The sequence below is a fragment of the Janthinobacterium breve genome (genome assembly GCF_051380895.1).
GTDB lineage: Bacteria > Pseudomonadota > Gammaproteobacteria > Burkholderiales > Burkholderiaceae_D > Janthinobacterium.
Genome location: NZ_JBNYXY010000009.1, coordinates 227,411 through 283,089, shown reverse-complemented (window position 1 = coordinate 283,089; position 55,679 = coordinate 227,411). Strand labels below are relative to the sequence as shown.

At 64.3% G+C, this 55,679-nt stretch carries 53 protein-coding genes and 1 riboswitch (2 of these 54 running past the window's edge); of the genes, 15 read left to right on the top strand and 38 right to left on the bottom strand.

All coding sequences use genetic code 11. From position 1 onward, the window contains the following. Positions 1-578, top strand: the 3' portion of a protein-coding gene (locus ACQ4W0_RS19645; RefSeq protein ID WP_436578279.1) for an AraC family transcriptional regulator. Its footprint begins 184 nt before the window's first position; 578 of the gene's 762 nt are visible here — the last part of the coding sequence; its start codon lies beyond the left edge, outside the window; the stop codon is at positions 576-578. Here ACQ4W0_RS19645 and ACQ4W0_RS19640 read toward each other — a convergent pair. From ACQ4W0_RS19640 to ACQ4W0_RS19625, 4 genes are all read right to left on the bottom strand, one after another. Further along, positions 575-1,294, bottom strand: a complete 720-nt coding sequence (locus ACQ4W0_RS19640) for a CatA-like O-acetyltransferase (RefSeq protein ID WP_436578278.1) — start codon at positions 1,292-1,294, stop codon at positions 575-577. The genes ACQ4W0_RS19645 and ACQ4W0_RS19640 overlap by 4 nt on opposite strands. Positions 1,295-1,397: 103 nt before the next feature. Continuing rightward, complete coding sequence (locus tag ACQ4W0_RS19635) at positions 1,398-2,270, bottom strand: hypothetical protein (RefSeq protein ID WP_436578277.1); 873 nt, start codon at positions 2,268-2,270, stop codon at positions 1,398-1,400. 276 nt (positions 2,271-2,546) lie between these two features. After that, complete coding sequence (locus tag ACQ4W0_RS19630; protein ID WP_436578276.1) at positions 2,547-3,767, bottom strand: MFS transporter; 1,221 nt, start codon at positions 3,765-3,767, stop codon at positions 2,547-2,549. A 76-nt stretch (positions 3,768-3,843) separates the two neighbouring features. Next, positions 3,844-4,887, bottom strand: a complete 1,044-nt coding sequence (locus tag ACQ4W0_RS19625; protein ID WP_436578275.1) for an ice-binding family protein — start codon at positions 4,885-4,887, stop codon at positions 3,844-3,846. A 519-nt stretch (positions 4,888-5,406) separates the two neighbouring features. Here ACQ4W0_RS19625 and ACQ4W0_RS19620 point away from each other — a divergent pair. After that, positions 5,407-6,186 (top strand): EAL domain-containing protein, encoded by a 780-nt coding sequence (locus ACQ4W0_RS19620; protein ID WP_436578274.1) that lies wholly within the window; start codon positions 5,407-5,409, stop codon positions 6,184-6,186. Positions 6,187-6,219: 33 nt separating this feature from the next. Here the strand turns inward: ACQ4W0_RS19620 and ACQ4W0_RS19615 are convergent, their stop codons facing one another. The 4 genes from ACQ4W0_RS19615 to ACQ4W0_RS19600 form a co-directional block, all read right to left on the bottom strand. After that, positions 6,220-6,507 carry a pentapeptide MXKDX repeat protein gene (locus ACQ4W0_RS19615; protein ID WP_436578273.1) on the bottom strand — a complete coding sequence of 96 codons (288 nt, stop codon included), beginning with the start codon at positions 6,505-6,507 and terminating at the stop codon, positions 6,220-6,222. Between the two features lie 191 nt (positions 6,508-6,698). Further along, positions 6,699-7,430: a molybdopterin-dependent oxidoreductase gene (locus ACQ4W0_RS19610; RefSeq protein ID WP_436578396.1), complete on the bottom strand. Its 732-nt coding sequence runs from the start codon at positions 7,428-7,430 to the stop codon at positions 6,699-6,701. Positions 7,431-7,480: 50 nt separating this feature from the next. Then, positions 7,481-8,086 (bottom strand): cytochrome b/b6 domain-containing protein, encoded by a 606-nt coding sequence (locus ACQ4W0_RS19605; protein ID WP_436578272.1) that lies wholly within the window; start codon positions 8,084-8,086, stop codon positions 7,481-7,483. Then, on the bottom strand, positions 8,086-8,868 hold the full coding sequence (locus ACQ4W0_RS19600) for a DUF1223 domain-containing protein (protein WP_436578271.1): 783 nt from the start codon (positions 8,866-8,868) through the stop codon (positions 8,086-8,088). Before ACQ4W0_RS19600 ends, ACQ4W0_RS19605 begins: the two co-directional genes overlap by 1 nt. Positions 8,869-8,996: 128 nt before the next feature. Between ACQ4W0_RS19600 and ACQ4W0_RS19595 the strand changes: the two genes are divergently transcribed. The 7 genes from ACQ4W0_RS19595 to ACQ4W0_RS19565 all read left to right on the top strand — a co-directional run bounded on the left by ACQ4W0_RS19595 (position 8,997) and on the right by ACQ4W0_RS19565 (position 14,860). Beyond that, positions 8,997-9,587 carry a sigma-70 family RNA polymerase sigma factor gene (locus ACQ4W0_RS19595; protein ID WP_436578270.1) on the top strand — a complete coding sequence of 197 codons (591 nt, stop codon included), beginning with the start codon at positions 8,997-8,999 and terminating at the stop codon, positions 9,585-9,587. After that, positions 9,584-10,231 carry an NrsF family protein gene (locus ACQ4W0_RS19590; RefSeq protein ID WP_436578269.1) on the top strand — a complete coding sequence of 216 codons (648 nt, stop codon included), beginning with the start codon at positions 9,584-9,586 and terminating at the stop codon, positions 10,229-10,231. Before ACQ4W0_RS19595 ends, ACQ4W0_RS19590 begins: the two co-directional genes overlap by 4 nt. Before the next feature lie 119 nt (positions 10,232-10,350). Continuing rightward, positions 10,351-11,850 carry a DUF4331 domain-containing protein gene (locus ACQ4W0_RS19585; protein ID WP_436578268.1) on the top strand — a complete coding sequence of 500 codons (1,500 nt, stop codon included), beginning with the start codon at positions 10,351-10,353 and terminating at the stop codon, positions 11,848-11,850. Between the two features lie 13 nt (positions 11,851-11,863). Continuing rightward, entirely contained in the window at positions 11,864-12,109 is a 246-nt protein-coding gene (locus ACQ4W0_RS19580) for a hypothetical protein (protein ID WP_436578267.1), read from the top strand. Between the two features lie 82 nt (positions 12,110-12,191). Next, on the top strand, positions 12,192-13,403 hold the full coding sequence (locus tag ACQ4W0_RS19575) for a tetratricopeptide repeat protein (protein ID WP_436578266.1): 1,212 nt from the start codon (positions 12,192-12,194) through the stop codon (positions 13,401-13,403). Positions 13,404-13,411: 8 nt separating this feature from the next. Further along, positions 13,412-14,533 carry a HupE/UreJ family protein gene (locus tag ACQ4W0_RS19570; protein ID WP_436578265.1) on the top strand — a complete coding sequence of 374 codons (1,122 nt, stop codon included), beginning with the start codon at positions 13,412-13,414 and terminating at the stop codon, positions 14,531-14,533. Between the two features lie 129 nt (positions 14,534-14,662). Continuing rightward, a complete protein-coding gene (locus ACQ4W0_RS19565; protein ID WP_436578264.1) occupies positions 14,663-14,860 on the top strand; it encodes a sigma factor in 198 nt (65 codons plus the stop codon). Between the two features lie 70 nt (positions 14,861-14,930). Here the strand turns inward: ACQ4W0_RS19565 and ACQ4W0_RS19560 are convergent, their stop codons facing one another. Both ACQ4W0_RS19560 and ACQ4W0_RS19555 read right to left on the bottom strand, forming a co-directional pair. Next, positions 14,931-15,476: an RNA 2'-phosphotransferase gene (locus ACQ4W0_RS19560; RefSeq protein WP_436578263.1), complete on the bottom strand. Its 546-nt coding sequence runs from the start codon at positions 15,474-15,476 to the stop codon at positions 14,931-14,933. Between the two features lie 17 nt (positions 15,477-15,493). Then, positions 15,494-17,572 carry a TonB-dependent receptor gene (locus ACQ4W0_RS19555; protein ID WP_436578262.1) on the bottom strand — a complete coding sequence of 693 codons (2,079 nt, stop codon included), beginning with the start codon at positions 17,570-17,572 and terminating at the stop codon, positions 15,494-15,496. A gap of 95 nt (positions 17,573-17,667) precedes the next feature. On the opposite strand from ACQ4W0_RS19555, the gene ACQ4W0_RS19550 reads away from it, so the two are divergent. Beyond that, positions 17,668-18,891 (top strand): response regulator, encoded by a 1,224-nt coding sequence (locus ACQ4W0_RS19550; protein WP_436578261.1) that lies wholly within the window; start codon positions 17,668-17,670, stop codon positions 18,889-18,891. Here the strand turns inward: ACQ4W0_RS19550 and ACQ4W0_RS19545 are convergent. Continuing rightward, complete coding sequence (locus ACQ4W0_RS19545; RefSeq protein ID WP_436578260.1) at positions 18,876-19,262, bottom strand: immunity 22 family protein; 387 nt, start codon at positions 19,260-19,262, stop codon at positions 18,876-18,878. The two genes, ACQ4W0_RS19550 and ACQ4W0_RS19545, sit on opposite strands and share 16 nt — an antisense overlap. Before the next feature lie 2 nt (positions 19,263-19,264). Next, complete coding sequence (locus ACQ4W0_RS19540; protein WP_436578259.1) at positions 19,265-21,970, bottom strand: polysaccharide deacetylase family protein; 2,706 nt, start codon at positions 21,968-21,970, stop codon at positions 19,265-19,267. A 163-nt stretch (positions 21,971-22,133) separates the two neighbouring features. Between ACQ4W0_RS19540 and ACQ4W0_RS19535 the strand changes: the two genes are divergently transcribed. After that, the gene (locus tag ACQ4W0_RS19535; protein WP_353656961.1) at positions 22,134-22,256 is read left to right on the top strand and encodes a hypothetical protein; all 123 of its coding nucleotides are present in this window, start codon (positions 22,134-22,136) and stop codon (positions 22,254-22,256) included. A gap of 19 nt (positions 22,257-22,275) precedes the next feature. Here ACQ4W0_RS19535 and ACQ4W0_RS19530 read toward each other — a convergent pair whose 3' ends face one another. Genes ACQ4W0_RS19530 through ACQ4W0_RS19495 form a run of 8 tightly spaced genes read right to left on the bottom strand, consistent with a single transcriptional unit; the run spans position 22,276 to position 30,104 of the window. Next, positions 22,276-23,328, bottom strand: a complete 1,053-nt coding sequence (locus ACQ4W0_RS19530) for an ABC transporter substrate-binding protein (RefSeq protein WP_436578258.1) — start codon at positions 23,326-23,328, stop codon at positions 22,276-22,278. Between the two features lie 48 nt (positions 23,329-23,376). Further along, complete coding sequence (locus ACQ4W0_RS19525) at positions 23,377-24,438, bottom strand: ABC transporter substrate-binding protein (protein WP_436578257.1); 1,062 nt, start codon at positions 24,436-24,438, stop codon at positions 23,377-23,379. 42 nt (positions 24,439-24,480) lie between these two features. Beyond that, positions 24,481-25,362: an ABC transporter ATP-binding protein gene (locus ACQ4W0_RS19520; protein ID WP_436578256.1), complete on the bottom strand. Its 882-nt coding sequence runs from the start codon at positions 25,360-25,362 to the stop codon at positions 24,481-24,483. After that, the gene (locus tag ACQ4W0_RS19515; protein WP_436578255.1) at positions 25,359-26,639 is read right to left on the bottom strand and encodes an MFS transporter; all 1,281 of its coding nucleotides are present in this window, start codon (positions 26,637-26,639) and stop codon (positions 25,359-25,361) included. The genes ACQ4W0_RS19520 and ACQ4W0_RS19515 overlap by 4 nt, the downstream gene beginning before the upstream one ends. Beyond that, positions 26,632-27,396: an ABC transporter permease gene (locus tag ACQ4W0_RS19510; protein WP_436578254.1), complete on the bottom strand. Its 765-nt coding sequence runs from the start codon at positions 27,394-27,396 to the stop codon at positions 26,632-26,634. The genes ACQ4W0_RS19515 and ACQ4W0_RS19510 overlap by 8 nt, the downstream gene beginning before the upstream one ends. Next, a complete protein-coding gene (locus ACQ4W0_RS19505; protein ID WP_436578253.1) occupies positions 27,393-28,262 on the bottom strand; it encodes an ABC transporter permease in 870 nt (289 codons plus the stop codon). Before ACQ4W0_RS19505 ends, ACQ4W0_RS19510 begins: the two co-directional genes overlap by 4 nt. Continuing rightward, entirely contained in the window at positions 28,259-29,332 is a 1,074-nt protein-coding gene (locus ACQ4W0_RS19500) for a PhnD/SsuA/transferrin family substrate-binding protein (protein WP_436578252.1), read from the bottom strand. Before ACQ4W0_RS19500 ends, ACQ4W0_RS19505 begins: the two co-directional genes overlap by 4 nt. 22 nt (positions 29,333-29,354) lie before the next feature. Next, the gene (locus ACQ4W0_RS19495) at positions 29,355-30,104 is read right to left on the bottom strand and encodes a class II aldolase/adducin family protein (RefSeq protein ID WP_436578251.1); all 750 of its coding nucleotides are present in this window, start codon (positions 30,102-30,104) and stop codon (positions 29,355-29,357) included. Between the two features lie 226 nt (positions 30,105-30,330). Here ACQ4W0_RS19495 and ACQ4W0_RS19490 point away from each other — a divergent pair, with 226 nt between their 5' ends. Further along, positions 30,331-31,383, top strand: a complete 1,053-nt coding sequence (locus ACQ4W0_RS19490) for an ABC transporter substrate-binding protein (protein WP_436578250.1) — start codon at positions 30,331-30,333, stop codon at positions 31,381-31,383. A 58-nt stretch (positions 31,384-31,441) separates the two neighbouring features. On the opposite strand, the gene ACQ4W0_RS19485 is transcribed toward ACQ4W0_RS19490, so the two are convergent. From ACQ4W0_RS19485 to ACQ4W0_RS19465, 5 genes are all read right to left on the bottom strand, one after another. Beyond that, positions 31,442-31,945 (bottom strand): 6,7-dimethyl-8-ribityllumazine synthase, encoded by a 504-nt coding sequence (locus tag ACQ4W0_RS19485; protein WP_436578249.1) that lies wholly within the window; start codon positions 31,943-31,945, stop codon positions 31,442-31,444. Between the two features lie 171 nt (positions 31,946-32,116). Beyond that, a riboswitch (FMN riboswitch) is annotated at positions 32,117-32,277 on the bottom strand. A 74-nt stretch (positions 32,278-32,351) separates the two neighbouring features. Then, positions 32,352-34,724 carry a TonB-dependent receptor gene (locus tag ACQ4W0_RS19480; protein ID WP_436578248.1) on the bottom strand — a complete coding sequence of 791 codons (2,373 nt, stop codon included), beginning with the start codon at positions 34,722-34,724 and terminating at the stop codon, positions 32,352-32,354. 220 nt (positions 34,725-34,944) lie between these two features. Further along, entirely contained in the window at positions 34,945-36,099 is a 1,155-nt protein-coding gene (locus ACQ4W0_RS19475; RefSeq protein WP_436578247.1) for an LLM class flavin-dependent oxidoreductase, read from the bottom strand. A gap of 34 nt (positions 36,100-36,133) precedes the next feature. Then, positions 36,134-37,213, bottom strand: a complete 1,080-nt coding sequence (locus ACQ4W0_RS19470) for an LLM class flavin-dependent oxidoreductase (protein ID WP_436578246.1) — start codon at positions 37,211-37,213, stop codon at positions 36,134-36,136. A 243-nt stretch (positions 37,214-37,456) separates the two neighbouring features. After that, positions 37,457-38,650 (bottom strand): sigma-54 interaction domain-containing protein, encoded by a 1,194-nt coding sequence (locus tag ACQ4W0_RS19465; protein ID WP_436578245.1) that lies wholly within the window; start codon positions 38,648-38,650, stop codon positions 37,457-37,459. A gap of 148 nt (positions 38,651-38,798) precedes the next feature. On the opposite strand from ACQ4W0_RS19465, the gene ACQ4W0_RS19460 reads away from it, so the two are divergent. After that, positions 38,799-40,130 carry an LLM class flavin-dependent oxidoreductase gene (locus tag ACQ4W0_RS19460; protein WP_436578244.1) on the top strand — a complete coding sequence of 444 codons (1,332 nt, stop codon included), beginning with the start codon at positions 38,799-38,801 and terminating at the stop codon, positions 40,128-40,130. 4 nt (positions 40,131-40,134) lie between these two features. Here the strand turns inward: ACQ4W0_RS19460 and hmgA are convergent, their stop codons facing one another. From hmgA to ACQ4W0_RS19395, 13 genes are all read right to left on the bottom strand, one after another. Continuing rightward, positions 40,135-41,439, bottom strand: coding sequence for a homogentisate 1,2-dioxygenase (gene hmgA, locus ACQ4W0_RS19455; protein ID WP_436578243.1), 1,305 nt, complete (start codon positions 41,437-41,439; stop codon positions 40,135-40,137). Then, positions 41,436-41,621 carry a hypothetical protein gene (locus tag ACQ4W0_RS19450; RefSeq protein WP_436578242.1) on the bottom strand — a complete coding sequence of 62 codons (186 nt, stop codon included), beginning with the start codon at positions 41,619-41,621 and terminating at the stop codon, positions 41,436-41,438. Before ACQ4W0_RS19450 ends, hmgA begins: the two co-directional genes overlap by 4 nt. 18 nt (positions 41,622-41,639) lie before the next feature. Beyond that, complete coding sequence (locus ACQ4W0_RS19445) at positions 41,640-43,313, bottom strand: FAD-dependent oxidoreductase (protein WP_436578241.1); 1,674 nt, start codon at positions 43,311-43,313, stop codon at positions 41,640-41,642. Positions 43,314-43,326: 13 nt separating this feature from the next. After that, positions 43,327-44,679 (bottom strand): MFS transporter, encoded by a 1,353-nt coding sequence (locus ACQ4W0_RS19440; RefSeq protein WP_436578240.1) that lies wholly within the window; start codon positions 44,677-44,679, stop codon positions 43,327-43,329. Between the two features lie 153 nt (positions 44,680-44,832). Further along, on the bottom strand, positions 44,833-45,231 hold the full coding sequence (locus ACQ4W0_RS19435; RefSeq protein ID WP_436578239.1) for a DUF1842 domain-containing protein: 399 nt from the start codon (positions 45,229-45,231) through the stop codon (positions 44,833-44,835). Between the two features lie 210 nt (positions 45,232-45,441). Continuing rightward, on the bottom strand, positions 45,442-46,260 hold the full coding sequence (locus tag ACQ4W0_RS19430; protein WP_436578238.1) for a helix-turn-helix domain-containing protein: 819 nt from the start codon (positions 46,258-46,260) through the stop codon (positions 45,442-45,444). Positions 46,261-46,284: 24 nt separating this feature from the next. Further along, positions 46,285-46,788, bottom strand: a complete 504-nt coding sequence (gene msrA / locus ACQ4W0_RS19425) for a peptide-methionine (S)-S-oxide reductase MsrA (RefSeq protein WP_436578237.1) — start codon at positions 46,786-46,788, stop codon at positions 46,285-46,287. A gap of 53 nt (positions 46,789-46,841) precedes the next feature. Further along, positions 46,842-48,185, bottom strand: coding sequence for an MBL fold metallo-hydrolase (locus tag ACQ4W0_RS19420; RefSeq protein ID WP_436578236.1), 1,344 nt, complete (start codon positions 48,183-48,185; stop codon positions 46,842-46,844). A gap of 77 nt (positions 48,186-48,262) precedes the next feature. Continuing rightward, positions 48,263-49,237 carry a porphobilinogen synthase gene (gene hemB / locus ACQ4W0_RS19415; protein ID WP_436578235.1) on the bottom strand — a complete coding sequence of 325 codons (975 nt, stop codon included), beginning with the start codon at positions 49,235-49,237 and terminating at the stop codon, positions 48,263-48,265. Between the two features lie 112 nt (positions 49,238-49,349). Beyond that, on the bottom strand, positions 49,350-50,252 hold the full coding sequence (locus tag ACQ4W0_RS19410) for a VirK/YbjX family protein (protein WP_436578234.1): 903 nt from the start codon (positions 50,250-50,252) through the stop codon (positions 49,350-49,352). A gap of 167 nt (positions 50,253-50,419) precedes the next feature. Beyond that, complete coding sequence (locus tag ACQ4W0_RS19405) at positions 50,420-51,775, bottom strand: sensor histidine kinase (protein WP_436578233.1); 1,356 nt, start codon at positions 51,773-51,775, stop codon at positions 50,420-50,422. Next, complete coding sequence (locus ACQ4W0_RS19400) at positions 51,765-52,451, bottom strand: winged helix-turn-helix domain-containing protein (protein ID WP_436578232.1); 687 nt, start codon at positions 52,449-52,451, stop codon at positions 51,765-51,767. The genes ACQ4W0_RS19405 and ACQ4W0_RS19400 overlap by 11 nt, the downstream gene beginning before the upstream one ends. 106 nt (positions 52,452-52,557) lie before the next feature. Beyond that, positions 52,558-52,941: a hypothetical protein gene (locus ACQ4W0_RS19395; RefSeq protein ID WP_436578231.1), complete on the bottom strand. Its 384-nt coding sequence runs from the start codon at positions 52,939-52,941 to the stop codon at positions 52,558-52,560. Between the two features lie 241 nt (positions 52,942-53,182). On the opposite strand from ACQ4W0_RS19395, the gene ACQ4W0_RS19390 reads away from it, so the two are divergent. Together ACQ4W0_RS19390 and ACQ4W0_RS19385 are read left to right on the top strand one after the other, a co-directional pair. After that, entirely contained in the window at positions 53,183-53,959 is a 777-nt protein-coding gene (locus ACQ4W0_RS19390) for a DUF481 domain-containing protein (protein WP_436578230.1), read from the top strand. A gap of 16 nt (positions 53,960-53,975) precedes the next feature. Then, positions 53,976-55,679 carry the 5' portion of an esterase/lipase family protein gene (locus tag ACQ4W0_RS19385; protein WP_436578229.1) on the top strand. It continues 165 nt past the right edge of the window, so 1,704 of the gene's 1,869 nt are visible here — the first part of the coding sequence; the start codon lies at positions 53,976-53,978; the stop codon falls past the right edge of the window.

Here is a 55,679-nt window from a genome sequence, read left to right as displayed (position 1 = left end):
TACCGGCCCAGCTCATCCACGGCATGCGCATGCATGGCGCCGTGAGCATGCACAATGTCTTCATTGACGAGGCCGCCATCGCCAGGATGGGCTTGCCACCCGATTGCCAGGTGCTGGACACCTCGCCGCTGCTGCGCCAGCTGCTGGCCGAGGCAGTGGCCGTGGAAGCCTTGTATGCGGAAGCGTCGCGCGCCGGACGATTGATGGCCTTGCTGCTCGATGAGATTGCCGCTGCCAGGCCCCTGCCCCTGAGCGCGCCCCTGCCGCAGGACGCCAGGCTGGCGCGGCTGTGCATGGAATTGCTGCAACAACCGAGCCTGGACAGCAGCCTGGACGCGATGGCAGCGCAGGCGGGCATGAGCCGGCGCACCTTCACGCGCCAGTTCCGCGCCCATACGGGGCTGGGCTTTGCCCAATGGCGCCAACAAGCGTGTTTGCTGGCGGCCATCACGCGGCTGGCCTCGGGGCAAGCCGTCACCCGTGTCGCGCTGGACCTCGGCTATGCCAGCCCCAGCGCCTTCACGGCCGCCTTCCGCCGCGTGCTGGGCCAGGCGCCCAGCAACTATCTGTCGAACTAGGCAATGAAGGCGGCGATGCGCCGGGCCAGCGCCTGCGCCAGTTTCTGCACATGGTGGCCATCGACAAAGCCATGGTGGGCCTGCGCGGAAAACGGTATCAGCATGCGGCCATCCTCTTGCACGGGGCCGAACTTGCCCCAGGTAAATGTCGGGATATCGGCGTCGCGGTGGCGGTGGATCGGGTGCTCGATAGCCGCCAGGTCCAGCCACGGCAGGCAGGTGATGAAAATATTGTTGCGCTGCTCGCGCTCGCTTTCGCCCTCGCCTGTATTGATCAGCGCGGAACTGGCTTCGGCGAGGCGTTTCGCTTCCAGGCTGCGTTCGATGAAGAGATCAAGCTGGTCCGTCATCGTGAAACGTGTGTAGTTCAGGTTCTCGTCGCCGTTGATGACGGTGTAGGAAGCGGGGAAATCATCGATCCTGATCACTTCGCCCTGGCAGATGCGGTACATGAAGTTGTCGACTTCTCTGACCGTATTGAGCAGGCAAAACAGGAAAAAGTGAAATACGGGAATTTTCCGTTCCTTGCACCAGGGCCGGAAGTCCGGCACGTCAAGCTGGAAGTTGATGTTGACGAGGGGATTGTCAAACGCGCGGAACAAGTCGTAGCGGTCGCGCCGCTTTTCAAAATTTTTCATGCGGCGAGTGTAGACGATGGGAGTGCTGGCGGGCAAGTCATACCAAAGGCGCATGAAACGTTTTTTGATATTCGTCATTCGACGGTCAATGTACTGTCATTTTTATCTGAAGTTGACCGCCGGCCGGGATAGCCCGGTCGCAAGCCTCCCAGTACAGAGAGGCATATTTTTCGCTGGATTTTTACCCGGCCTGATTAATCTCGTCGTCTATCATATTGACGAACAGATCGAAACTCAGGATACCCGTGCCGATGCACGAAAACACCGTGGCGCCCGCCGCATCCTTGATCGTCACTTTCTCGGTCCAGTCACTCAGATTCATGCATTTCAGGCTGCTGCCAGGAAAGGTGACACCATCCACATGCAAGCCCTGGGCAGACAATGCCACTACATGTGTCTTGAAATTCAGGAAATTACCGAGCAAACGTTTCTTGTACAAGTTACCGCTACTGATGTAATGGAAGTTCACGCGCTCGCCGTCTGCAAGCTTCTGCTTTAATACGGGCATGCGGTGCAAGACATAGCGGGAACGAAACTCGTCCATGAAATCGTCAAAACGCTTGAGTTCTGCGGTAGCCAGTATCCAGGGCTGGTCGGCGCCCGTGCGATAGGCAAAGTTATTGATCAAGCCTGACATGGCGGTGGAGCCGGCGGCGAATAGATACAGGTCCTCAATATCGGCAAATGCAGCGTAGCTGCGGATGCCGCCCGATTCATGCACCACGCCATCTTCATGCAATTCAAAACGGCTCTTTTGCCGCTTGAGCATTACCGCACGCATCACCAGTACCAGCAGTGCGATCAGCAATAGAAAAACCGCCGTGCCATAAAGAATAGTCAGATTGCTGTGCGTGCCCAGCTTGGCGCCATTACGCAGTGCCATGGCCGAAGATTCCGTCAGCGTTTTCTGCGGCAGGATCGTGCTCAGATACAGCACGAATCCCGCCACTGCCGCCAATATGGCCGCAAATACCGCAAAGAGCATAGGCACTGTCTTGCCATGAAAATACACAGCGAGTGCTTTATTGGTTTGCGGGATACTAAAATGGCCCATGTAATCTTCCTGTTAAATGATAGAGAGTTTTCAAAACCCGGATGCCGACATATATTCGGACGGGATTGTCTCCTATCTATTACGGGAATGGCCACACGCACGCAGATTCAATACTGATGCACTCCAATCATGACCCTGATTATTGGTCAATCACAGTGATTTGTTCGTCATCACTGTCCAGCACCGTTTTTATCCCGGCTCAAGGCGATGAGCGCTTGCGCGTGCTGCGTATCGTGTTTGTCGCGTGACAATGGCAGACTCATGCGAGGCTTCCTGTCATGTGGCGCCACCGTGTGCCAGGCCCCGCTGCACCTTCCACGCCAGCGGCAAGGTCAGCAGCAATACGGCCGCCAGCGCCAGCAAGGCTGTGTTCACGCTGGTATGGTCGCCCAGCGCGCCGAACAGCACGGGCGACAGGGCCCCGCCGCCGATGCTGCCCGTGTAGAACAGGGCAAACGCGTGTTCGCGCTTGCCGGGGGCGGCCAGTTCCGGCACCGCGCCGTACAGCACGGACGAAGTGCCGTTCAGCGCCAGCCCCAGCAAGGGCAGCATGGCCATGACGCCAGCCAGGGGCAGCCACAGGGCTGCGACGATCAACACGGACGTCATCGATTCCGTCAGCCACACGGTTTTCATCATGCCGATGCGCGCGCCCAGATAGCCGCACAGCAGCTTGCCGAAGGCGCCGCCCACGAACAGCAGCGATAGCGCCACGCCGATGCCGGCCGTGCCCGCGCCCTTGCTTTTCAGCAAGAATGGCAAGAAGGTGAGAAAACCCATGCGCACGGCGCTGTCCAGCGTGCCCGTGGCCAGCAAGGCACGAAAGCTTGCGGCCGAACCGCTGCCCGCGATGGGTTTGAGCGCTTTCTTCTGGCTGGCCTGAGTGTTGCCGGGCTTGGGCAGCAACCACCACAGCAAGCCGGCCGCCGCCAGGCCAAGCAGGCCCAGCAGCGAGACGCTGGCTTGCCAGCTGCACACCAGCAACAGCAAGCCCACCAGAGCGGGAATCAGGGTCTTGCCAATATCGCCGGCAAAATTGTAGTGCGACAACGCTTCCTTCACGCCGCCGCCCGCTTCGTGCGTGTCGGTGACGATCGACGAGGCCAGCGGATGCTGCGTGCTGGCGCCCAGGCCGCCCAGCAGCAAGGCGAACAGCAGCACGGCCAGGCCGCCCGCCTGCCCCGCGATCAGGTAAGCGATGCCGGCCAGCGCCGTGCCGCCCACCAGCATGCGTTCGCGTCCCCAGCGCCTGGCCAGGCGGCTGGCCAGCAACTGGAATCCGGCCATCATGCCCGAGTACGAACCGCGCAACAGGCCCACCATGGCATAGCTGATGGCAAACTGTGCCTGCCAGATGGGCAGAAGCACGTAGATAACATCCGTCAAGCCGTCATGCACGGCATGCGCGCTGCAGGCGGCGAACAGCGAGCGGCGGCGGATCGATTTGTCGGAGGGATGTGCTTCGGGGGACAGCGCGGCAGCGGACGGTTCGGTCATGACTGTACATGCAGGAAATCAGGAGGCGACCAGCTTACTACAAATTGCGTTGGCATCTCGGTCGCCTTGTTTTCCCTTACAGGCGCGCCTGCTTGCGCTGCCGCATCAGGCCAAGCAGGGCAAGACCGGCCACCAGCATGGCGTAGGTGGACGGCTCCGGTACTGCCGGGATGTCGATGCTGCGAACAGCGGTACCGTCCACGATATCGAAGCCGCTGCCTGTGCCGCTACAGCCATTGCCGCCGATGCGCGCGCCGTCGCCCGTCGACACATACGATGTGGCGGAAAAGATGCCGCCGCAGGCGCTTCCCACGCCCGTCACGCTGGTGCCCGCGCCGACGCTGACGTAATCCTTTGCCAGGACGGTGCCGATGAACTCGCCACTGGCACCCAGGCTCGTGTAGCCGCCACTATTCCAGATGACACTGTTGCTGGCATCGGCGTTGATCAAGACAATTTTCGTGGCCGCTCCCGTGACCAGGTAATCGTCGATATTGAACACCCAGGATTGATTTCGCCTGTTTTGTCCGTCCAGGGTCAGCGTGATGCCGGCCGTGGTCGACAAATTGGCCGCCGTAAACACGCCCGGGTACAGCGTGGTATCGAGCGTCATGGTCGTGCCCAGGGCGGTCCCCTGCCCCATGTTCTTCAATGCGGCCTGCGCGGCGCCGACCTGCTGCGCATTGCTCTGCACATTCGTCGGGATCGCGGCGAGCAACGGCAGCGCTGAAAGCGTGCCTGCACCTTGGGTGGTACTACTGGCGGACAAGGTGACCGCTCCCAGCGCCTCGACCTTGCCGGTAACGCTGGCATTGGCGCCGACGGTGGCCGCACCGCCGCTCAGCATATTGCCGCGCACGACGGCATTGGCACCGATGGTGGCCGCGCCCAGGGACAGCAGATTGCCACTGAGCAGGGATGCGGCGCCCATGGTGGCGACATCACCCGAGACGATATCGCCTGTGACGCTCGAGTTGGCGCCGGTCGTCGCATAGGTTTGGGCAAACACGGAGGCGCTGTCCAGCGATTGACCAAACAGGGGCACGCCTTCGGCGCGGGCTTGCGCGGCAGTGCATGCCAGCGTGACGAGCAGCGCCAGTGTTGCTGGAGGCAATTTCATGGGAATCTCTTTGCGCATCTTGCGCATGAATGAAGTCACGTGCGAATGCCAGGACGGTTTCAGGAGGCGCCGCAAAAAAAGCGCGCAGCGTATCCCGGGCCATCATGGCCAACTTGGGAATCATTGATCATTTCGCGACAAGCGGCAGGCAGCAGAGGTGAAACACCTGAAACGATATCGTCGAATGCAGCTAGCCAGTACGACTGCACGTAAGGGCCGGTAGGCGGGGAAGTACCGCGGGGGGATGGGCGGCGGGCGGTCAGCTGTTCTGATGGGCGGGTCAAGGTACTACATGACGCATCGGGACTGGTAAATTGCTTAATGGAAATAGTACAGCGATTGTCGGTGATTAGCCAGTTAATTATTGCCGTTAGGCAATTTGCATTACTTTCTGTCGCATTTTGTCAGAGTAGACATCATCCTCCCCTGTGGGCAACAAATAACGCTCCTTTGGCACAGGGGCGTGGTATAACAGCCATGTACAACTTGTGTATTTTTTCATCAGAGGCCAACGCGACCATGACTTCCTCCAGCGATACCTCAGGCCAGGCCGGGAAAAAGACAGGCTGCAGCCAGTGCCAGCAAGCCGGGCCACTGGGCTTCGATTTCACCTTTGCCTATCAACCGATCGTCGAACTGTCCACGCGTTCGATCTTTGGCCACGAAGCACTGGTGCGCGGCCCCAACGGCGAATCGGCCTACTCGATCCTGTCCCAGGTCAATGACGAAAACCGCTATGTCTTCGACCAGGCCTGCCGCGTGCGCGCCATCCAGGGCGCGGCCAGGCTGGGCATCGAGGAATATCTGTCCATCAATTTTCTGCCGAATGCCGTGTATCGCCCCGAGGCTTGCATCCAGGCCACCTTAGCCGCAGCGCGCGAATACAATTTCCCCATTCGCCGCATTATCTTCGAAGTGACCGAGGGCGAGGAAGTGCCCGACCGGCCCCACCTCGTCAACATCTTCCATGAGTATCGCCGCTTCGGCTTCCAGACGGCCATCGACGATTTCGGCGCCGGCTACGCGGGATTGACTCTGCTGGCGGAGTATCAGCCGCACATCATCAAGATCGACATGGAACTGGTGCGCGGCATCGAGGCAAGCGCACCCAAGCAGGCGATCGTCAAAGGCATCATGGCCATTTGCAAGGAACTCAACATTACAGTCCTGGCCGAGGGTATAGAAACGACCGCCGAACGCGATTGTTTGAGGGAGATGGGCGTCGACTTGATGCAGGGATATTTATTTTGCAAGCCGGCATTGATGGCGATAGGCGTGATCGATCCGGCCGCGTGGTGACAGGCAGTCACCACGCCCCGATCTGCGCCTGCCTTACTTGCCCATCGCATCTTTCTTCATGTCATCCTTTTTCATCTCATCCTTCTTCATGCCGTCTTTCGCCATGGCATCTTTTGCCATGCCATCCTTGGCCATGTGATCCTTTTTCATGTGTTTCTTGGCCATGGGCTTCTTCATGCCGTCCTTGTCCATCGCATCCTTGTGCATGGCGTCGGCAGTGGCATCCTTGGCCATCGGGTCTTTCTTCATTGCATCTTGGGCAAACGCGGCGCCCGACATGAGGATGGCGGAAGCGATGATGGCGGTGATGGTGGTTTTCATGATAAGTCCTTGTCTCAGTGTTGGATGGGCAAGATTGCCCGGTGGTAAAGCTGTTGCTGCGCTACAGGGTGCTGCTTATTGCTAAATAATAGGAAGGCCGGGAGGTGGTCAGGGCCAGGCGCATTGCCGCAGGCAGTACGATTAGTACGACAAGGCAATGCAACGCCGCACTGGCCGCCTCCCCGGCCTTCCTAGGAACCGCCAAACCAGTTGTAGCCCTGGTTCTCCCAATACCCTCCCGGGTAGGTATTCGTGACAAAAATGGCCTGGATGTGCTTCGGGTTCTTGTAGCCCAGCTTGGTCGGCATGCGCAGTTTCATCGGGTAGCCATACTTGGGCGGCAATTCCTGGCCGTCATACGTCAAGGCCATGATGGTTTGCGGATGCAGGGCCGTGGCCATGTCGATGCTGGTGAAGTAATCGTCGGCGCACTGGAAGCCGATGTATTTCGCCGTCGTGTCGGCGCCGACCCGCTTCAGGAAGTGCGAAAACGGCACGCCGCCCCACTTGCCGATGGCGCTCCAGCCTTCCACGCAGATGTGGCGCGTGACTTGCGTTTCCTGTGGCAGGGCGCGCAGTTGCGGCAGGCTCCACGGCTTCTTGTCGGCAATCAAGCCGCTCAATTCCAGGCGCCATGCGTCGCCGTCGACCTCTTCCACGTCATCCTCGCCGTAATACGCGTTGAAGGGAAACGGCCGGGTAATCATGGAATCCGGATACGTGGGCGCCAGTTTGGTCGGATCGAACAGCCAGCCCTGCACCCGGTCGTTGAAGCGCGACACCGCCGTCAGCGCCGTCTCGATGCTGGACGCGTCGCTGACGTTGCAGCCCGTCAGCAAGGACAGGCCGCCCAGGGTCAGGCTGCGCTGCAAGAACTGGCGGCGCGACGGCTGTTTAATCTGGCGCAAGGCGTCGGCCAGCATGGCCTGGCCCTGCGCTTGCGCAATGATGGATTTTTTCATGATCATTTCCTTTAGCGGCCGCGCAGCATGGCCAGCAAGGTGCGCGGCACCAGCGCCACCATCAGCAGGTGCACGCCGACAAAGCCCACCAGCAGCGTCATGGCGATGAAATGCACGCGGCGCGCACTCTCGTAGCCGCCCAGCAGCTCGCGCAGCAGGGGAAACTGCACGGATTTCCACAGCACCAGGCCGGACAGCACCAGCACGATGCAATCGAGCATGACGAACAGATAGGCGGCGCGCTGCACCATGTTGTAGCGGCGCGGGTCCGCATGGGCCAGCTTGCCTTTCAGGGCAGCCATGAAATCGGCCAGCAGCAGGCGCGGCGAGAGGGGAAAGAACTGGCGCCGCAGCCGTCCCGAGACGATATTAATGATCAGATACAGCAGACCATTCGCTACCAGCAGCCACATGGCGGCAAAATGCCATTGCAGGGCGCCGCCCAGCCAGCCGCCCAGGGTCAGGGCGCGCGGCAGCTCGAAGGGGAAGAATGGCGCCGCGTTGTAGATGCGCCAGCCGCTGGTGGCCAGCACGACCACGGCCACGGCATTGAGCCAGTGCGTCAGGCGCAGCCAGGCGGGGTGGATGGTGGCGCTGGAAACGGTAGGCGTATGCATCACAACACTCCCTTCGCGCATGGCGCCGTGCTGACGGCTTGCAAGATGGCGCTGCTGTCGGCCCGCTGCACGAAAGCCACCACTTGCAGGTATTCGGGGCGCCAGTTGGCGGGCAGATTGACTTCGCGGTGCAGCCGGGCGCGGCCTTGCGCCAGCGCAACCGGCCCCAGCCACAGACGCACGGCCGCATCGTGATGCAGGGTGGCGCCCCTGTTTTCGCCCCGCAGCACGGTCGAGACGATGCCGCTTTCGCTGATGGCCACATATAACTGGCCGCCCGTCTGCGCGTCCGGCGCGCTGACATTAGCTTCCAGCAATAGTTTTCCACCCGGCCCCGGCGTGGCGGACAGGCTGATGTTGACGGGCGCGGCGGTCGCGTTGATGCGGCGGATGGCGGCCGGCAGTTGCGTATCCCAGCTGCGCAATTCCGTGCCGCCCACGAAAAACTGGGGCGTGTAGGCCACCTGGCGCGGCTGGTGGCGCAGCAGCTCGGCCTGGCGCGCATCGAATTGCGCCTGCGCCAGCGGGTCCGTCCAGCCGATCTGGTCCCAGTACGTGACGTGCAGGGCCAGCGGCACGATCAAGCTGGCCGGCCCCGCGTCCTTGCGCAAGGCGTTCAGGCGCTGGTCGGCGGGCGGGCAGCTGGAGCAGCCTTCGCTGCTGTACAGCTCCACCAGCGCCGCCGTCTGCGGCCCGCTCTGCACGGTGCAGCGCTGGCCCGCTGCCACACTCATGCCCAGGACGGGAAGTAGAAGTATTGCCAGGCGGTGCTTGATGTCCATGGTCTTTCACCGGTATATTGAATGAAGCAACGTGCTTGCCTGTCAATTCGCCACACGATGCGGATTGGTTACAGCCGCCAGCAAATAATTCCAGTTATTTTTCTCAACGCCTGTCACCAAAGGCCTGCATGCAACGAATACCAGTGAACGAGCAGTTGCATGGCACGGAATTGCGGCTGCATGGCTTGCTGCTGCGCGGACTCGATGGCGATGCGCAGGCGTATCGCAGTTTCTTGCAGGCAAGCAGCGCCCATTTGCGCGCGTTTTTCCGGCGCCGCCTGCAGCGCTGGCCGGACGAGGTGGAAGACCTGGTGCAGGAATGTCTGCTGGCCATCCACAACCAGCGATCGACATATGACACGGGAGTGCCGCTGACATCGTGGATCCATGCGATCGCGCGCTACAAATTGATCGACTGGCTGCGCCGGCATGGGCGGCGCGAGGCGCAGCACTTGCCGTATGACGAAGAAGATAGCGCGCAGGAACTATTTTCCAGCGCCGATGCCGAGGCGGCCGAGGCCAGCCGCGACCTGGCCAAGCTGCTGGCCACCTTGCCGGCGCAGCAGCGCGACGCCATCGTGCATACCAAGCTCGACGGCTGGTCCGTGCGCGACACGGCGGCCGCCATGCAGATTTCGGAAGCCAGCGTCAAAGTGGCCGTGCATCGCGGCTTAAAGGCACTGGCGGCCAATTTAAGGAGTGAAGGAAGCGCACCATGAAAACCGATGACTTGATCGCCATGCTGGCCAGCGGCCCCGACGTGGCCGCCGCAGCGTCCCCGGGCGCGCACTGGCGCGCCGCTTCCACTTTGGGCGCCGGCCTGCTGGCCAGCGTGGCCTTGATGGCCATGCTGCTGGGCGTGCGCCCCAACCTGGAACAGCTGGCCCTGCTGCCCGACTTCTGGATCAAGGTGGGCTTTGTCGTGTGCCTCTGCCTGGCGGCCTGGCATGTCAGCCGCCGCCTGTGCGTGCCAGGCGCCAACACGCGCGCCCTGCCCCTGCTGCTCGCCATGCCCCTGCTGCTGATGTGGGCGCTGGGCGCCATCATCGTGCAGGAAGCCCCGCCCGAACAACACGCCGAACTGTTCTGGGGCGCCACCTGGCGCAGCTGCCCCTTGCTGATCGCCATGCTCTCGCTCCCCATCCTGGCCGCCGTGCTGCGGCTGATGCGCCAGCTGGCGCCCACGCGGCTGCGCCTGGCGGGGGCTGCTGCAGGGTTTGCCGCAGGCGCCATGGCGGCGCTCGTGTACTGCCTGCACTGCCCGGAGCTGGCGGCCAGCTTCGTCGGCTTCTGGTACGTGCTGGGCATGCTGGTGCCGACGGCCATCGGCGCCGCCATCGGTCCCAAAGTGCTGGCCTGGTAAGGCACTGGAGGCCCTTGCCAAAGATTTGAATCCGTTTTCTCCCCCCGTTCGTACAAGTCAGGCAGCCTGCAGTTTCTTGGACTTGTCTGTCAACGCTAACAAAAATCGGGAGAATTGAAATGTCTTTGTCAATATCGAAAACCGCGCTTGGCGCAGCCATCCTGGGCAATTTTCTGGCGGCGGCCATTGCCCCGCCCGCTTTTGCCTCCAGCCACCGCGAAGCGCCGTTCATCACGCAAAACCCCAAAGTCGACGCCACCGACTTCTATATGTTCCGCAGCTATGAAGCGGGCCGCGGCGCCTACACCACGCTGGTGGCCGACTATATTCCCCTGCAAGACGCCTACGGCGGGCCGAATTACTTCGCCATGGACCCCAACGCCCTGTACGAAATCCATATCGACAACAATGGCGATGGCAAGGAAGACCTCACCTTCCAGTTCCGCTTTACCAACACCATCAAGGATGGCCAGTTCACCGTGGGCGGCAAGAAAGTCTCGATTCCGCTGGTCATCAACGGTGGCGCCATCGACACCGTCAACCCGGCCGGCCTGAACGTACGCGAAACCTACAGCGTGACGGTGGTGCGGGGCGACCGCCGCACAGGCACGAGGAGCGCCGTCACCAACGCCACGGGCGGCGGCACGACCTTCGACAAGCCGGTCGATAATATCGGCAACAAGGCCATTCCCAACTACGCCGCCTATGCCGCGCAGCACGTCTACACGGTCAACATCCCCGGCTGCGCCACGCCGGCGCGCCTGTTCGTCGGCCAGCGCAAGGACCCCTTCGTCGTGAATCTGGGCGAAACGTTCGACTTGATCAACATCAAGGCGCCCGCCACGGAGTTTGCCGCGAATGCGGAATCGGCTGCCAAGGATGACCTGGCCCGGAAAAACGTCACGGCCATCGAGATGGAAGTGCCGACCGCCTGCCTGACGGCGGGCAGCGACCCTGTCATCGGCGGCTGGACCACGGCCAGCCTGCGCCAGGGACGCCTGCTGAACCCGGCACCGGGCACGGCCACCACGGCCTCCAAGGAAGGCGGCGCGTGGGTGCAAGTGTCGCGCCTGGGCATGCCGCTGGTGAATGAACTGGTCATCGGCCTGAAGGACAAGGACCGCTTCAACGCCAGCAAGCCGTCGGGCGACGCGCAATTTGCCGACTATGTCACCAACCCGACCGCGCCAGCCCTGGTGGAAGTGCTGTTCGGCTCGGCCGGCGCCAAGGCGCCCACCAACTTTCCCCGCAACGACCTGGTGGCCACCTTCTTGACGGGCATCAAGGGTGTGAACCAGCCAGTCACCGTGACGGCCTCGGAAATGCTGCGCCTGAATACCTCGATCGCCCCCACCGCCGTGGGATCGCAAAAGCGTCTGGGCGTGATCGATGGCGATAATGCGGGCTTCCCGAACGGCCGCCGCCCCGGCGACGACGTGGTCGACGTGGTGCTGCGCGTGGCCATGGGCAAGCTGTGCACGCTGAACATCGGCTGCGCCCCGGCCGACGCACCCGCCGGCGCCCTGCATTTCACGGACGGCGCTTTCCTCGACGAAACCTTCTTCACGGCGGGTTTTCCTTACCTGAAAACCCCCGTGGCCGGTTCGCCACAGCTGTAACCAGGAGAACGCGATGAAAAAGCTCTATGCATGCAGCGCCCTGGCGCTCACCGCCTTGCTGGCCGGCTGCGGCGGCGGCACCGATAGCGGCAGCGGCGGCGACAATGGCGGCAGCACGCCGCCGCCCGTGGTCTTGCTCGACGCCTTCTTTGTGGCCGTCAGCAACGTCATTCTGACCACCAGCGATGACAAGGATGGCGTGGCCATCGACGCCATCATGGCCACGTCTCCGGAAAACACGGAACCGGTGCCGCTGTAACGCGCAGTAACAAAGTGCGGGCGCCGCAGACAGCGTTCTCCGGCGCCCTTGCTTCCCCACTCTACCGTCGACGGCGTCCACGATGAAAACACCGATTTCCCTGCTGTGCGCCTGCCTGCCCGTGCTGGCACTGGCCACGCCCTACACGCCGAAAGATGGCAGCACCGTCATCGAACAGCTGCCGCGCCGCGCCGATGCCACGCAGCTCGCACTGCGGGGCCTGCGCCAGCAACTCAACGCCACGCCGGACGACCTGGTCCTGGCCAGCGGACTGGCGCAGCGCTACATTGCCCTGGCGCGCAGCGAAACGGACCCGCGCTACCTGGGCTATGCGCAGGCGGCGCTGGCGCCCTGGTGGCGGCAGGCCGCGCCCCCCGTCCCCGTGCGTTTGCTGCGTGCCACCATTTTGCAAAGCACCCACCATTTCGGTGCCGCCCTGCAAGACCTTGACGCCGTCATCGCACAGCAGCCGCAAAATGGCCAGGCCTGGCTGACGCGCGCCACGGTGCTGACCGTGCAGGGCGATTACGCGCAGGCGACAAGCAGCTGCGCCCGCCTGTCGGCCTTGACAACGCAACTCGTCACCGTCACCTGCCTTGCCAATATCGCCAGCGTCACGGGCCGCGCTGCCAGCAGCGAGCGCTTGCTGGACCTGACCCTGCAGCGTAGCAGCGGCGCGGCGCCCGAGCTGGAAAGCTGGGCCCTGACCCTGCTGGCGGAAATGGCCACGCGGCGCGGAGAGTTGGCGCTGGCCGAGGCGCGCTACCAGACAGCGCTGGCGCAGCAGCCGCGCGACAGCTATCTGCTGGGCGCCTACGGGGATTTCCTGCTCGACCGGCAGCGCCCACAGGAAGTCGTCAAATTGCTGAAAGACCAGCAGCGCATCGACGCCCTGCTGCTGCGCCATGCGCTGGCCCTGCAAGCGCTGCCCGGCCAGCAGACGGCATTCCTGGCGGCAAAAGCGGAACTGGCGGCCCGCTTCCACGCCGCCATGCAGCGTGGCGACACCGTACACCAGCGCGAGCAAGCGCGTTTCGCCCTGTTTTTGCAACATGATATCCCCGCAGCCCTGCAACTGGCGCAGCAAAACTGGGCCATCCAGAAGGAAGTGCCCGACATGCGCATCCTGCTCGAAGCGGCCCTGGCCGCGCGCAACTACGGCGCAGCCCAGCCAGTGCTGGCCTGGATCGCGGCCAACGGCGTGGAAGACGTGGCCCTGCAGCGGCTCGTCAGGCAACTGGGGCCGCAGGATGGGCAGAAACTTAGTGCCACAAAGAAAGCAGGTGCGCTGTGAGGTGTACTGTGAAGCGATGCCTGTTCATCCTGCTACTGTGTGCGTGGCTGGCCCCCGCGCAGGCACACAAGCCCAGCGACAGCTATTTGAGCCTGGCCGTGCACGGCCAGCAGGTCGAAGGCCAATGGGATATCGCCCTGCGCGACCTCGATTTTGCCATCGGCCTCGACGGCAATGGCGACGGCGAGCTGACCTGGGATGAAATCCGCGCGCGCCACGATGCCATCGCCGCCTATGCGCTGCAGCGCCTGCAGGTGGCCAGCGACCAGGGCGCCTGCCCCTTGAAAGCCGTCGAACAGCTGATCGACAGCCACACGGACGGCGCTTACAACGTGCTGCGCTTTCGCGCCGACTGTCCCGGCGGCGCCGCGCCTGCCAGTTTGACCATCGGCTACACCCTGTTTGCCGACCTCGACCCGCAGCATAAGGGCTTGCTCAAGATCAACAGCGACGGCGCCACGCAAACGGCCATCTTCGACCCGGACAGCCCGCGCCAGACGATTTCGCTGGCCGCGCCCGAGCGCCTGGCGCAGTTCGGCGCCTACGTGAAACACGGCATCTGGCACATCTGGATCGGCTACGACCATATTTTATTTCTGCTGTCGCTGCTGCTGCCGGCCGTGCTGCTGCCCGGCTTGCGCGAGCAACAGCACGGCTTGAAGGCGGCGTTTATCGACGTGCTGAAAGTCGTCACGGCATTTACCCTGGCGCATTCCCTCACCTTGAGCCTGGCCAGCCTGTCCGTGGTGTCCCTGCCCTCGCGCTGGGTGGAATCGGCGATTGCCGCGTCCGTGATCCTGGCCGCGCTGAACAATCTGCTGCCTCTGTTCCGCGGCAAACGCCCCGTGGCTGCCTTTGCCTTCGGCCTGATCCACGGCTTCGGCTTTGCCAGCGTGCTGCGCGACCTGGGCTTGCCCCAGGGCTCGCTGCTGGCCAGCCTGCTGGGTTTCAACGTGGGCGTGGAGCTGGGCCAGCTGGCCATCGTCGCCGCCTTCTTGCCCGTCGCCTGGCTGCTGCGCAAGACCTGGCTGTACCGGCAGGTGCTGACCATCGGCTCGCTGGCGATTGCCGTGGTGGCTTGCGTGTGGCTGGTGGAGAGAGTTGCCGATATCAAGCTGATTTCAGCGTGATGGCTGCCGGCTGGCGTTGCTGGCCCGCCACTGCCGGGCCACAAGTCCAAGCAATCGGGCTACAATACGAACAATTCTCAATCGCATCAAGGCCACACTGTCCCGCGGACCATGGCATGGAAAGGTTGCATGCTAGGCCCAGAACTGGAACTGCCTCGGCAAATCGAAGTGCTCTACAGCGACCACCACGGCTGGCTGCAGGGCTGGCTGCGCCGCAAGCTGGGCAACGCCTTCGACGCGGCCGACCTGGTGCACGACACGTATTTGCGCATCATCTCGCGGGGCCGCGCACCCGCCCCCATGGAATCTCGCCAGCACCGGGCCTGAGCGTGACGGGTGTATTGATCTTGCGCCGCAAGCGCCAGGGCAAGCCAAGGCCAGGACCCTCCTTCATTAATCAGGGAAAACCGATGAAGGCCTGCGGCACGGCTTGCGTCAGCCACACGCCATTGTCCGACACATAAAACACATGACCCTGCGCCTGCATGGCCGCCGCGTTCACCGTCAGCACGACGGGCTTGCCGTGGCGCGCCCCGACGGCCACGGCCGTTGCGCGGTTGGCAGACAGATGCACATGGTTGCGCGATCCGGGCAGCAGGCCGGACATTTGAATTGCCGCCACAAAGCGGCTGGCCGTGCCGTGGTACAGCATGGCGGGCGGCGTGGCGGGCAGCAAACCGATGTCGACGGCGGCCAGAGAATGCCCCTGGTTGGCGCGGATGCGCAAGCCGTCGGCACTGATGGCGTAGCGCGTCTTGCTGTCGCGCGCCACCACGTCCTCCAATTGTTCGCGGGAAAAGCGGCGCCCATGTTGGGCCGCTTGCGCCAGCAGCTGGCCGATATCGGCCCAGCCCTGAGCATCGAGTACGAGGCCGATTTTTTCAGGCGCGTGGCGCAGTATGAGGGAAAGAAATTTACTGGTATTTACTAAATGATCTGTCATGCCGCAGTCTAGCGTTGTCAGAACGCATATGACAAGGTCAGGCGTGCGGAACGGGGCTCCACCGGATGAAAATGCCGGTCGCTCACCCCGTCCGCCGCCTCGCCGGGCAGGCGCGAGGCATAGTAATAATCGATGTCGCTGGCGCGTTTATCGAACAGGTTGAACACATCGAGGGCGATGCGCGTCTTGCCGTTGAGCTGATACGCGAGGCGCGCATACGCCAGGGTGGTCGAGGCGGAGCGCACGCTATTGTCCTCGATCAAGGGACGGGGACCGAAATAGCGCAGCTGGAAGGCGCCCGACCACGGCCCCTGGTCCGTCACCGTCACGCCAAACGAAGCCACCTTGCCGATGGCACCGGGGATATGGTTGCCGGCCGGGTCATGTTCCGTGTAGTGCGAGCGCGAGGCGGCCAGGTCCAGGTCGAACAGCAGCCATGGCGCGACTATGTAATGGTTGTTCCATTCGATGCCGTGGCGGTGGCTGGCGCGGCTCGCTTGCGTCTCGCCCGCGTCGCCCACGAACAGCAGTTCCGACGCGAGATCGAGGCGCCACAGGGCCAGCGAGCTTTGCAAGCCCGGCAGCCACTCCGTGCGCGCGCCCAGTTCCATGCCTTTGGTCGGCACCAGGGGCGTGACGGGGGTGGAAGGCGTGCCATCGGGCAAGCGCGTCTGCGTCGTGCCCCGCGCATCGTTGCTATGGAATCCCTTGCCATAATTGACGAAAAACTCCGTCTTGCGCCACGGCCCGAGTATCAATGACAGTTTGGGCGACACCACATGGTCGCTCGCCGCGCCGCTGTTGCCCTCCACGCTGCTGTCGACCTTGAAACGGTAGGCGTCATAGCGCACACCCGCCACCGAACGCAGCCACGGCAGCCATTGCACGGTGTTTTCGCCGTACAGGCCGATGCTGCCCTCGCGCACGCGGTCTTCGCGCAACGTTCCCTGCCGCACCCGTTCCACCGTGCTGTACAAGCCCACGGGCGACAACCGGTCATAGCGCGCCTGCACGCCGAGCTTGTTGCGAATGGAAAATCCTGCCATCTCCGTGGTCCAGCTTTCGCTGGCGTTCACGCCCGCCACCGTGCGCCGCTCGCTTTGCTGGAACTGGTCGCCGGTGGCCGGATTGGCCAGGAAGTAGGTGAAATCGCTATTGAGTTCCAGCTGAGAGCGGATCACATACGCATCGAATTCGAACAAGCGGTTCTGCGTGCGCTGGCGTAAGGCGTAAGACAGGCTGGTGCGCGAGGTATCGCCCCCATCGCTGGGCGCCAGCGAGCCGAAACGGCCGATCTGGCCCGATTCCACGGCGCGCAGCGGCACCTGGTCGGTGGCGTTCCAGCTGTTTTTGTAGGCCATGGCCGTCACGCTGTAGCCGTCGTCCGGCGTGCCCTGGCTGTAGCGCAGCACGCCGCTGACTTTGCGCACGCGCTCCGGCACGTCCCAGGGGCCGTTGTTGCGGTTCACTTCCAGGCCGTACAGCAAGATACCTGGCCCCGCAGCGACGGAATCGGCCACGACGCCGCGCACATAGCCGTGCCGGCCGACGGACACGCTGGCCTGGCCTTGCGGCAATTTATCGGCCAGGCGGATGCGCGCCGCGCCGGCCGAGGCGAAATCGCCCTCGCTGGCAAAATACGGCCCCTTTTTGTAGTCGATGCGCTGCACCAGCTCGGGAATGAGGAAATTGAGGTCGGAATAACCCTGTCCATGCGCGTGCGTGCGCATATTGACGGGCATGCCGTCGACATACGTGGCGAAATCCGTGCCGTGGTCGAGGTTAAAGCCGCGCAAAAAATACTGGTTGGCCTTGCCGTCGCCGCTGTGCTGGGTGACGATCAGCCCCGGCACGAATTCCAGCAATTCGCCCGTGCGCAAGGCGGGCCGGTTGACGATCAAGTCCGTCGTGATGACGCCCTGGCTGGCCGCGTCCGAGGTGCCGACGGCGTTGTCGTAGTGACCCGTCACGCGCACGGTGCGCGTTGCCTCGGCGACGGTGGCGGCGTCCGCTGGCGTTTGCGCCACCACGTGGCGCCCCATGCTCAACAATACCAGTGCACAAGCTGACAGCAGTTTGCGTTTTCTCAATCGCATCGCGTCTCCCCTTTTTATGATGTCAGTACGGGCTCCTACCGGATATATACGCGGCAGGCCGGGTACCTGGATTCAGCAATCTTCAAGGAGCGACCGTGGACCTGAGCGACAGCACCGGCAAGGCGAGCAAAACCGCCACGGCGGCCGCGCGCAAGCGCGACGTGCTGCCGTATATCCTGCTGTACATCCTGCTGGCGGGGCTGCTGGCCGTGCTGGCGGGCGCCCTGCTACCGCCGTACTACCACGCCGTGCCGGCACTGCTGTGGAGCCTGGGCTTTTGCGTCAGCGGCATGCTGCTGGGCTTTTTGTTCGGCATACCGCGCAGCCTGCCTTCGGGCACCGTCAACGTGGCGCCGCCAGACGAGCGGGCCAATGGCAAGGGCCACCCCACGGACGAACCGCCTGCAGCAAACGCCGATGCGGCGACCGGCAACGCCAGCAATACCCTGTTTTTGGGCACGCCCACGCCCATGGAAATCAATTCGAATCTGGTGGAAGTGTCGGACTGGCTGACGAAAATCATCGTCGGCGTGGGTTTGATCGAGCTCAAAAGCCTGCCCGGCAGCGCGCGCAGCATGACCGCCTTCATCGCGCCCAGTTTGGCCACGGACACGCCCACGGCCATGGCGGTGGTGGGCGGCATCATGCTGTTCTTTTCCGTGCATGGTTTCCTGATCGGCTACCTGCTCACGCGCATTTACCTGTCCATCATGATCAAGCGCGCCGACAGCCTCGTCAAAAACGAGTCCGTGCGCCTGGAAAGCGGCAAGGAAATCGAAGTGACGGAACTGAGCCGTTTGCAGCAAAAGTCGCTCGATGACATGCAGGAAGCCATCACGCAGCTGCTGCTGGCCCACCCGCCCGATGGCGCCGGCGCCGTCACGGCCCTGGCCGGCGTGCCGGCGGCGCAAAAGCCGTCCAGCCTGGTGCTGTGGCTGGACGATCATCCGCGCAACAATACCTTGCTGGTGGAACAGCTGGAACGGGAAAATATCAAGGTTGACCAGGCCGTGTCGATGCGGCAGGCGCTGGCCATGCTGCAACAGCGACACTATGCGCTGCTGATCACGGACATGGCACGGGTGGAAAACCGCCGCCGCATCAAGGATGCGGGCGTGCGCACGGTGCGCGAAGCACGGCAAGTGCAGCCGGAACTGCCTATCGTGGTGTATTGCAGCAAGGATACGCTCGCCAGCTACGGCACGGAGGCCCAGGCGGCGGGCGCCCGTTTCATCACCACTTCGGGCACCAGCCTGCTGGCCAGCGTCAACAAACTATTGAACGAAGAACGCAACGATGACGCTCAGCCACCGCCGTAAACATAGCTGCCCACATGCTGCAGCGAACTGCGCTCTGGGTACGCCAGTTGATTCGGCGCAAATACACAGATGCTCGTGTCGGCCAGCAAGTCCTGCGCGTCCGCGTCCGCGCAGGCCTGCGCCAGCCAGCTGTCGCCATACGAGACGCCATCGAGCAACTGCGCCAGCGGCGCGGGCGCCGCCAGCATCGCGCTCTCGAAGCAGGCTGGCTCGTATTGCGTGAGACCCGTTTCCAGGAAGAATGGCGACGGCACGGCGTCGCCATCGTCCGTGTACGTGTACGTGGGCGACAGATAAGCCTGCAGCGCTTCCAGGCTGGCAAAGCGGCCGCTGCAGGCAAATACGTGGACGATGGGCATGGTGGAAGACAAGCCTACAGCTTTTCCATCTTTTGCCGCACGGCCGGGGCCGCCGAGGCCGTCGGCGCCAGTTCCAGATAGGTCTTGTATGCGGCCTTGGCCTTGGCGGCATCGCCAGCCTTGGCATACGCATCGCCCAGGTTCAAATAGGCGATGGCGCGCGACGGGTCCATCCTGACCGTGTTTTCAAACCAGCGGGCCGCTTCGCGGTATTTTTCCTGCTTGTAGAAGACAAAGCCCAGGTTGTTGGCGGCCAGCGCGAAGTCGGGACGCAATTTCAGCGCTTCCGTAAATTGCGCTTCCGCCGCCGCATATTGTTTCTCCTTGTACAGCTGCAAGCCGCGGTCGTTGGCCCGCTGCGCCAGCTGGCGCGTGGAGGTGGGCACGGCGCCCGGCGTGACGATCTTCTGTTCACCGCCCTGCAAATCCTTCACCGTCACGCTGGCCGCTTGCGGCTTGGCGTCCAGCTTGCTGTTCAGGGCGATGGCTTCCGTCGACAGCTGCGTCGTGTTCGGGCTGAGAAATTCCGTTTCGCCCGGCAATTCAAAGACGAAATCGCCTCCTTCCGAGCCGGGCAGGCTGCCAAACGCGGGCGTCTGGTTCGAGACGCTGGCGACGGCCGGCGCCACATAGGCGGCCAGTTCCGTCGCCGTGATGAGGCCATCGCCATTGAGGTCGCCCTTGCCCGCCAGGCCTTGCAGCAGGGTCCAGGTAAACACGGAGTGGCCGTTCGGCCCGCCATCGGCCACCAGCTGGTCGCCGCCGCCGGCCGTCAGCATTTGCCGGCCGATGCGCTTGGCGTTGTCGCGCAAGAAGGAGCTGGAACCGGCACCGCGGGTCAGGCCCAGGCCGCTGTAGCAGGCATCCATGACAAAGAACGCATGCTTGGCGGTCAGGGATTCCGCGATATTCTGGATTTCCGTCATCGGGATCGCATCCGTGGCGAACTGCGCCGGGTCGGAGTCGACGGGCACGATGTAGCCGAGGTCGCGCCCCGAGCTGAGCTTGCGCGTGGCGCCGTGGCCGGCGAAAAAGACAAAGATGCGGTCATTCTTTTGCACGCCGCCATGCGCCAGCTTGTCGTGGAAGGCAGCCAGGATGTTGTTGCGCGTCGCTTCGCCATTTTTCAGGGTCACGACGCGCTCGGGCGCGAATGCAAACTTTTCGATCAGCGTTTCGCGGATGCCCTGCGCATCGCGCACCGCATATTGCAGTTTCGGCCATTTCGCGTAGTCATCGATGCCGATCACCACGGCCCAGGAATTGGCATAGCCGGTCGTCACGGGCACTTTTTCGGGCGCGGGCGCCGTGCTTTTCGCCACCTGGAAGCTCGTGCCATCCCAGCCCGCGAATTGATAGCCTTCGGCGATCAGCTTGTCTAGCACGGCCGGCAAGGCTTTCACCGTGCGTTCATGGATGTCGTGGAACAAAATGATGCCGCGCCCCGCCTTGTCGACGGACGCCAGCACGCGATTCGTGATGGAGCTGGGCACGGGGTCGGCCCAGTCCAGCGAATCGATATTCCACATTACGGATTTCAAATGCGCATCGGCCAGCGCGGCCATGCCTTCGCTGTTGCGCGCGCCATACGGAAAGCGGAACAGCGCGGCCCGCTCGGGGCTGATGGCTTTCAACAGGGTGTCGGTGCCGAGGATTTCGCCTTTCAGCTTCTCGCCCGTCTGTTTCGACAGCTGGGCGTGACTGAAACTGTGGTTGCCCACGGCATAGCCCTCTTGCATCAGCTTGCGGCTCACTTCCGCGCCCGCGTTCAGCTTGGCGTGGCCTTCCGCGTCGAGCGACCCCAGGTTGCGGCCCACGTTGAAGAACACGGCCGGCACGCCATATTGTTTCAAAATGGCGCTGATTTCTTCCGTGTAGCGGCGGTGCGGGCCGTCGTCGAAGGTCAGCACGATGGTTTTCTTCGGCAAGCCCAGGCCAAAGATTTCCGCCTCCTCCTTCTTTGGCGCAGGCTTGGCTTCGGGTATCGTGCCAGCTGACGGCGCGGCCGGCGGCACCGTGTAAGGCACGACGATGCCGTTTTCCTTGAGGATCTGTTCGCGGCTGTAGAGCTTTTTCAGCTGCGCCACGTAATCGTCCCAGCGCTCGCGCTTGAGTTCGATGGCGCGCTGGCCCAGGTTGCCGAAGATTTGCCGGATTTCCTTCTCGTAATTGCGCTCGATCTCGCCCAGCGCATCGAGGTCTTCCGAAATGCGCTTGTGCAGCTTGATCGCCGGCAAGGAGGAATCCTTGGCCACGTCGGCCAGCATGCTTTGCAGCAGCTCGCGGTAAGCCAGGCGGTCCGCGTCGTACAGGCCGGGGTCGGATTCGATATACGTGAGCAGGCTATCGAGCGCCTCGAAGCGGCCCGGATTCGTGGGCGCCGTCAGTTGATCCAACGCAAGATCGAGCTTGGCGATGCGTTCCTGGTTTTCATGGAACAGCGCCTGCCCCACTTTACGCGCTTCGTCGCGCACACCTTCCGGCAAGCTTTGCTCGTCGGCCAGCAGCACGATGATCTTGCGGAAATTGCCCAGCAAGTCGCGGAACTGGGCGGCCACGGCGGCCGTATCCACGGTGGATTGCGACGCGGCGGCCGGACTGCCCGAGGCGGGAGCGCCAGGTGTGGCGTTGGCGGCGGGACGGGTATAGGCGTAAATGCCGGCCCCAGCGGCGAGAGCCACGACGACGGTGGCGGCGATCTTGATCGGCTTGGAAGTCACAGGCTTGTCATTCCCTTCACATACTATGCATAGAATTCAGATGGCGCGGATGCGCAAGATGCATAATTGTAGAGCACGCTTGGTAATTTGATCATCCGCACGCTGAATTTCGGCAATAATATTGTCGCAAACCTCCATAAAAATAGTGAAAACGGAAAAGACGATGCACAAGAAACTCTGCGCAGCCGCGCTGATGCTGGGCGTGGCGCTGATGCTGCTGCAACTGCGCGCGCATGCGGGCGATACGGGAGTAAAGCTGGTGGGACGCGTGTGCCTGCCGCACTGAAGCGCGCCCAAAGGTAGCACTACACCTTGGCCGGCTCCCAGTAATTGGCCAGTCCCAGCTTTTTCAGGCCGGCCGCCACGAAACGCGGCTCCAGCAATTCCTCCGCCGTCAACGGCTGGCGGATCAGCTTTTGTTCCTGCGCAAATGCCAGCACCCTGCGGTAATGGCGGTACACGGCATCGTCGTACAGGGGCGACCAGCGCTCCTTCCACTGCAAGCCCGGATCGTCGTAGCTGCGCCGCACCACGCTGTCGGGCGTGCCATTGCGCGTGCCATCCTTGATGACCGCTTCGCGGTTGCCATCGAGTGCCGCCCAGTGCTGGGCCCGCAGCCAGGCCGTGGCCACCAGTTCCGCGATGTCGGGATGGGCTTGCGTAAAGTCGCGCCGCGCCCACAGTTCCGCGCGCATTTTTCTCTCTGGCAGCCCCTTGCTGGACCAGATGATGCGGCCGATGCCCTTGTCTTCCAGCGGATAGCCATTGATCATGAACAAGGCGTCCACCGCGCCCGTAGCGAGCGCCGCCGTGCCCGGCTTCAAATCCATATTGATCAGGCGGAAATCCGTGGGCGACATGCGCTGGTCGGCGATCAGCTGGCGCAGCCCCAGTTCCCACGGCCGGCCCCGGTGTACGCTGATGCGCTTGCCCTTCAGCTCGGCCAATGACGTGGCGCGCGAACTGGTGGGCACCAGCAGGAACTGGTCCGTGCCCCGCCCCGCCGGCACGATCACCTGCGTTCGCACGCCGCCCGCGTTGAGTATGACGGAGGGCAAGTCGCCATACGCGGCCATATCGATGCGCCCGCTGGCGAACGCCTCGTTCATGGTGGCGCCCGTGTCGCCCGTGACGGGCAGCCATTCCAGCCGCACGCCCCGCTGCTTGAGTTCGCGTGCCAGCCAGCCTTCCTGCTGCACCCGGTAAGCGATGCCACCCAGTTCCGCCCTGCCGTTTTCCGCAAAGCCCGTCGAGGCGATGCGCAGGGCCGCCGGCAACGCCCCCGCTTTCGCCGCCGACACTGCCTGTCCCGCCAGGGGCAGCAGCGCCAGCCCGCCCATCACCGTGCGTCGCCGCATCGCATTCTCCTCATCATCGAACATGGCCACCGTTGACGTGCTGCCCGCTCATGCCGCACGGCGCGTTTGCGCCAGCGCCGCTTCGAAAGGACGGGGATCGATCCAGGCGCGCACGTCGACCTTGCTGGGCAAAAAGTTCCAGCGGAACAGGAAGTCGCTGAAATCCTGCAAGCCCGCGATCGACGTTTCCGCCAGGTCCGTGTCCAGGCGCAGATGCGCATCCTTGCCGTAAGCCACTTGCACCCAGTGCTCGCTGGCATTCGATTCGCGCGCCAGGAAACGCCGCGTCTCGTCCGCATGACCACGCGCCCACGCTTCGGCCCGCAGCACCTGCTCGACCAGGGTGACGACGGAGCTGAAGTGATGCTCCAGCAGGTGCGCGTCGACGCTCAAGGTACGCGGCGTGCCGTTGTTGGCGCGAATCAATGGTTCCGGATGGTTGCCCGTATCGATCACCGTATGCAAGCCGAACTGCTGCGCCAGTTGCGCGGCCGAAGCGCCTTTCAGGAAAATGGCATCCACTTCGCCCCGCAACAGTCCCAGCAGCTCAGGGCTCTGCCCGCCACGCCGCGCCCCGCTGAACAGATTCGTCGTCGCGCCCTGCTCCGGCGGCGCTTCGCTCTGGCCCGCCGCGATCACATAATCGACCAGTTCCACGTCCGCAACAGCCTGCCCTTCCAGGCTCAGCGCATTTTCCAGCCCCCGCAAGGCTTGCGCGCGCGCAAAGTCGATCTGCGCCTTGGCCCACAATGGCAAGCCGAAGCGCCGCCCCTTCAAGTCGCGCACCGTCTGGATGCCGCTGCCGGGCAGAGTCAGGATCAGCTGGGTCTCATCCGACCACGACAGGCCGATCACGCGCGTCTCGCGCCCCGCCGCGCGCGCCCACAGGGCGGGGATGTTGCCGCCGTGGCGCACGGAATTTTGCAGGGTATGGTCGAAATGCGATTCGCGCACGGCTTCCTGGTCAGACTCGCGCAGCGAGCGCAAGCTGGTGCCGTCGGCGCGCAAGGCGGCTTCCAGCCAGCCTTGCTGCAAAGCGATTCCCAGGCCTGTGGGGACGGGGCAGCGCGTGTACCACAGGGTGTCGAGTGCTTGGCTTTCATTGCTCATCTTTTTTCTCCAGGGTGGGTGATCGATCAAGAAAAGGGAAAACTACAGCGCCATCCTGCGCGCCCATTCATTGCCATCCCATGAGCTGCTGGGATCTACATCCTGCGCCACGGGCGCGTGCGTGTCGTCGAGGTCGCTGAAATCCGCATGCAAGCCGTCGCGGATGGCGACAAAGCCCGGCGAACCGCGCTGGCGCGGGTGGGCCAGCGGCACATCCTGCACGCGGCGCACCTTGCCTGGGCGCGCATCGAGCACGACGATGCGGTCGGCCAGATACACGGCTTCATCGATGTCATGCGTGACCATCACCATGGTGATGCCCTCGTCTTGCCACAATCGGCGCAGTTCCTGCTGCAGGCGCAAGCGGGTCAGCGCATCGAGCGCGCCCAGCGGTTCGTCCAGCAGCAGCACATCGGGCCGCCCGACCAGGGCGCGGGCAATCGCCGCCCGCTGCGACATGCCGCCCGACAATTGATGCGGATAAGCATCCGCATAGCCATCGAGGCCCACGCGCGCAATTTCCGCCGCCACGCGCGCGTCGCGCTCGGCCAGCGGCACACGGGTATTGCTGAACGCCACGGCCACGTTCTGTTGCACCGTCAGCCACGGAAACAGGCGGTGGTCCTGGAACACGAGGCCGCGGTGCAAATCCGTGCCACGGATGGGCACGCCGTCGTGCAGCAGCAAGCCCGTGTAATTCGTATCGAGGCCAGCCAGCAGGCGCAGCAGGGTTGATTTGCCGCAACCGGACGCGCCCACGATGGCGACGAATTCACCGGGCGCAATGGTCAGGGAAATGTCGTCGAGCACCAGCAGCGGCGCGCCTTTCAGCGAAAACGACTTGCTCACGTGCTGCACTTGCAAACCGCCGCTCAGGTGCGGCCGCTGCGGCAGCAAGGTCGAAGGGGAAACGAAATCATTCATGACGTACTCTCTGCGGTGGGGGCGAGGGAAGAAACGGCGGCGGGCGGCGCCCGGCGCAGCCAGCGGCTGCCGTGGAACACCAGCCAGGCAGCCAGCCAGGGAGCCAGCCAGATCAGGAATACATTGCGCAAACCCGTCAGGTCGGCCAGGCGGCCCGCCGCCAGCGCGCCAGCCGTGCCGCCCACCATGCCGAACAGGGTCAGGTGGGCGGAAACGCGGGCCTTGTCGACGGGCGCGCGGGCGATATTGTCCGTATTGACGAGGTTATTCACGCCCAGGCCCAGGCCCAGCAGCACGGACGCCCCCAGGTAGGCGATGCTGGAGGGCCACAAGCCCAGGATCAGCAAGGCCGCCATGATGGCCAGGTGCGCGCCGCCATACAGCTGTTCGCGATAGCGGCTGGCCAGCACGAATTGTCCGAGGAACAGCAGCACCAGCACGCAACTGAGTCCCTGCACTGCCATCAGCCAGACGGAGTGATGCGCAGGCCAGTGCAGCACGCGGATGGCCAGCAAGATGGAAAACACGCCCACGCTGGACGCCGTGAAGCTGGCGAGGATTTCGAACAGGTATGTGACGCGCACGACGGGCAGGCGCAGCAGCTCGCGCAGGCTGGCCGCGCCCGGCAGCGAAGTCGCGCTGCCCTGCTGGCGCGGCGCCGTATTATCGGGCAAAGTATTGTTGGGCAATACGTGCCAGCCCAGCACGGCCAAAATGGCGAACATCAGCGCGGAAATCAAAAACCCCGCCTTCAGCCCCAGTTGCGCGATCAGATAATTGCCGCACAAAGGCCCGAGGAACTGCATGCCGAGTATCAACGTTCCCTTGTACCAGCCCGCCTTGCCCTGCCCCAGTTCCGGCAGGCGCACGAGAAACACGGTGCTCATGGCCACGATGCGCAGCGAAATGCACAGACCCACCAAAAACATCAACAGGGCCACCCACTGCCAGCCAGGCAGCCACGGCAGCACGCAAAAAGCCAGCGCCAGGCTCAGGCTGACACCCGCGTACAAGTGCTTCGGATTGCCACGCGACAAGATGTAGCCGGCCGGAATGGTGCCCAGCGCCATGGCCAGGGTTTCCGCGCTGCTGATCGCGGCCAGCTGGAAATTGCTCACGTGCAAATGCAAGCCCAGCAAGGTGGCCAGCACCTTGTTCATGCCGATGGTCACGCCCGACAGCAAGGTCAGGCCGACAAAGCGCAGCAAGAAGGCGCGCAGCTCGCTATCGCGGGCACTGACGGCCGCGTCTGGCTGGAATGGCAGGGATTCACTCACTGCTGCGCCCCTTCACCAGCAGGCGCGCCAGCCGCGCGAACGCCACGTTCATCGCCTGCGCCAGCAAGGCGATCACGAGCACGGCCAGCAGGACGACATCCATGCGGCCCGATACTTCGCCGTTGAGCAGCAGGGAACCCATGCCGGGCCCGGCCGCAAACAGCAGTTCGCCGCCCAGGCAAGCCAGCCAGGCGAACGCCAGCGCATGCGTAACACCCGTGACGATGGCCGGCATGGCGCCCGGCAGCAAAATCTGGCGCAAGGTTTGCCAGCGCGTCAGGGTCAGCACCTGCCCCACTTCGCGCAATCGTCCCTCCACCTGGCGCATGCCCGCATACGTGTTGAGCACGGTAGGATAAAAGGCGGCGATGGCGATCACCAGCAGCTTGGCGCCGTCGCCATTGCCCACCCACAGGCCCAGCAGGGGAATCAGGCCCAGCAAGGGCACCTGCCGGATGCTGTGGAACAACGGGCCGATGAGTCTGTCGGCCAGCGGCGACTGCGCCATCAGCGCGCCCGTGACGATGCCGGCGCTGCCGCCCAGCAGCAAGCCGGCCAGGGTGCGGCCCAGGCTGGCGCGCAAATGCACCCACAGTTCCCCCGTCACGAGCAGGTCGCGCAAGCTGTGCGCCAGGTCGCCCAGCGAGACGAAGATGTAGGCAGCCGCCGCACCCTGGCCGGAAGCCCATTGCCAGGCGCCCAGCAAGGCCAGCGGCAGCAGCGCGCCCTTGAGGATCAAACTCAAACGTTGCTTCATGCTGCCTCCCCACTGCTGTTGCTACGTTTCCAGCGCATCAGCCGCGCTTCCAGCGCGTGACAGGCCCGATCTAGGCCGAAGCCGATCACGCCCGTCAGCACCACGCCCACCATCACCACGTCGAGGCGGAACATTTGCCGGCCCATTTCCATCATCTGGCCCAGGCCGCTGTCGGCGGCCAGCAATTCCGCGCCCACCAGCACCATCCACGAACGAGACAGGGCAATGCGCATGCCCGTCAGCGCGGCCGGCACGATGGCCGGCAAGACGATCAGGCGGATGCGCTGCCAGCGCGAGAAGCAATACACTTGCGCTACCTCAAAGTAGCGCCGCGACAGGTTGCGGATGGCGTCATGCACGGCCAGCGCCACGATGAAGAAACTGGCCTTGGCCACGATAAACACCTTGAAGCTCTCGCCTATGCCGAACAGCAAGATAAACAGGGGAATCAAGGCCACCGTGGGCAGCTGGCGCAGGACATTGAACGTGGGGTCGACGTAGCTGCGCAAGGCAGGCGACAGGCCCAGCAGGACACCAAACGCCAGGCCCGCGCTGGCGCCCAAGCCGAAACCGGCCAGCAGGCGGAACAGGCTGATGCCCAGATGCTGGCCCAGTTCGCCGCTTTCGGCCAGGTCTGCCGCCGTCAGCAGCACTTGCCACGGCGACATCAAGATATGCGCGGGCATCCACTCGAACGTGGTGGCCGCCGTCCACAGCAAGAGCAAGGCGAGCGGCGAAGCCCACACGGACCAGCGCGAGCGCACGAAGCGCTGCAGCCAGGGGATGGCCGCCGCACGCACTGGCGCAGGAGAGCGCGGTGCATCCTTGGCGCGCGGCAAGGCGATGGCGTTGACGAGGGAAGTCATGGCGTCCAGTAAGTTTGCAGCTTCAGCTGCGCCAGCGCCTGGTTGACGAACTGGGGCGCGAACAGGCTGTCGACTTGCAGGGGCCGCGCGATCAGGCCCGCGCTCTTCGCATACGCCGCCTCGCCCACATAATGCTGGCGCAAGCTGGCCGTAAACAACGGCGACCAGCGCGCCTGCCACGGCGTGTGGTCGCCCGCCAGTTCGCGCCGCACCACGCTTTCCACTTGACCAGCCGCCGCCTCGCTGCGCACATATTCATCTTCGCCGCCCGCGCCGGCCGCCCGGTGGTGCTCGCGCACATACGCCGTCACCACCAGCTGGGCCAGTTGCGGATAGCGTTGCAGGAAGCCGCTGTCGGCCCATAGTTCGGCGCGCATCTTCCAGTCCTGCGGCGGCGCCTTGCTGGACCAGATGATCTTGCCCACTTTTTTATCTTCCAGCAGGAAGGCGTCACTGAGGGTGAAGAAGGCGTCCGCGCCGCCCGTCGCCACGGCCGCCGCGCCCGCCTGCGGATTGAGGTTGAGAATCTTGACGTCGCGCAAGGTCATGCCATTCGCTTCCAGCAGGCGGGCGAATGGGTACTCCCATGGCCGCCCGCGGTGCAGGGCGATCTTCTTGCCCTTCAAGTCCTTGATCGAGCGGGCCGTGGAACCGTTCGGCACCACCAGATAGGTGTTATTGGCGCTGCCGCCCGGCAAGATCAGCCGCGTCTGCAAGCCCGAGGCATTGGCGATAATCGATGGCAAATCGCCATACTGCGCCAGGTCGATCGAGTGGTTGGCAAACGCTTCGTTGACCTGCGTGGCCACGGAATTGGTGGTGACGGGCACCCATTCCAGCTTCACGCCCAGCTTGCCCAGTTCGGCGGCCAGCCAGCCCTGCGCGGCCACCTGGGCGGCCGAACCGGCAAACACGGTCTTGCCGGACGGCGCCGTGCGGGCCACGACGGCGATGCGCACGGCGGCCGGCAGCGCTGCTGCCGCCAGCGCGACGGCTGGCGCCAGCAGGCTGGCCGCCACGACGGTGGCGAATACCTTGCGCCAGGTCAAACGTAAGAATTTCAATGACATCTCGGGCCTGTTCTTGAAAGATTTAAATCAAATCGGTGGCAGGCAATAACGACAGCGCACGCGCCGTGTCGATCAGCTTGCTCATCTTCCATTGCTGCAGCAGCACGCCGGGACCGAAATCGCGCGAACCGCCGATGGCTTCGGCCGCGATCTGGATCTTGGCGCCCTCTTCCAGCAGCAGGATGAACTCGGCCAGCTTCAGCAAGCCCTGCTTGCCCCACACCGTGGCGCCGCCATTCGCTTCCAGGATGGCCGTGGCATGCGTATTGCGCGCGATTTCGCCGAGGATGAAATCGACTTCCGGCTGGCGGCGGTCGATATAGATGGGAATTTCGCGGATCAGCTGGAAGCGCTGCACGGGCACATAGCGGATGGGCAGGGTGCGGTGCGTCTGCGCCCACGCGCCCAGCGACGGCGAATGCACGTGCGAGATCGACGTGACCTCGGGCCGCTCGCGGAACAATTTCAGATAGCGCGCGCCGCCGTTGTTCGCATCGCCCACGAGCACCGTGCCATCGAGCGCCAGCACGGCCGCCTTCAAGGGCTGGCCGCGGCGGAACGGGCCCGGGTCGTTGACCACCACCACCTTGTCACCGCCAGGGGTGCGCTCGACGAAGCCCACCGTGCCGTTGGCCGTCAGGCTGCCCGTCTCGCGCAGGCCGTCGAAGGCCGTCTGCGCATCGCGCCGCACCTGTTCCACGAAGGCCAGTTCGGCTACCGTCAACTCCTGCACCTGTACTTGTTGTGCTTCCGCTTGTGCCACGTCCGTCATGTCATGCTCCATTCTTTGAGGTTGAGGTACGAATCAGTCATGCCTCTACTTTCGCAAGACGCGTGCCAGCGGCGGGGCCGGGGGAAATGGTGGAGCGCTGCTGCCTGCGCAACAGCGGCTGCTGACGTGGCAGCAGCGCTGGACGCAGGCGCTGTCGCCAAGCCAGCAAGCGGCGCGGGCACGTTTCCTGCACAGCTCAAGGCTCCCACCACCACGAAGGAATCCCATGACTACCGCACCATCCCCTGAAGTCGATACCGTCTGGTTCACGCGCTGCCCCGTACCCACGGCCACGGGCCTGGCCTACAAGCTTGGCTGGCTGGACGAGGAATTCGCCCGCGACGGCATCGCCCTGAAAACCCTGCAGGAAGTGGGTGGCGAACTGGCGCGCCACCATTACGACCATGGCCTGACCACGCTCGTGCGCGAAGGGGGCAACCTGCTGGCCCTGCCCGCGCGCGCGCAAGGGGCACCCACGCGCCTGATCGGCCTGACGTGGATAGACGAATGGCAAGCCATCCTCGTGCGCCCCGGTTCCGGCATCACCACGCCCGCGCAGCTGCAGGGCAAGCGGCTGGCGCTGCCCGTGTTCCGCGCCGAGGATTTGCGCGAAAACCGACGCGGGCGCAGCATCGCGCGCGGCATGAGCCTGGCCGGCTACAAGGGCGTGCTGGCCTCGGCCGGCTTGACGCTGGACGATGTGCGGCTGGTGGAAGTAGGTGGCGAGGCGGCAGCGGCGCCTAACTTGGGCGCCGGCCTGTGGCAAGGCATCGCGCCGCTCTTGCGCGGCGAAGTCGACGCCGTCTACGTGAAAGGCGCGGCGGCGGCCGAGGCGGCCCGCGCGGCCGGGCTGGAAGTGGGCGTCGATATTGACGCCCTGCCCGACCGGCGCTTCCGCGTGAATAACGGCACGCCGCGCCCGATTACCGTGCATGAAACGATGCTGGAACAGCATTTCGAGCTGGTCGTGCGCTTCTTGACGCAAACCCTGCGCGCCGCCCACTGGGCGCGCAGCCACCAGGCCGACGTGCTGGCCATCCTGCAGGGCGAAACGCGGGCCGGCGCCGACGCCGTGGCCGAAGCCTACCGCGACGGTTTTCACCTGACCCTGGCGCCCGACCTGTCCGACGAGAAGGTGGCCCTGTTCCGCCAGCAAAAGGATTTCCAGCTGCAGCACGGCTTCCTGGACCGCGACGTGGATATCGACAGCTGGATCGATCGCCGGCCGTTGGAAGAGGCGCAGCGGCGGCTGGAAGCGCTGCTGCAGCAGGCGGCATAAAGAAACGGGGCCAGCGCACGAGGTGCGTTGGCCCCGGGTACTACGGCATTATGGCTGTTTAAGCGGCCAAGGCCTCGTGCGGCACGGCGGCCGGTTGCGCCAGCCGCTGTAGCGAGTGAATGGTGGCCGCGCAAGCCGTGGCCAGTTCGACGCCCTTGACCTTGAAGTGCTGGAAGTAGAATTCCTGGTGCTCGTGGCCCGCATGGAAGTGGTGCGGGGTCAGCACGGCCGACAGCACGGGCACGCCTGTCGCCAGTTGCACCTGCATCATGCCGGAAATGACGGCATCGGCGACGAAATCATGGCGGTAGATGCCGCCGTCGACCACCAGGGCGGAAGCGGCAATCGCCGCGTATCGGCCGCTCCTGGCCAGCACTTGCGCATGCAGGGGGATTTCAAAGGCGCCGGCGACGTCGATGACATCAATATCGCTCTCAGCGAAGCCCCGTGCGGCGATCTCCGCGATAAACGACAATCGGCATTGCGCGACGATGTCGCGGTGCCAGCCCGCCTGGATGAAGGCGATACGCTTGCCGGGTACTGCGAGTGACGGTTGTGACATATAAGAAACTCCTGTTTTCAAGAATGATAAAAACAGGGCATGGGATCGAAGGGGATATGACAGGCGCATGAAAGCCACGCCCAACTGCGCATGCAGGCACGCGCGCGCACCGACGGCAACCGCGGGCCGTCCATGCGCCGGGCGTATGCCGGCACCAACACAATGATTCCATCCCGCTCTCTCTTTATCCGGACTATACCGTCGGCCCCGGAATCACACCAGGTCTGCTGACCTTGCAGTCATGGCCCGAAGACCATGCCGGCAAGCGCTCGCGGGCTAGGCACGTTGCCATTACCGCCGGTGGGGAATCGCACCCCGCCCTGAGAACGTTGCGTGGCCAGCGCACCGGGTGCGGCAGCCACGCCCGGCGACTATAGCATATCGCCCCTGCCCCTGCCCTGCGCGGTCAGAACTGCACCGTGTACGAAGCACCCACCGTGCGCCCCTGGCCGATAATCACCGTGTCGCCATTCACGGCGCCCGGCACGAAGCTGGTCAGCGTGTGGTTGCGGTAAACCTTGTCGGCCAGGTTGTTCGCATACGCCGTGATCCGCTGCTTGCCGCCTGGGAGCACATATGACAGGCGCGCATTGGCCAGCGCGAAGCCGCCCTGGTTCAGCAAGCCGCGCGCGTCGCTTTGCGGGTCGACATAGTAGTACTGCTTGGACGTGTAGCGCACGTCGCCGCTGAAGACCAGCTGCGCGCCATTGCCCAACGGGTAGCGGTAGTCGGCCGCCAGCAAGGCCGTCACGTGCGGCGAGCGCACGAATTCATTGCCGGAGCGGTCGCCGCCATTGTTCTGGATGGCGAAATCGTCGAATTCCGTGCGCAGCAGGCCCAGATTGGCATTGATGTGCAGCTTGTCCGTCGGCTGCGCCTCGATCTCGAATTCCGCGCCGTTCACATGCGCCTTGCGCACGTTCTGCAGGTAATTGACGCTTTGCGTCGGGTCGCCGTTGTACACGCCCGTGATATTCACCTGCACGTTCTTGTAATCGTAATGGAAGACGTTGGCGTTGAAATTGAGGCGCCCATCCAGCCATTCGGACTTGATGCCCGCCTCGAACGAGTTCAGGGTTTCCGGCTTCACCGTATTCAGGGCCCGCACGTCCGTGGCACTCGTGTTGTAGCCACCGGACTTGATGCCGTGTGCGTATTTCAGATAGCCGCGCAGGGTGCGGCTGAAGCGGTATTCGGGCGTCACGTCATACGTCAGCGCATTCCACGTGGTGGACGGATTCGACGTGAAGTTGTTGTTGACGACCGAGGCGGCCGTGTAATTGCCACCCCGGACCGTGTTCCACCAGTTCGACGCATCGCCAAACGTCACCGTGTTCGACGCGGCCTGCACGCGCTGCAAATCGAGGTCCTTGGTTTCCGTGGTCCAGCGCAAGCCGAATGTGGACAGCAACTGCTCGCTGAAGTTGACGGTCGTGCTGCCGAAGATGGCCGCGCTGCGCGCCTTGTGCTGGTAGATGGTGCGGTTGTAGCCGACGGGCTGGGTGCTGCCCGCCAGCGCCGGCACGCTGCCGTTGGGCAGGCGCGCGCCAGCCGAATCGGAGTCGATCTTTTCATTGAAGTAGAACAGCCCCGCCACCCAGCTCACGGCGCCGTTTTGCGGCGACGTCAAGCGCAGCTCCTGCGACACTTGCCGGCTGCTCGCCTTCGAGCGGCTACGGCCCACTTCCAGCGGCGTGTTGTCGCTGTCGCCCGTCGCTTCGTTGCGGAAGTTTTCATAGCCGGTGATCGACGTCAGGGTCAGCTCGCCCAGCGCATATTCGAGGTTCAGCTGGGCGCCACCCTGTTTCACGTCGCTGTCGGCCGGCGCATTCGTGCTGACATCATCGGGATTGGTGCTGGGCACGTAAGCGTTGCGGTAGACGCCATTGGCGCCGTAGCTGGCCACGGTGGTGGTGGCGCCCTTGGTGGTGTAATCGCGGTAATGCAGGTTCAGGTTCGCCGTCAGGTCGCGCCCGATCAGGGCCTTGAGCTGGCCGCGGATGGCGCTGTCCTTGAGCTTTCCATCGCGCTCGCCCGTAAACTGGTTGTGGAAGCGCCCCTTGTCCTGCTGCTCCGTGTGGAAAGACAAGCGCCCCGCCAGCACCTCGTCGACCAGGGCGCCGCCGATGGCCCCTTCGGCCACGGTGGTGTCGTAGCTGCCGTAATCGAGCTTGGCGTAGCCGCTGGACTTGAACGAGGGCTTGCGCGAAATCACATTGATGGCGCCGCCCGTCGTGTTCTTGCCCCACAAAGTGCCTTGCGGGCCGCGCAGCACCTCCACCCGGTCCAGGTCGAACAGTGGAAAGCCCGTGGCGCTGGAATTGCTGATGTAAACATCATCGAGGTAAAAGCCGACAGGGTTCGGGAAATCGATTTGCTGCTGGCCCGCGCCCACGCCGCGTATCCACCAGCGCGGACGGCCATGCTGCTGCGTGCCGGCCGAGGCGTTCGGCACGTAATTGAGGATTTCGCTGGCCGAACGGCCGATCCCCGTATCGAGCAGCTCCTTGCCACCGAGGACGGTAATCGCGCTGGGCACCTTCTGTGCCGATTCTTCGCGCTTTTGCGCCGTCACCGTCACCGATTGCAGCGAGGCGCCCTCGCCGGCGCCGTTGGCGTCGACAGCGGCAATGACATCGGCGCCCGGCGCTTCCGCGTGGACCATGCCATGGACGAGCATCAAGCCGCCGATGGCGAAGGCCGAGCGCAGCGCGCGGCGCAGCGGGGTCAGATGAAAGGGAAAGGAAGAGAAGGCGGCGGGGGAAGTCGAACGGCGCATGGGTGGTTATCCTTGAGTAAAGTCAAAACGCGAGATGGTGATGACTGTTATTGCAAGGGACATGCCCGCTGCCGCAGCGCAGCAAAATAGTCGCTAAGTGCTTGATTTAAAAGGAAGACTATCATAATGATAGTGCTGTTGATTTGGCAGCAGCGGCGCCGCCGCGTGCTGCCTGCGCGACAGCAGGCGGTGGCGCTGCTGTCGCGGCAACAGGGGAGACTCAGGCGGCGCGCAAGAGCGCCGCCGTATGCCCGCGCACCAGCGGCAGCACTTCCTCGCCCACCCGGTACGCTTCTTCCAGGTGCGGCGTGCTGGCCAGGATGAAAGCGTCGGCGCCCAGCTGCACCAGTTCGTCGAGGCGTTCGGCCACCTGCTGGTAGCTGCCGACGATGCCTTGCGTCTGTCCGCCGCGCAGCAGGTTGAAGCCGGACCAGATGTTCGGCGCCGTGATCAAGTCCTTGTAGCTGTTCAGGGTGGTCGGACGGTTGCCCCGCTGGCGCGCTGCGCCCACGGAATCGCCGCCATCGGCGCCGAGGAACTGGCGCAGGGTGGCGGCATCGACGGCGTCGAAGCCCTTGCGCACCTCGTCCCACGCCTCTTCTTCCGTGGCGCGGGCCACGATATCGACGCGCACGGCGCACTTGATCTTGCGCCCCAGCAGCGCCGTCTTTTCATGCACGCGGGCGAATTTCTCGCGCAGCTGCTCGAACGGTTCCAGCCACGTCAGGTAGTAATCGGCGTGCTTCGAGGCGGAACCGAGGGCCGCATCGGAGGAGCCGGAAAAGTAAATTTCGGGGAAATCCTGCTCGGACAGGGGCGTGGCCAGGCCGGCGTCTTCCACCTGGTAGAACTTGCCCTGGTAGGAAAATGGCCCGCCGCGCCACACGCCGCGCACCACGTCGAGGAACTCGGTGGTGCGCGTGTAGCGGTCGTCGTGGCCGGCCGAATCGCCCCACCACAGCTGCGCCGGGCCGCCACCGCCCGTGATCACGTTGTACAGGGCACGGCCGCCCGTGGCCCGCTGCAGGCTGGCCGTCATGCGCGCGGCCACCACGGGGTTCAAAAAGCCGGGCTGGAACGGGATCATGAAGCGGAAAGTGCTCGTCTCGCGCGCCAGCAGCGCGGAAATGGCCCACGGTTCATCCGTCATGGGGAAGGACGGGATCAAGCCGCCCTGGAAGCCCGATATCTCGGCCGCGCGGGCGATTTCCGCCAGGTAGTCGATGTAGCTAAAACCGTCGGCGCCGCCGCCACCGAGGCCGGCCTGGCGCAGCTTGTCATTGCCGGGAAACCAGTCGCCACGAAACGGCGTGCGGGCGCGGTGCGAACTCGGTTCGCCATGCGTGGGGATGCGCCAGAAAAAATCGATTGCCATCAAGGTACTCCTTCAGTAGGTTGGATACAGGAACTCAAGCCGCTTGCAGCTGCGCGCTCAAAGCTGCCCGCACGCGTGGCAGCACGTGCTCGCCGATGCGGTAGGCTTCCTCGAAATGGGGGATGGCGGCCAGCACGAAGCTCGACACACCGGCCTGCGCGTAGGCTTGCAACGCCGCGCTGACCTGCGCATAGCTGCCGACCAGGGCGCCATGGGCACCCGTTTGCGCTTGCGCAAAGCCGGGCCAGAACGCGGCAGCATCATCCTCGAACGGAGCATCGTCGGGTAGCCCCGCGCCGCTGCGGTAGCGGCGCGCGTCGCGCAAGGCTTCGTCGAAGGTTTCACGGGCCAGCACGTCGATGCGCAAGCCCGCCGCCACGGCGCGGCCCAACTGGCGCGCCTGCGCTTGCGAGCTGTCGATGGAAGGCTGCAGGTCCGCCACGGGCGCCGCATCAAACACGTGCACATCGGCCTGGCGCGCCGACAGGGCCAGCGCCTCGGGCGACTCCCCCGTCAGGTAGATGCTGTTCACAGGATGGTTCGCCAGCGGCCCCTTGAAGCCGCCGTCCTGCACCTCGAAGAACTTGCCCTTGAAGCTGAACGGCGCAGTACTCTGCACGCCGCGCGCCACCGTGATGAATTCATCGATGCGCGGCAGGATATCGACGTCCGGCGCCGCATCGCCCTGGCGCCGGCGCGCTGCCGCATCGCCGCCATGACCGATTTGCCAGGCGAAGCGCCCGCCCGTGAAGCGCTGGAAGCTGACGGCGTTCTTTGCCGCGTACACGGCCGAACCCCAGGCGGCGTCGAATTCGGCGATCAGTTTCAGATGGCGCGTGCTGCGCGCCAGATAGCCGGCGACGATCCAGCTTTCATCGCCCTGCGTATCGTGGCGTACCTGGATGCCGTCAAAGCCCGACAGGTCGGCTGCGCGGGCGATCTGGTGCAGGTAATCGAAGTAATTGAACGGCGGACGCGCGCCGCGCGGGTCGCTCACGCCTGCCTGCAGGGGACTGGGCGCGCCAGCGGCCCGTTCGCCGCGGCGCGTGATGCCGGGCGCCGCATGGCGGCCATCGCCGCTGGTGGGCAATTGCCAGATGAATTCTATGGTCATGCATGGACTCCTGTCGTGGGTCGAAAAAAGGGCTGCACGCGCATGGTGATCAATGCGCACACAAGCCAGCCCTTTCCTCCTCGCAGAAAACATGCCATGCCGCGTGCGCCCGCCAGCGCCCTTCAGTGTTGATTTGGCAGCAATCCGCTGTACCCACGGCAGCAACGTGCTGCGCGCGCAGCAGGCATAAAAAAGCCGGAGCCGCATCGCTGCGGATCCGGCTCCAGGAGATCCATCAAGCACCTAGTCGATGGCGCCCGCCTTTTTCAAAAAAGTGCGCAAGATGTTGCGGCTCAGATTCAAGTGCTTCGCCGTGCGCACCTGGTTGCGCTCATTGCGCTCCCACGCGGCGCGCACCAGTTCCTGCTGCATGGCCTCGAATTCCACGGCCTCGCCCGAGTCGAGCAAAGCTTGCCACGCACGGGCGAAGCGTTCGGCGGCCAGCAAGTCGTCCTGCCCGGCCGCGCCGTGGGCCGCGTAGGCGATATCTGCTCCGCCGGCCCAGGTGTCCAGAACGGGGACAGCGACAGGCGCGGGAGCTGGAGCGCGGTGCCAGCCCGACAAGCTCAGGTCTTCGGCGCGCACCACGCCGCTGCGGCAGACCAGCAGCGCGCGGTGGATGACATTTTCCAGTTCGCGGATATTGCCCGGCCACGGATACGCCAGCAAGGCTTGCTGCGCGTCAGGGCCCAGCTCCACCTCCCCCAGGTGCAATCGCTGCGCATAGATGGCAATGAAGTGGCGCGTCAGCGGCATGATGTCGCCCGGGCGCTCGCGCAAGGGGCGCAGCGGCAAGCCGATCACCTGCAGCCGGTAGTACAGGTCTTCACGAAAGCGCCCGGCCCGCACGGCTTCGGCCAGATCCACATTCGTGGCCGCGATCAGGCGCACGTCGATGGGGATGGCGCGCCGCGCGCCCAGTCGCACCACTTCGCGCTCCTGCAGCACGCGCAGCAGCTTGACCTGCATCGCCAGCGGCAAGTCGCCGATTTCATCGAGGAACAGGGTGCCGCCGCTGGCCGTCTCGAACCAGCCAGGCTTGCCCTGCTGCGCGCCCGTAAACGCGCCCTTTTCGTAGCCAAACAGTTCGCTCTCGACCAGGGTTTCGGAAAAGGCGCCGCAGTTAATCGCCACAAAGGTCTGCTCGGCGCGCCCGCTCAAGCCGTGCACGTGGCGCGCGATCAGCTCCTTGCCCGTCCCTGTTTCGCCCGTGATCAGCACTGTCGCCTCGCTGGGGGCGATGCGTTCGATCAGTTCGTGCAACTGGCGCGAACGGGGGTCGGCAAAGACAAAGGCCGTGGCGCGCACCAGCAAGCTCATTTGCTGCGGATCGCGGAAGGCGACCAGCGCCTCGCTATCGCCGTCATCGCCCGCGCCGCGGGCAAGGTGGGCGCTGCGCGCGAAATCGCTGCTGAAATTGTGGGCTAAGAGTTCCATGGGCCGACTATACCGCGCTCCAACTCCAGGCGTGAACGAATGGTGCCGCGCTAGCTTATCCGTATTTTGCATATGCGGGGCGTTGGCCCAAACCTTGCATGTTCAGTCATGCACACCATGTCGCCAATCCACCACGGAGCTACTCCCCATGCCAGCACGCCAGCTTGTCCTGAATGTGTTTTTACAACGCCACGGTCACCATCCGGCCGCCTGGCGCCATCCGTCTGCCAGCGCCAGCGGCCGGCCCGACCTGGCCTGGTGGCTGCGCGCCGCCCGGCTTGCCGAGGCGGCCAGGTTCGACAGCTTCTTCATCGCCGACTTCATCGGCCGCGCCGGCGAGGTCACGCCCGACACGGGCCGCGCCGCCATCGGCCTGCCCTTCGAACCGTTTACCCTGCTGTCGGCGATTGCCGCCGTCACCAGCCATATCGGCCTGATCGCCACCGTCAACACCAACTACGAGCACCCGTATCATGTGGCGCGCAAATTCAGTTCGCTCGACCACTTGAGCGGCGGGCGCGCGGGCTGGAACGTCGTCTCCTCGTTTGGCGAACACACGGCGCGCAATTTCGGCATCGATGCACCGCGCAGCCATGCGCAGCGCTATGCGCGCGCCGATGAATTCGTCGCCCTGTCCAAAGCCCTGTGGGATAGCTGGGACGACGACGCCTTCGACCGCCCAGACCGCGCCGGCGGCCAGTTTTACGCGCCCGCACAAGGGCATGCGCTGGACTTTCAGGGCGAGTATTTTGCCTCGCACGGCTTGCTGGACTTGCCCCGCCCCGTGCAGGGCCACCCCGTGCTGGTCCAGGCGGGCAATTCCGAGACAGGGCGCGAATTTGCCGCGCGCCAGGCCGAGATGGTGTACTGCTCCGCCACCTCGCTGCCCGTCGCGCAAGCCTATTACGCGGACGTCAAGAACCGCATGGCGAAATACGGACGCGCCGAAGACCAATTGAAAGTGACGCCGGGCCTGTCGGTAGTGGTGGCGGAAAGCGACCAACAGGCGCAGGACCAGTTCGGCGAACTGCAATCGCTGGTCGACTTCAGCAATCTGGAATTCGGCGGTTTCGACTTGTCCGGCTATCCGCTCGACGGCCCCCTGCCCGACCTGTCCTACGAGGCGGGCGAGAATGGCAAGGGGCGCTTCCAGCAGCAGCTGGAACTGGCCCGCCGCGACAATCTCACCTTGCGCCAGCTGGTGCTGCGCTTTCGCGTGGCGCGCGGCCATTTGCAAGCGATCGGCTCCGTCAAGACGGTGGCCGACCTGATGGAGCAGTGGTTCGTGGAACGGGGCGCGGACGGTTTCAACGTCGTGCCGCCCCTGCTGCCGCAAGGCTTCGAGGATTTTACGCGGCTGGTGGTACCGGAACTGCAGCGGCGCGGCCTGTTCCGCACCGAATATGCAGCCAGCACCTTGCGCGGCCATTTGGGACTGGCGCGGCCCGCCAACCCGCACACGCGGGCGCGGGCCGCCTGACTGGCTACTCCTGGTCCGGATCGAAATGCTTGCGCAAGCCTTGCCAGCACTCGAAGTAGTCCTTTTGCAGCAGTTCGCTGTTCAAGGCGAATGGCGTGGGCTTGAGGATGGTGCGCGTCTCGAACATGAAGGCCATGGTGTCGCCCACCTTGACAGGCGCGGACGTGTCGCTGTGCGACGCCTTCTCGAACGTTTGCGCATCGGGACCGTGGCCGGACATGCAGTTGTGCAGGCTGGCGCCGCCCGGCACGAAACCGGCCGCCTTGGCGTCGTAAACGCCGTGGATCAGGCCCATGAATTCGCTGGCCACGTTGCGGTGGAACCACGGCGGCCGGAAGGTGTGCTCGGCGGCCAGCCAGCGCGGCGGAAAGATGGCAAAGTCGATGGCGCCCAGCAGCGGATTTTCACTGGGTGCCTGCAGCACGAGGAAGATCGACGGGTCGGGATGGTCGTAGCTGATCGAGCCGATGGTATTGAAGCGGCGCAAATCATATTTGTACGGCGCGTAATTGCCGTGCCAGGCCACCACATCCAGCGGCGAATGGTCGAGCGTCGTGCGCCACAAGTGACCGCCGAACTTGGCCAGCAGTTCGCACTCGCCATCGATATCTTCATAGGCCGCGTGCGGCGTGAGGAAATCCCGGCTGTTGGCCAGACCGTTCGAGCCGATGGGCCCCATGTCGGGCAGGCGAAAGGCCGTGCCGAAATTTTCGCACACATAGCCGCGCGCCTGGCCGTCCGGCAAGGTCACGCGGAAGCGCACGCCGCGGGGGATGACGGCGATTTCCTGCGGTTCCAGCTCGATCAGGCCCAGTTCCGTGGCAATCGCCAGCCGGCCTTCCTGCGGCACGACCAGCAGCTCGCCATCGGCCGAGTAAAAGAAACGCTGCATGGCACGGTTGGCCGCATACACGTGGATGGCGCAGCCGCTCATCGCTTCGGCACTGCCGTTGCCTGCCATCGTCTGCCAGCCGTCGATGAAGTCGACCGGCGTGCCGCTGTCGGGCAGCGGCAGCGGGTCCCAGCGCAGCTGGTTGGGCGGCGTGGGCGGCATGGCGTGGAAATCGCTGACGATGCGGGTATGCGCCAACAAAGTAAACGGCGGGTGCTGGCTGGCCGGGCGGATGCGGTACAGCCAGGAACGCCGGTTCTGCGCGCGCGGCGCCGTGAAGGCCGTGCCCGACAATTGCTCCGCATACAGGCCCAGGGGCGCCTGCTGCGGCGAGTTTTGCCCGTGCGGCAAGGCACCGGGCACGGCTTCCGTGGCAAATTCGTTGCCGAAGCCGCTTTGGTAGCCAGCGCCTATCATGCGCTCACCGTCAGGCCGTCGGCAGCGTCGCGCAGCAAGTCCTGCACCACGTCGGCCTGGCCGATGACGCCCATGGCCAGCAAGGCAAAGCGGGCCAGGAACAGCGGCGCGCGCTGCTCGCCCAGGCCACCCATGGTGTGGCACAGTTCGGTATATAAATTATCGAGTTCGATGTCGGTCATATTGTCTCCTTGTTACTTTTATCGGGCGATGCCGGCCGCCGCCAGCGCTGCCACCACCTGCCCAGCCTGCACCTGCCGCCAGCGGCCCAGCACATGGCCGTCTGGACGCACGAGGTAAAACGTGCCGGGCCGGGCATCAAACAGCGAGAATACCTGCGCCGTGTGGTCCCAGGCGCACCCTTGCGCCCCGCTGCGAGCGATTGCCACGGTACTCAACGGCAAAATGTCGTCCAGCGCCAGCAGTTCCGCGGGCACGGCAGCATCGTCGCTGAAATACAGGCCCGTAAAAGCGCCAGCGGCGCGCTGCACCAGATCGGTAATATACCCCTCTTTTTGCCCGCCGTTGTCCGGCAGCGCCAGCGGACATTCCGGCAAGACCGTGCCCGGCGCCGGGCCGGCTGCAAACGTTTCGCCATCTGCCGCACTCAAGGACGACTGCGCATACGCGATGGCGCTGGTCTGGCGCGGGTTGATCAGCGAGCGCACGTGCGCATGCTTGCCCGCCAGGCCCAGCACGGCCGTGCGCATCAGCTCGAAGGCAAACGTGGGCGGCGCCATGAATTCCGTGCTTTTCGTGCCGTGGCGCAGGTTTTCACGGGCCGCGTACACGCGTTCGTCCGAATAACTGTCCAGCAAGGCCGGTGGCGCCTGGCCCTTGACCACATACGCGAGTTTCCAGGCCAGGTTGTCGGCGTCGTCGATGCCGGAGTTCGCTCCGCGCACGCCGAAAATGGGCACCAGGTGGGCAGCATCGCCCGCGAACAGCACGGGACCGTGCCGGTATTTGTCCAGGGTCAAGGCATTTGCCTTGTAGATAGTGATCCACACGGGATGCCACGGTGCCGTTTCCCCCATCATGGCCAGCAAGCTGTCCACGCGGGGCGCCACGTTTTCCAGCAGCACGGCCGCCTGACCATCCTCGTCGTCACGCAACTGATAGTCGATGCGCCAGATGTCATCGGGCTGTTTGTGCACCAGCACGGTCGAGCCGGGGTTCGACGGCGGGTCGAAATACGCGAGGCGCTCCGTGGGGCGGTCGCTCTTCAGGTGAATGTCGACGATCACATAGCGCCCTTCATAGCTGGTGCCCTGCAATTTGAGGCCAAAGGCCTCGCGCACCACGCTGCGCCCGCCATCGGCCGCCACCAGCCAATCAGTGTCTATTTGATAATTACGCTCCGGTGTCGTCACCGTCACGCTGGCGCCATCGGCGCGCCGCTCCACGCGCGTGACTTTCGTTTGCCAGCGGATATCGATCAGCTCCGGCTGGCGTTCAGCCGCATCGAGCAGGAATTGCTCGATATGGTATTGCGCCAGATTGACCATGGGCGGCAGCTTCTGGTTCGCGTCTTGCGGCATCGTGAAGTGCAGCACTTCCTCGTCGCGGTAAAAGCTGCGTCCGCCCGCCCACGGCAAGCCCTTGGCCAAAAAGCCGTCGAGCGCACCCAGGCGGGCCATGATTTCCAGGCTGCGCCGCGAGATGCAGATGGCGCGGCTGCCCGTGCAGACGCCATCGTCCGCTTCGAGCAGCACCGAGCGCACGCCGTGACGGGCCAGGCCCAGGGCCGTGGCCAGGCCCACGGGACCGCCGCCGACGATCAGCACGGGCACATGCTGCGTGCCGGTGCCAACTGCTTTTCCGGGCGGATACACCTTTGGCACATGGGGATAAGGGTGAAATGTGTCGCTCATGATGCTGTCCTCTTCAAGTATGTGTTTTACCGGCACGCGCGATGGGCAGGGTCAGCACGATGGCCGCGCCCACCACCAGCAGCACGCTGGCGTACAGCAAGCCCGTGGCAAAGCTGTGCGTGAAATCCTTCAGCCAGCCCACGACGACGGGGTTCAGGGCCGAGCCGATATTGCCCGTGGCATTGATGACGGCGATGCCGATGGCGCGCGCGCCCAGGCTCAGGGCCCGGTCCGGCGTGGTCCAGAAGACGGACATGGCGGTATAGGCGCCCGTCGAGGCCAGGCACACGCCCAGCAGCTGCAGCACGGGATTGCCGCAATACGCGGTCAACAGCCAACCAGAGGCCGACAGCAGCATGGGCCAGACGATATGCCAGCGGCGCTCCTGCAAGCGGTCCGAGCGGCGGCCCCACACAATCATGCCGATGACGGTGCATACCTGCGGGATGGCGGCCAGCAAACCGATTTGCGTGTTGCTGGCGCCGCTATTGAAACTTTTCACGATCAACGGGGTCCACACGGCCACCATGGCCAGGGTATTGACCAGGCAAAAATAGGCGATGCCGAATTTCAGCACGGTGGGCGACAGCATTTCCGCCAGCACCGAGGTGTTTTGCTGTGGCGCCACCGGCTTGTGCTCGGCCGCCAGCATGCGCGCCAGCACCTGCTGTTCCAGCTTGCCCAGCCAGCTCGCCTTGCTGGGCGAGTCATCGAGGTAGCCGTACACGGCCAGGCCCAGCAGGACGGAAGGCATGCCTTCCAGCAAGAACAACCATTGCCAGCCTTTCAAGCCCCAGTGGCCGTCCAGGCCCAGGATCAGGCCCGACAGGGCCGAACCGATGGCGGCCGTGACGGGCATGGCGATCATGAACAGGGCATTGGCCCGTGCGCGGTAAGCGCTGGGAAACCAGTACGTCAGGTACAGCAGCATGCCGGGCAGGAAGCCCGCCTCCGTCACGCCCACCAGAAAGCGCAGCGCATACAGGCTGGCCGGGCCGCTGGCGAACAGGGTCGCCGTCGAAGCCAGGCCCCAGGCGATCATCATCGAGCCTATCCAGCGGCGCGCGCCGATACGGGCCAGCACAATGTTGCTGGGAATGCTGCAAGCGATGTAGGCGATGTAGAACAGGGTGGTGGCAAAGCCGAACTGGGTGCCGGACAGGCCCAGGTCTTGCATCATGGTCAGGCCGGCGAAGCCGATATTGATGCGGTCAAGAAAGGAAAACACGAACAGCAGGAACAAAAATCCCAGCAAATGGCGCGATACCTTGCGCATCACCTGCTGTTCCAGCTGATTGGCGGCCGCGTCGAGGACGGGCGCAGTAGTGGCGGAAATGGCGGGGGTAGCCGCTTGGGCGATGGTCATGCATGTCTCCATAAGGTGTCACTCTCCCCTTGTTGATTTTTTTGGGTGAGAGTTGCCGGATGCTCCGGCTTGCAACACAGTATGCAGACGACTACGCCAACGGCTGTCCCCATTTTAGGGACAGCCGTTGGCCAAAAGGACTAGCCAGCGGGCCTAGCCGCGTTTCTTGATGGGCACGTTGTCGATCTTCTGGTTGCCGTAGCTGAAGGAACCGTGGCCATTCCAGTTGTTGTCGGTCACAAAGGTCGCTTCAAACTTGGCCAGGTAGCTGCCGAAGTCCGGTGGCGGCACGGACACCACGTATTCGCCGCTCAGGCTGAAGACGCGCGTGGCATTGCCCAGGCCCAGACCATGCACGGGGCCGCTAACGGGACGGATCACCACGCGGCCATGCGGCGGCGCAATCGACTGCGTGATCAGGGCTTCGCCGCTGACGCTGCCGTCGTCGGGATTGTAAAACAGGGCCAGATTCAGGATGGGCGCGCCCGGCAGGCCGAGATTGCCGGCGATCAGATAGACGTGTTCTACCGCATTTAGTTCAGATGAGGACACAATGGACTCCTTCGGGGAATGGTTCCTGAGCCATGAAAAGGGAGATCGCGCGCGGCGACAGGCACTGGCTATCAGCCTTGCTGATGGCGGTTCAGCGCATCAACACTCTGCCGTCAGCATAGCGCTTATTTTCGTGTCAATATGCTCACATTATTGCCTTGAATTTCAGCATTTTTTGTGCATTGCGCGGTATTCAGGGCGCGCTAGCATTTATGCGGCATGCGGGCTTAGACATAACGCAAATAATTGACGCTGGCTGGAAATACCCAGGCGTTTATAGGCGCGCTTTTGATACGTGATGACACTCGATGGCTGCACGCCCATGGTCTCCGCTATTTCCACGGCCGTGAGTCCTTCGAGCACGCCACGCAGCACGTCGAGTTCGCGCTTGCTCAATTGCGGGCCATGCTGGCGCAGCCGGGCCAGCATCACGGGTGACACGCCTTGCGCGGGCTGGCCGTTCAGGCTGTAGTGGTGTCTGGCCGCATATGCGAACAGCGGCGACAGGGTTTCGATGGCGGCGATTTCGCCGGGCTGGAACTGGCCCTGGCTGCTGTCGCGGTAAAAATTGACGGACAGCCAGATGTCGCTGGCCGGCTGCACCAGCAGGGACAGCCGGTCCGACACATTCGGTCTTTGATAGCAAACGGCGCGGTAGCCGGGGTGGCGGATTTCATCGCTCGCCTGCTGGTGCAGCACGATGGCGGGATCGCCGCGAGGCCGGGCGGCGGGCGCGATGACGCTCTGGTTGCCGTCGAGCGCATAGTAATGGCGCGCGTAGCTGTCGGCGATATCCTGTAAAAAGCGCCCGCCGCGCCGGTCGGCCACGGCCACCGTGCGGGGCCGGTTGCCGAATTCATACGCGAAGATCGTGCACTGGGCGATGGACGCGGCCGCGCCGGCCGTTTTCAGGATGGCGCCCGCCATGGCATTCACGTCCGGGTGGCCGATGGCGGCCACCAGGTCGAGGGCGCGCCCCAGCTCCAGCTGTCCCTCCGCCTGCCGTCGCTCCACCTGCCAATAGCGCATGGCCGTCTCCCGTGACGCTTATTGTTAACGCTGCGGCAAGACCCAGTCCGGCCGGATGTAGTGGCAGGTATAGCCGTGCGGCAAGCGCTGCAGATAATCCTGGTGCTCCGCTTCCGCTTCCCAGAACGGGCCGGCCGGCGCCACTTCCGTCACCACCTTGCCTGGCCACAGGCCGCAGGCATCGACGTCGCGGATGGTGTCTTCGGCCACCAGCCGTTGTTCTTCGCTGGTGTAAAAGATGGCCGAGCGGTAGCTCGTGCCGCGGTCGTTGCCCTGGCGGTCTTCCGTGCTGGGGTCGTGGATCTGGAAGAAGAATTCCAGTATCTTGCGGTAGCTGATGGTGGTCGGGTCGAAGATGATTTCAATCGCTTCCGCATGCGTGCCATGGTTGCGGTAGGTGGCGTTGGCCACGTCGCCGCCACTGTAGCCCACGCGCGTGGCGATCACGCCCGGATAGCGGCGCAGCAAGTCTTGTACGCCCCAGAAGCAGCCGCCGGCCAGGATCGCGGTTTCCTTATCTTGTGTCATGTTGTTCATTCCTTGATCTGAGAACCTTATCTTACCCTGTCGTGGCAATTTCTTCAGCGGGCCAGCAAGCGTTTCAGCTGCGCAGCCTGATAGGCGCCGATAGCGTCGTTGAACAGGCAGCGGATCAAGGGGTCGTCGACGATGTCGGCCTCTTCCAGTGCGGCCCGCGTGGCCGGGTCGAAAGGACCATCGTTGATGCGCATGTACATCGACGTCAGCGATTCACCCAGCGCCAGCGCCGCATGGCATTTCACCAGCGGCACTTCCGTCGTCCAGCCCGGCGCCTCGCCAGTGGCAGGCACCAGGTCGATCAGGTCGCCATGCGTGCGGTAATGCAGGACAGTGGCCGCGCCGTCATGGCCATACAGCGACAATCGCCACAGGCGTGGCGCCTGGAAATAGCTATCCTCGGGCAGCTCCATGTCGCGGTAGCGCTCAAGCAAGCCATGCTGGCAAAAATCGAGCACCTGCGCCGTGTCGGCGGCGCTCAGGGGCGCGAAACGCCGGGCGATGTCCGCCGTGGCGGGCGGCGGCGCGTCGGGGCGGTAGTCGAAATCGACGTCCTGCGGCCCCACGGGTATCACCCAGGGCAGCGGCGCGGCCGGCGTCAGGCCCTGCGCATCGAGCAGCACGGACGTGGACGGGTCGAGGCGGAAGATGTGCGCGTCCGGCAGCGCGGCGCCGATCTCCTGCGCAAACTGGCGGTAGGTAATGGGGAACATCGTATGGTTGTACCAGGACCAGTCTTCCTGCACGAACTGGCAAGAGCTGGGCACGAGGTAACGGGGCGCCAGCGCGCGCAGCTGCGGCACCCAGTCGTCGGGAAGTTCGACCGGGCCGGGCAGCGCTTGCGACGGCGCGATGACGGCGATCTCGCGCATGGTCTGGAACGGCCACAAGACCATGTCCCAGGGCGCAAACGCGGCCAGCTGCGCCAGGGTTTCAGGGCCGATCCAGGAATCGACCACGTTGAGCACATTCAGGCCGGCGGCGCGCACCTGGAACAGCGAGTCGACATCGTCGTCCAGCGCCCGGCGCGGTATCACCTCGATGGCGCCCACCCGCACGGGCACGTCGACGTGCAGCCGCTGCACGTGGGTAAAACCCAGCGCGCGCAGCATCGCGAACAGCTCGTCGAAGACGCAGTACAGGTAGATGGGCGTGGCGCGGTCGAGCACATCGAGGCTGTCGAGCGAGCAGTGGTCGTCGTGGAAGTGCGAGATGAAGACGGCATCCCAGCGCAGCCGGCGCACGGCATCGAGGTCGAAACGCACGGACGGGAACGCGTGGCAATTGCGGCTGAACGGGTTTTCGACGATGGGGTCGAAGGCGATGGCCGTGCCTTCGCATTCGAAGACATAGCCGGCGTGCAGGATGCGGGAGATTTTCAGGGGCATAAACAAGCTACAAATAAAACCCGGTTGGGCAGCGCGCCATGATAGCTGAAAAGGCGGCTGCCCTGCCCCGTGTTTATTTAATACGGATTATTCAGCACATCCATCGCGAAATACGTAAAGATCATGTCCGCGCCCGCGCGCTTGATGGCGCCCAGGGTTTCCTGCACCACGCGGCGCTCGTCGATGGCGCCGGCCTGTGCGGCGAACTTGATCATCGCGTACTCGCCGCTGACCTGGTAGGCGCCAATCGGCAGGCGCGTCACTTCACGCAGGTCGCGGATGATGTCCAGATAGGCACCGGCCGGTTTCACCATCAGCGCGTCCGCGCCTTCGGCTTCGTCGATCAGCGATTCGCGGATGGCTTCGCGGCGGTTCATCGGGTCCATCTGGTAGGTTTTGCGGTCGCCCTTCAGCGTGCTGCCGGCCGCGTCGCGGAACGGGCCATACAGGCCGGAAGCGAACTTGGTGGAATACGCCATCACGGGCGTGTCATGGAAGCCGGCCGCATCTAACGCGCTGCGGATCGCCGCCACCTGGCCATCCATCGCGGCCGATGGCGCGATGATGTCAGCGCCCGCCTGGGCCGCAATAACAGCCTGCTTGCCCAGGTTCAGCACCGTGCTGTCGTTGTCGACCGTGTCGCCATGCAGGATGCCGCAATGGCCATGGTCCGTGTATTCGCAGAAGCAGGTGTCGGACATGACCACCATTTCCGGCACGGCGTCCTTGATGATGCGCGACATGCGCGCCACCAGGCCGTCCGGGTTCAGGGTATCCGTGCCGTGGCTGTCCTTGTGGTGCGAAATGCCAAAGGTCATGACGGAGCGCAAACCGGCGCGCGCGTAGCGTTCGACTTCCTGCGCCAGCTTCGCTTCGGGAATGCGGCGCACGCCGGGCATGGAAGTGATGTCGATGAAATCGCTGGCCCCTTCGTCGACGAAGATCGGCAGGACCAGGTCACGCGGATTGATCTCGGTCTCGCGGAACAGCTCGCGCAGTTGCGGGGTTGCGCGCAGGCGGCGCAGGCGCGAAGTGGGGAATTGTGCTGGCATGGGGTGACTGGCTTCAGGTTGGGAACGCCGGTAAGTATACGCCGATCACGCCGATTGCGCCGGGTCGCCCGGCAAAAAAGCCGCGCAGGTCAAAAAATGCCGCCTGGTGCTTTCATTGCGGCTGCAACAGGGCAGCCACTTGCCAGCGCATGTCCGCCGCCAGTTGCACCAGCATGGCGCCGCGGCGGCGCGTGTCCGCGCGTTTTTTCGACGCCACCAGCTCCAGGTCCGGCATCCGGCAAGGACCGCATGGCAGGCGGTAATTGCCGTCGCTGGTGGGCAGCGCATGCAGTTCCTGCCACGCCAGGTCGTAGTCGCAGGAAATGTGGCGGCGCCGGCGCCAGTTCAGCGCGATGCGGTTGGCGTTGCTGACCAGGTCCAGATGGGCGCAGCCGAAAAAGTCGCCCAGGTCGCGCAAGGCGGCCACCATCAGGTTTTTTGGCCGGCAGCCGTGCAGCGCCCGCGTGGCGTCTTTCACCGCCTGCGCGCCGGCGGTCGAGCGCAAGCCCTGCAAGGCGCCCAGCTGGATGGCGCTGCCGCCTGGCTGCGGCCGGAACAGGAAACTGGCCAGATACAGCGAGACGCCGTCGCGCGTCAGGCGCAGGCACAGGTCCCCCTCGCGGTGGCTGTCGTGGATGGCGGTCAGCTGCAAGCGGTAGGTGGCGCCATCCTTGCCCTCGATGGTGGCCAGCACCAGCGCACGCCGGGCAGCGTATTCCACCAGCGGCCGCGCGCCGGCCTGCCACAGGAAGCGGTAATGCCCACGCAACAGCTCCGCCCGCGCCGCGCAGCCGAAGCCGCGGCTGGCGTAGGGTCGGTAAATTTTGTACAGCAGGCTGGGATGGGCTTGCGCCAGCGCCGCCAGGCCCGGCGTGCCGGCAATGAAAGCTTGCCAGCGCGCGCGCTGCACGGGAAAGACCAGCGCGCCCAGGGCGGCCTTGATGCGGTGGCCATGCTGGCGCAGTGCCGGCTGCTGCGGCGCGACGTTGTCGCCAATGGCGGTAAAAGTATGCATGCGAACGGCTCTACGACGGGTCTGGATGAACGGGACGCGGCGACGGCCGCAAGCAGCCCGGCACAGGCGGCTGCGCACAGGCAGCCGCTCGACGCCGGGTAGAGGGGATGATAGGGGGAGGTGAAAACGAAGAGGGTTACAAGTTGGTAATGTGCCGTTTCGCCACACTAGCGCAGCAGCCGCAGGCACAGGCGCAAGCCCGGCGCCGCATCCTCGATGTCCAGGCTGCCCCCATGCAGGGCCGCGATAGCCGCCACGATGGACAGGCCAAGGCCATTGCCGGGCAGATGGCGGCTCTTGTCGAGCCGGTAGAAGCGCTGCGTCAGCTTCGGCAACTCCTCCCTGGGCACGCCGGGACCGTTGTCGCGCACGGCCAGCCAGCTGCCCTGCGCGTCGCTGCCGGCCGACACTTCCACCGTGGCGCCCGGGCCCGCATACTTGATGGCGTTGTCGACCAGGCTGGCCAGCGCGCTGCCCAGCAGATTGCGGTCGCCCCGCGCCGGCACGCTGTCGCCATACATCTGCACCAGCAGCACGCCCTGTTCGTCGGCCGTGGCCTCATACATTTCCACGATGTCGGCGCCGATCTGATGCAGGTCGATGTCATCGAAATTCTCGGGACGCATGCCCGATTCGGCCGCCGCGATCTGCAGCAGCTTGTCGAACACGCGCGTCAGGTCGTCGATGTCGTCGATGGCCGCCTGCGCCGCGTTCTCAAAGCCCGCCACGCTCTGCTGCTGGCGCAAGGCGCCATCGAGCTTGTTGCGGATGCGCGCCAGCGGCGTGCGCAAGTCGTGCGCAATGGCGTTCGACACGTGGCGCACGCCTTCCATCAGATGTTCGATGCGGTCGAGCATGCGGTTGATGTCGCGGCTCAGCAAGCCGAATTCATCCTCGCTGGCGACAGGAATGCGCCGGCTCAGGTCTCCCGCCTCGATTTCCCCCGCCGTGCGGCGGATTTTTCCGATGCGCGCCTCGAGCTGGCGGCGGAACAGCCAGGCACCCGCCACCACCAGCAAGATGGCCACGCCGCCGCCATAGGCCAGCGAACGCAGCACCAGGGTGCGGATGGACTTACCCTCTTCCATGTCGCGTCCGACGAACAGGCGCGCGCCGTGCGCCAGGTCACGGATCAGCATGCGCGCGGGCACCCTGCGCCCTTCGCGCGTGACGTCGCGGTGCAGCAAACGGCCCACGGGACTGGCCGCGTCGGGCCAGGACGACAGATTACCGGCCACGCGGCGGCCATCGGCGTCCACCAGTAAAAAAATCTCCGTGTCGCTGTCGGTGCGGTCGGTGAGCAGATGGGCGATTTCCCCCGTCGTGCGGCTGCTGCCACCTTGCTCGTACAGCGCGGCAAGGCGCTCCGAAAGCAAGGTCAGCTTGCGGTCCACGCTGCGGTCAAGCACGCCGATGGTGCCGAAATAGAAGACAGCGCACACGATGCTGATCGAGACGACCACCAGCACGCCATAGCCGAGCGCCAGGCGGGCCGCAATGGAACGGTGCCAGTTACGCACCATCGAGCACGCCCAGGGTGTAGCCGACGCCACGCACCGTGTGGATCAGCGGCGGCGAAAATTCCTTGTCCACCTTGGTGCGCAAGCGGCTCACCTGCACGTCGATGACGTTCGTCTGCGGGTCGAAATGATAGTCCCACACGGCTTCGAGCAGCATGGCGCGCGTGACGGACTGGCCCTGGTGGCGCATCAGGTATTCCAGCAGGCGAAATTCGCGCGGCTGCAGGGCGATTTGCCGGTTGGCGCGGGTCACGCGCATGGTGCGCATGTCGAGCACCAGGTCGGCTACCTGCAGCTGCGTCGATTCGGGCACGGGCGCGGCGCGCCGCAGCAGCGCCTCGATGCGCGCCAGCAGTTCGGCGATGGCGAACGGCTTTGACAGGTAATCGTCGCCGCCGCTGCGCAGGCCGCGCACGCGCTCGTCGACGCTGGACAGGGCCGACAGCACCAGTACGGGCGTGTTGCGGCCCATGCCGCGCAGGCGCGCGACGATGGCCAGGCCGTCGATCTCGCCGGGCAGCAGGCGGTCGAGCACCAGCGCATCCCAGTCTTCGCCGCAGGCCAGGCGCATGCCGTCGATGCCATTGTCGCAGGCGGTGACCTCGTGGCCCGCCTCGCGCAGGCCGGCACAGATATAGCGGGAAGTTTCAGCTTCGTCTTCGATGACCAGGCAGCGCACGGGGAATTCCTTGTAAAGATCGGGACAGCAAACATGCGCAGCATACGCCAGGCGCGCGCCACTTGCCAGCCCCGTCGCGTGCCCGTGCCGTCACGGGACATCCCGGCTAGTTACATTTTCCGCGCAGCTTGGCGATCGCCACGAAGGGCAAGGCATACACGCCGACAACGCCAATCGGGCCTATATTCGTCGGCTGGCGCTGCAAGCCATCGGGGTGCAGGCAGTCGGGCACCTTCGCTTCGGCAAAGGCGGCGGCAAACTGCTCGTACTTTCTGTCGGCGCGTATTGTCACCTGCTGCATGGCCGGCTGCGGCAGAGCGTCGCGCACCTGCGCCTCTTCCGCCAGCACGGCGCGCACGGCATCGCGTATCATCGATTGCGTCAGTTGCGGCCCCGGTCCCGGTGCCGGGACCAGGGCGCCGTCAAGCGCTTGCGCGCCGGCTTGCGCCGCGAGGCACAGCCAGGCCACAGTGACAAGCTTGCATATCATTTTCATCGTCATCAGCCCTGCATACCAGGTTTACAATATTTCCCGCAATATAGCAGTATTCGTGCGCGCCGCCGCGTGCGGCGAACGATGGCAGGGTCGGGTACAATACAGCCTCGATAAATGTTTGGCCGCGCCCGCGCGCATATTTCCGGCGCCGCCCCGATTGCCGCGGCCTGCATCGATACCACTGCCACTAACGAACAGCAGGCACGCCCGGCGCGCGCCACAGACAAATATAGCCATGAAATCGACCCACTCTCTCGCACTGGCGCTGGCCATGGCCATCACCTGCGGCAGCGCCGCCGCCGCAGACACCAAACAAACTATGCTGTTCGATGAAATTCCCATCGGCAGCTGGAGCACCTCCGCCGAATTGGGCGCCATCACCACCTCAGGCAACACGGTCGGCACCTCGGTGACGGGCAAGATCGACGCGCGCCAGGAACTCGATGACTGGAGCAACCAGTACATCTTCAGCGGCTACTTCAAGGAAGACGAGATCACCGACGACGACGGACAAAAAGTGCGCGAACGCTCGGCAGAACGCTTTTCTGCTTCCGCCAAGGCCGCCTACAAGCTGATGGCCGACCATGAAAAACTGTTCGTACTGGCTTCGCACGTCAACGACAAGTTCGGCGCCTACACCAAGTATTCGACCCTGGCCGTCGGTCATGGCTCGCGCTGGTATCAGTCGAGCGACAAAAGCGTCGACGTGGAATTCGGTCCTGGCTATTTCAACGGCACCAACGACACGGGCGAATCGGAACACGGCCTGACGGTGCGCGGCGCAGCCGCCATGAAGTGGAAGATCAGCCAGTCGGCGATGTTTTCACAGACGCTCAGCGTCGAACGGGGTACGTCGAACACCCACTCCATCGCCGAAACCTCCCTCAGCACTAAGATCAACGGCACCATGCAGATGAAGGCCGCCTTCAGCGCCCGCAACGACACACGCGTGCCCGACGACAAGAAGAACACAGATACGCAAACCTCGCTGACCCTGGTCTACTCGTTCTGAGATGCCGGCCACGCTGATGCGGCGACTGCGCCTGGGCGCCCTCCTGTGCGCCGCGGCGCTGCTGGGCGGCTGCGCCGCCGTCACCGTCAGCGCGATTTCCCCGGCCGACTACCTGCAGCAGCGGCGCGGCGACATCCTCACCACGGGCAAGCTGAGTGCATCGGCCAGCGAAGTGATGCGCATTATCGGCAGCGACATCGCCGCTTGCGAAGCCAATACGGGCGGCTGCCGCGCCGACCTGGCCCGCTCCGATCTGCTCAGCGACGAGCAGCGCCTGGCCACGCTGTCCGAATTGTGGCTGGAAAGCGCCCTGGCAGAAGAGAAGCAAGGGGGCCATGCCAGCGCCGAATTGCTGGCCGCCTGGCTGGAATCGGCCCGCTACGCCTATGCCTACCTGTTCTACACGACGCGCACGCCGGGCCAGCGCGCCTTCGAGGAACGCCAGACGCAGATCCGCGACTACTATAACTACGCCGTGCAAAAAGCCGTCGGCAACCTGTTCCGCCACCGCGGCGAGTATCGTCCCGACGGCCATGTGATCCGCGTCGCCGGCTGGCAGATCGACAGCGAATTGTCGGCCCTGCGCCTGCCCGAAGACGGCACCCTGCCCGAAGAACTGCTGCCGGCCACCTCGCTGTCGTTTTCCGGCCTGCGCAATGTGTACCGGCGCGACGGCTTCGGCGCAGACCTGGTCGCCGTCATGCCCAAGCCAAGCGCATCGAAAGGCGAGTATGTGCCCTACCAGGAAACCCGCTTCCCCGTCGTCACGGCGCTGATCCGCTTCGACGGCAACAGCCTGCAGGAGGTATTGGCCACGCAGAAGTTGATGGTGATGCTGGTCGATCCGACGCGCAGCGACTCGACGCGCATGGCGGGCCAGGAATTGCCCGTGGCGGCCAACTTCACGGCCGGCTATGGCTTGTGGCTGGCCCGTTCCGGCTTCGGCGTGCAGGCGCTGCGCACCCTGTTCGGCCGCGCCGACGGCATTTCGCGCCCGCAGGTGCACCTGATGCAGCCCTACGACCCGAACAAGCGCACCATCGTCATGCTGCACGGCCTGGCCAGCAGCCCGGAAGCGTGGATCAATGTGGCAAATGAACTGATGGGCGACGAGCAGTTGCGCCGGCGCTATCAGATCTGGCAGGTGTACTACCCCAGCAATGCGCCGCTGGCGGCGAATAACGCAGCCATCCGCCAGGCGCTGACCGCGACGCTGGCGCATTTCGACCCTTCGGCCAAGGCGGACGCCGCGAACGACATGGTCTTGATCGGCCACAGCATGGGCGGCGTGCTGGCGCGCCTGATGGTCTCGGACGCCAGCAACACCCTGCTCGACGCCATCACGGAAGAATACAATTTGAAGGGCAAGAAGGCGGAAAAAGTACGCGCAGGGCTGGCGCCCTACCTCAATTTTACGGCCATGCCGCAGGTAAACCGCGCCATCTTCATCGCCGCGCCGCACCGCGGCACCTCGTTCGCCAACCACAAGGTGGCGCGCTGGATCGCCAACCTGATCACCTTACCCATCAACATGCTCGACCAGTTGTCGGACGCGGCCGGCAGCCTGGCGCAGCTCGACACGGGCAGCAGCGAACCGCTGCGCATCCCCAACAGCATCGATAACCTCAGCGACAAGGACCCGTTCGTGCGCCTGGTGGCGGACCTGCCCATCAGCCCGAAAGTGCGCTACTACTCCATCATGGGCAATGACACGCCGGAG

Excerpts from the sequence above, each read along its gene's own strand:
- ACQ4W0_RS19410 (WP_436578234.1), bottom strand. The coding sequence starts at position 50,252 with ATGCATACTTTTACCGCCATTGGCGACAACGTCGCGCCGCAGCAGCCG.
- ACQ4W0_RS19625 (WP_436578275.1), bottom strand. The coding sequence starts at position 4,887 with ATGAAATTGCCTCCAGCAACACTGGCGCTGCTCGTCACGCTGGCATGC.
- ACQ4W0_RS19450 (WP_436578242.1), bottom strand. The coding sequence starts at position 41,621 with ATGACCGACATCGAACTCGATAATTTATATACCGAACTGTGCCACACC.
- ACQ4W0_RS19445 (WP_436578241.1), bottom strand. The coding sequence starts at position 43,313 with ATGAGCGACACATTTCACCCTTATCCCCATGTGCCAAAGGTGTATCCG.
- ACQ4W0_RS19500 (WP_436578252.1), bottom strand. The coding sequence starts at position 29,332 with ATGTCATTGAAATTCTTACGTTTGACCTGGCGCAAGGTATTCGCCACC.
- ACQ4W0_RS19560 (WP_436578263.1), bottom strand. The coding sequence starts at position 15,476 with ATGACAGATCATTTAGTAAATACCAGTAAATTTCTTTCCCTCATACTG.
- ACQ4W0_RS19510 (WP_436578254.1), bottom strand. The coding sequence starts at position 27,396 with ATGAAGCAACGTTTGAGTTTGATCCTCAAGGGCGCGCTGCTGCCGCTG.
- ACQ4W0_RS19395 (WP_436578231.1), bottom strand. The coding sequence starts at position 52,941 with ATGATATGCAAGCTTGTCACTGTGGCCTGGCTGTGCCTCGCGGCGCAA.
- ACQ4W0_RS19575 (WP_436578266.1), top strand. The coding sequence starts at position 12,192 with ATGAAAACACCGATTTCCCTGCTGTGCGCCTGCCTGCCCGTGCTGGCA.
- ACQ4W0_RS19525 (WP_436578257.1), bottom strand. The coding sequence starts at position 24,438 with ATGAGCAATGAAAGCCAAGCACTCGACACCCTGTGGTACACGCGCTGC.
- ACQ4W0_RS19615 (WP_436578273.1), bottom strand. The coding sequence starts at position 6,507 with ATGAAAACCACCATCACCGCCATCATCGCTTCCGCCATCCTCATGTCG.
- ACQ4W0_RS19610 (WP_436578396.1), bottom strand. The coding sequence starts at position 7,430 with ATGCTGGCCGACGCCTTGCGCCAGATTAAACAGCCGTCGCGCCGCCAG.
- ACQ4W0_RS19405 (WP_436578233.1), bottom strand. The coding sequence starts at position 51,775 with ATGGTGCGTAACTGGCACCGTTCCATTGCGGCCCGCCTGGCGCTCGGC.
- ACQ4W0_RS19485 (WP_436578249.1), bottom strand. The coding sequence starts at position 31,945 with ATGTCACAACCGTCACTCGCAGTACCCGGCAAGCGTATCGCCTTCATC.
- ACQ4W0_RS19420 (WP_436578236.1), bottom strand. The coding sequence starts at position 48,185 with ATGCCCCTGAAAATCTCCCGCATCCTGCACGCCGGCTATGTCTTCGAA.
- ACQ4W0_RS19490 (WP_436578250.1), top strand. The coding sequence starts at position 30,331 with ATGACTACCGCACCATCCCCTGAAGTCGATACCGTCTGGTTCACGCGC.
- ACQ4W0_RS19620 (WP_436578274.1), top strand. The coding sequence starts at position 5,407 with ATGACTTCCTCCAGCGATACCTCAGGCCAGGCCGGGAAAAAGACAGGC.
- ACQ4W0_RS19475 (WP_436578247.1), bottom strand. The coding sequence starts at position 36,099 with ATGGCAATCGATTTTTTCTGGCGCATCCCCACGCATGGCGAACCGAGT.
- ACQ4W0_RS19565 (WP_436578264.1), top strand. The coding sequence starts at position 14,663 with ATGCTAGGCCCAGAACTGGAACTGCCTCGGCAAATCGAAGTGCTCTAC.
- ACQ4W0_RS19530 (WP_436578258.1), bottom strand. The coding sequence starts at position 23,328 with ATGCGGCGACGCACGGTGATGGGCGGGCTGGCGCTGCTGCCCCTGGCG.
- ACQ4W0_RS19495 (WP_436578251.1), bottom strand. The coding sequence starts at position 30,104 with ATGACGGACGTGGCACAAGCGGAAGCACAACAAGTACAGGTGCAGGAG.
- ACQ4W0_RS19520 (WP_436578256.1), bottom strand. The coding sequence starts at position 25,362 with ATGAATGATTTCGTTTCCCCTTCGACCTTGCTGCCGCAGCGGCCGCAC.
- hemB (WP_436578235.1), bottom strand. The coding sequence starts at position 49,237 with ATGCCAGCACAATTCCCCACTTCGCGCCTGCGCCGCCTGCGCGCAACC.
- ACQ4W0_RS19505 (WP_436578253.1), bottom strand. The coding sequence starts at position 28,262 with ATGACTTCCCTCGTCAACGCCATCGCCTTGCCGCGCGCCAAGGATGCA.
- ACQ4W0_RS19600 (WP_436578271.1), bottom strand. The coding sequence starts at position 8,868 with ATGGACATCAAGCACCGCCTGGCAATACTTCTACTTCCCGTCCTGGGC.
- hmgA (WP_436578243.1), bottom strand. The coding sequence starts at position 41,439 with ATGATAGGCGCTGGCTACCAAAGCGGCTTCGGCAACGAATTTGCCACG.
- ACQ4W0_RS19595 (WP_436578270.1), top strand. The coding sequence starts at position 8,997 with ATGCAACGAATACCAGTGAACGAGCAGTTGCATGGCACGGAATTGCGG.
- ACQ4W0_RS19555 (WP_436578262.1), bottom strand. The coding sequence starts at position 17,572 with ATGCGATTGAGAAAACGCAAACTGCTGTCAGCTTGTGCACTGGTATTG.
- ACQ4W0_RS19590 (WP_436578269.1), top strand. The coding sequence starts at position 9,584 with ATGAAAACCGATGACTTGATCGCCATGCTGGCCAGCGGCCCCGACGTG.
- ACQ4W0_RS19585 (WP_436578268.1), top strand. The coding sequence starts at position 10,351 with ATGTCTTTGTCAATATCGAAAACCGCGCTTGGCGCAGCCATCCTGGGC.
- ACQ4W0_RS19430 (WP_436578238.1), bottom strand. The coding sequence starts at position 46,260 with ATGCGCTATTGGCAGGTGGAGCGACGGCAGGCGGAGGGACAGCTGGAG.
- msrA (WP_436578237.1), bottom strand. The coding sequence starts at position 46,788 with ATGACACAAGATAAGGAAACCGCGATCCTGGCCGGCGGCTGCTTCTGG.
- ACQ4W0_RS19640 (WP_436578278.1), bottom strand. The coding sequence starts at position 1,294 with ATGACGAATATCAAAAAACGTTTCATGCGCCTTTGGTATGACTTGCCC.
- ACQ4W0_RS19635 (WP_436578277.1), bottom strand. The coding sequence starts at position 2,270 with ATGGGCCATTTTAGTATCCCGCAAACCAATAAAGCACTCGCTGTGTAT.
- ACQ4W0_RS19390 (WP_436578230.1), top strand. The coding sequence starts at position 53,183 with ATGAAATCGACCCACTCTCTCGCACTGGCGCTGGCCATGGCCATCACC.
- ACQ4W0_RS19605 (WP_436578272.1), bottom strand. The coding sequence starts at position 8,086 with ATGCATACGCCTACCGTTTCCAGCGCCACCATCCACCCCGCCTGGCTG.
- ACQ4W0_RS19465 (WP_436578245.1), bottom strand. The coding sequence starts at position 38,650 with ATGGAACTCTTAGCCCACAATTTCAGCAGCGATTTCGCGCGCAGCGCC.
- ACQ4W0_RS19535 (WP_353656961.1), top strand. The coding sequence starts at position 22,134 with ATGCACAAGAAACTCTGCGCAGCCGCGCTGATGCTGGGCGTGGCGCTG.
- ACQ4W0_RS19440 (WP_436578240.1), bottom strand. The coding sequence starts at position 44,679 with ATGACCATCGCCCAAGCGGCTACCCCCGCCATTTCCGCCACTACTGCG.
- ACQ4W0_RS19470 (WP_436578246.1), bottom strand. The coding sequence starts at position 37,213 with ATGACCATAGAATTCATCTGGCAATTGCCCACCAGCGGCGATGGCCGC.
- ACQ4W0_RS19630 (WP_436578276.1), bottom strand. The coding sequence starts at position 3,767 with ATGACCGAACCGTCCGCTGCCGCGCTGTCCCCCGAAGCACATCCCTCC.
- ACQ4W0_RS19480 (WP_436578248.1), bottom strand. The coding sequence starts at position 34,724 with ATGCGCCGTTCGACTTCCCCCGCCGCCTTCTCTTCCTTTCCCTTTCAT.
- ACQ4W0_RS19460 (WP_436578244.1), top strand. The coding sequence starts at position 38,799 with ATGCCAGCACGCCAGCTTGTCCTGAATGTGTTTTTACAACGCCACGGT.
- ACQ4W0_RS19580 (WP_436578267.1), top strand. The coding sequence starts at position 11,864 with ATGAAAAAGCTCTATGCATGCAGCGCCCTGGCGCTCACCGCCTTGCTG.